The sequence below is a fragment of the Acidovorax sp. NCPPB 3576 genome (genome assembly GCF_028473605.1).
Taxonomy (GTDB): Bacteria; Pseudomonadota; Gammaproteobacteria; order Burkholderiales; family Burkholderiaceae_C; genus Paracidovorax.
Genome location: NZ_CP097267.1, coordinates 791,519 through 847,459 on the forward strand (window position 1 = coordinate 791,519; position 55,941 = coordinate 847,459).

The 55,941-nt window shown below is 66.4% G+C and carries 53 protein-coding genes and 1 riboswitch (1 of these 54 running past the window's edge); of the genes, 34 read left to right on the top strand and 19 right to left on the bottom strand.

The genetic code is table 11. The annotated features are described in order from the left end of the window. From M5C98_RS03855 to M5C98_RS03865, 3 genes are all read left to right on the top strand, one after another. Window positions 1-520, top strand: partial view of a tripartite tricarboxylate transporter substrate-binding protein gene (locus tag M5C98_RS03855; protein WP_272551087.1) — the 3' portion only. The gene continues 518 nt to the left of window position 1, outside the view; the window shows 520 of its 1,038 coding nt (coding positions 519-1,038); the start codon falls outside the window, past its left edge; the stop codon is at window positions 518-520. A gap of 21 nt (window positions 521-541) precedes the next feature. Then, window positions 542-1,030, top strand: a complete 489-nt coding sequence (locus M5C98_RS03860) for a thioesterase family protein (RefSeq protein ID WP_272551089.1) — start codon at window positions 542-544, stop codon at window positions 1,028-1,030. Window positions 1,031-1,180: 150 nt separating this feature from the next. Beyond that, the gene (locus M5C98_RS03865) at window positions 1,181-1,768 is read left to right on the top strand and encodes a bactofilin family protein (protein ID WP_272551091.1); all 588 of its coding nucleotides are present in this window, start codon (window positions 1,181-1,183) and stop codon (window positions 1,766-1,768) included. A 104-nt stretch (window positions 1,769-1,872) separates the two neighbouring features. On the opposite strand, the gene M5C98_RS03870 is transcribed toward M5C98_RS03865, so the two are convergent. Beyond that, complete coding sequence (locus M5C98_RS03870) at window positions 1,873-2,322, bottom strand: acyl-CoA thioesterase (protein WP_272551092.1); 450 nt, start codon at window positions 2,320-2,322, stop codon at window positions 1,873-1,875. Between the two features lie 41 nt (window positions 2,323-2,363). Between M5C98_RS03870 and M5C98_RS03875 the strand changes: the two genes are divergently transcribed. Next, entirely contained in the window at window positions 2,364-4,193 is a 1,830-nt protein-coding gene (locus tag M5C98_RS03875) for an ABCB family ABC transporter ATP-binding protein/permease (RefSeq protein WP_272551094.1), read from the top strand. Between the two features lie 64 nt (window positions 4,194-4,257). Here the strand turns inward: M5C98_RS03875 and M5C98_RS03880 are convergent, their stop codons facing one another. Genes M5C98_RS03880 through M5C98_RS03890 form a run of 3 tightly spaced genes read right to left on the bottom strand, consistent with a single transcriptional unit; the run spans window position 4,258 to window position 7,191 of the window. Next, window positions 4,258-5,289 carry a DctP family TRAP transporter solute-binding subunit gene (locus M5C98_RS03880; protein ID WP_272551096.1) on the bottom strand — a complete coding sequence of 344 codons (1,032 nt, stop codon included), beginning with the start codon at window positions 5,287-5,289 and terminating at the stop codon, window positions 4,258-4,260. 49 nt (window positions 5,290-5,338) lie between these two features. Next, the gene (locus M5C98_RS03885; protein WP_272551098.1) at window positions 5,339-6,637 is read right to left on the bottom strand and encodes a TRAP transporter large permease; all 1,299 of its coding nucleotides are present in this window, start codon (window positions 6,635-6,637) and stop codon (window positions 5,339-5,341) included. After that, window positions 6,634-7,191: a TRAP transporter small permease gene (locus M5C98_RS03890; protein WP_272551099.1), complete on the bottom strand. Its 558-nt coding sequence runs from the start codon at window positions 7,189-7,191 to the stop codon at window positions 6,634-6,636. Before M5C98_RS03890 ends, M5C98_RS03885 begins: the two co-directional genes overlap by 4 nt. 200 nt (window positions 7,192-7,391) lie before the next feature. Between M5C98_RS03890 and M5C98_RS03895 the strand changes: the two genes are divergently transcribed. From M5C98_RS03895 to M5C98_RS03925, 7 genes are all read left to right on the top strand, one after another. Then, a complete protein-coding gene (locus M5C98_RS03895) occupies window positions 7,392-8,330 on the top strand; it encodes a LysR substrate-binding domain-containing protein (protein WP_272551100.1) in 939 nt (312 codons plus the stop codon). Between the two features lie 185 nt (window positions 8,331-8,515). After that, window positions 8,516-9,403 carry an amino acid ABC transporter substrate-binding protein gene (locus tag M5C98_RS03900; RefSeq protein WP_272551101.1) on the top strand — a complete coding sequence of 296 codons (888 nt, stop codon included), beginning with the start codon at window positions 8,516-8,518 and terminating at the stop codon, window positions 9,401-9,403. Window positions 9,404-9,525: 122 nt separating this feature from the next. Then, a complete protein-coding gene (locus M5C98_RS03905) occupies window positions 9,526-10,428 on the top strand; it encodes an amino acid ABC transporter substrate-binding protein (protein ID WP_272551102.1) in 903 nt (300 codons plus the stop codon). Between the two features lie 123 nt (window positions 10,429-10,551). Continuing rightward, complete coding sequence (locus tag M5C98_RS03910; RefSeq protein ID WP_272551103.1) at window positions 10,552-11,283, top strand: amino acid ABC transporter permease; 732 nt, start codon at window positions 10,552-10,554, stop codon at window positions 11,281-11,283. 1 nt (window position 11,284) lies between these two features. Continuing rightward, window positions 11,285-11,977: an amino acid ABC transporter permease gene (locus tag M5C98_RS03915; RefSeq protein ID WP_272551104.1), complete on the top strand. Its 693-nt coding sequence runs from the start codon at window positions 11,285-11,287 to the stop codon at window positions 11,975-11,977. Between the two features lie 23 nt (window positions 11,978-12,000). Further along, window positions 12,001-12,738, top strand: a complete 738-nt coding sequence (locus M5C98_RS03920; protein WP_272551105.1) for an amino acid ABC transporter ATP-binding protein — start codon at window positions 12,001-12,003, stop codon at window positions 12,736-12,738. A 213-nt stretch (window positions 12,739-12,951) separates the two neighbouring features. Then, window positions 12,952-13,527: a hypothetical protein gene (locus M5C98_RS03925; RefSeq protein ID WP_272553411.1), complete on the top strand. Its 576-nt coding sequence runs from the start codon at window positions 12,952-12,954 to the stop codon at window positions 13,525-13,527. A gap of 61 nt (window positions 13,528-13,588) precedes the next feature. On the opposite strand, the gene M5C98_RS03930 is transcribed toward M5C98_RS03925, so the two are convergent. Next, window positions 13,589-16,114 carry a glucose/quinate/shikimate family membrane-bound PQQ-dependent dehydrogenase gene (locus tag M5C98_RS03930; RefSeq protein WP_442867225.1) on the bottom strand — a complete coding sequence of 842 codons (2,526 nt, stop codon included), beginning with the start codon at window positions 16,112-16,114 and terminating at the stop codon, window positions 13,589-13,591. 288 nt (window positions 16,115-16,402) lie between these two features. On the opposite strand from M5C98_RS03930, the gene M5C98_RS03935 reads away from it, so the two are divergent. Beyond that, window positions 16,403-17,365 (top strand): tripartite tricarboxylate transporter substrate binding protein, encoded by a 963-nt coding sequence (locus M5C98_RS03935; RefSeq protein WP_272551106.1) that lies wholly within the window; start codon window positions 16,403-16,405, stop codon window positions 17,363-17,365. 97 nt (window positions 17,366-17,462) lie between these two features. Here the strand turns inward: M5C98_RS03935 and M5C98_RS03940 are convergent, their stop codons facing one another. The 8 genes from M5C98_RS03940 to M5C98_RS03975 form a co-directional block, all read right to left on the bottom strand. After that, window positions 17,463-18,320, bottom strand: a complete 858-nt coding sequence (locus M5C98_RS03940) for an HAD-IIB family hydrolase (RefSeq protein WP_272551107.1) — start codon at window positions 18,318-18,320, stop codon at window positions 17,463-17,465. Window positions 18,321-18,406: 86 nt separating this feature from the next. Beyond that, on the bottom strand, window positions 18,407-20,251 hold the full coding sequence (locus M5C98_RS03945) for a hypothetical protein (protein WP_272551109.1): 1,845 nt from the start codon (window positions 20,249-20,251) through the stop codon (window positions 18,407-18,409). A gap of 92 nt (window positions 20,252-20,343) precedes the next feature. Further along, window positions 20,344-22,146, bottom strand: a complete 1,803-nt coding sequence (locus tag M5C98_RS03950; protein ID WP_272551111.1) for a hypothetical protein — start codon at window positions 22,144-22,146, stop codon at window positions 20,344-20,346. Continuing rightward, on the bottom strand, window positions 22,143-23,156 hold the full coding sequence (locus M5C98_RS03955) for a glycosyltransferase family 2 protein (protein WP_272551112.1): 1,014 nt from the start codon (window positions 23,154-23,156) through the stop codon (window positions 22,143-22,145). Before M5C98_RS03955 ends, M5C98_RS03950 begins: the two co-directional genes overlap by 4 nt. After that, window positions 23,153-23,506, bottom strand: coding sequence for an EamA family transporter (locus tag M5C98_RS03960; protein ID WP_272551113.1), 354 nt, complete (start codon window positions 23,504-23,506; stop codon window positions 23,153-23,155). Before M5C98_RS03960 ends, M5C98_RS03955 begins: the two co-directional genes overlap by 4 nt. Before the next feature lie 21 nt (window positions 23,507-23,527). Continuing rightward, window positions 23,528-24,934: a hypothetical protein gene (locus M5C98_RS03965; protein ID WP_272551114.1), complete on the bottom strand. Its 1,407-nt coding sequence runs from the start codon at window positions 24,932-24,934 to the stop codon at window positions 23,528-23,530. A gap of 62 nt (window positions 24,935-24,996) precedes the next feature. Further along, window positions 24,997-26,625, bottom strand: a complete 1,629-nt coding sequence (locus tag M5C98_RS03970) for a peptide chain release factor 3 (protein ID WP_272551115.1) — start codon at window positions 26,623-26,625, stop codon at window positions 24,997-24,999. 189 nt (window positions 26,626-26,814) lie between these two features. Then, window positions 26,815-27,852, bottom strand: a complete 1,038-nt coding sequence (locus tag M5C98_RS03975; protein ID WP_272551116.1) for an acyltransferase family protein — start codon at window positions 27,850-27,852, stop codon at window positions 26,815-26,817. A gap of 144 nt (window positions 27,853-27,996) precedes the next feature. Beyond that, window positions 27,997-28,093: riboswitch (S-adenosyl-L-homocysteine riboswitch) on the top strand. 70 nt (window positions 28,094-28,163) lie between these two features. Between M5C98_RS03975 and ahcY the strand changes: the two genes are divergently transcribed. The 5 genes from ahcY to M5C98_RS04000 all read left to right on the top strand — a co-directional run bounded on the left by ahcY (window position 28,164) and on the right by M5C98_RS04000 (window position 32,866). Then, window positions 28,164-29,594, top strand: coding sequence for an adenosylhomocysteinase (gene ahcY / locus M5C98_RS03980; RefSeq protein ID WP_272551117.1), 1,431 nt, complete (start codon window positions 28,164-28,166; stop codon window positions 29,592-29,594). A gap of 137 nt (window positions 29,595-29,731) precedes the next feature. Beyond that, window positions 29,732-30,733: a TlyA family RNA methyltransferase gene (locus M5C98_RS03985; RefSeq protein WP_272551118.1), complete on the top strand. Its 1,002-nt coding sequence runs from the start codon at window positions 29,732-29,734 to the stop codon at window positions 30,731-30,733. Then, on the top strand, window positions 30,730-31,584 hold the full coding sequence (metF, locus tag M5C98_RS03990; protein ID WP_272551120.1) for a methylenetetrahydrofolate reductase [NAD(P)H]: 855 nt from the start codon (window positions 30,730-30,732) through the stop codon (window positions 31,582-31,584). The genes M5C98_RS03985 and metF overlap by 4 nt, the downstream gene beginning before the upstream one ends. 255 nt (window positions 31,585-31,839) lie before the next feature. Then, window positions 31,840-32,238 carry a hypothetical protein gene (locus tag M5C98_RS03995; RefSeq protein WP_272551121.1) on the top strand — a complete coding sequence of 133 codons (399 nt, stop codon included), beginning with the start codon at window positions 31,840-31,842 and terminating at the stop codon, window positions 32,236-32,238. After that, window positions 32,204-32,866 carry a septal ring lytic transglycosylase RlpA family protein gene (locus tag M5C98_RS04000; protein WP_272551122.1) on the top strand — a complete coding sequence of 221 codons (663 nt, stop codon included), beginning with the start codon at window positions 32,204-32,206 and terminating at the stop codon, window positions 32,864-32,866. Before M5C98_RS03995 ends, M5C98_RS04000 begins: the two co-directional genes overlap by 35 nt. A gap of 12 nt (window positions 32,867-32,878) precedes the next feature. Here M5C98_RS04000 and M5C98_RS04005 read toward each other — a convergent pair whose 3' ends face one another. Then, window positions 32,879-33,772 carry a 23S rRNA (adenine(2030)-N(6))-methyltransferase RlmJ gene (locus M5C98_RS04005; protein WP_272551124.1) on the bottom strand — a complete coding sequence of 298 codons (894 nt, stop codon included), beginning with the start codon at window positions 33,770-33,772 and terminating at the stop codon, window positions 32,879-32,881. Between the two features lie 248 nt (window positions 33,773-34,020). Here M5C98_RS04005 and M5C98_RS04010 point away from each other — a divergent pair, with 248 nt between their 5' ends. From M5C98_RS04010 to mdtD, 7 genes are all read left to right on the top strand, one after another. Then, window positions 34,021-35,937, top strand: a complete 1,917-nt coding sequence (locus tag M5C98_RS04010) for a serine/threonine protein kinase (protein ID WP_272551125.1) — start codon at window positions 34,021-34,023, stop codon at window positions 35,935-35,937. 163 nt (window positions 35,938-36,100) lie between these two features. Next, a complete protein-coding gene (gene rplM / locus M5C98_RS04015; protein ID WP_092745280.1) occupies window positions 36,101-36,529 on the top strand; it encodes a 50S ribosomal protein L13 in 429 nt (142 codons plus the stop codon). Between the two features lie 11 nt (window positions 36,530-36,540). After that, window positions 36,541-36,933 carry a 30S ribosomal protein S9 gene (rpsI, locus tag M5C98_RS04020; RefSeq protein WP_092745279.1) on the top strand — a complete coding sequence of 131 codons (393 nt, stop codon included), beginning with the start codon at window positions 36,541-36,543 and terminating at the stop codon, window positions 36,931-36,933. A gap of 165 nt (window positions 36,934-37,098) precedes the next feature. Beyond that, window positions 37,099-37,812: a DUF6776 family protein gene (locus tag M5C98_RS04025; protein WP_272551127.1), complete on the top strand. Its 714-nt coding sequence runs from the start codon at window positions 37,099-37,101 to the stop codon at window positions 37,810-37,812. 61 nt (window positions 37,813-37,873) lie between these two features. Further along, complete coding sequence (locus tag M5C98_RS04030; protein WP_272551129.1) at window positions 37,874-38,272, top strand: bactofilin family protein; 399 nt, start codon at window positions 37,874-37,876, stop codon at window positions 38,270-38,272. Window positions 38,273-38,331: 59 nt separating this feature from the next. Next, entirely contained in the window at window positions 38,332-38,697 is a 366-nt protein-coding gene (erpA, locus tag M5C98_RS04035; protein WP_008907234.1) for an iron-sulfur cluster insertion protein ErpA, read from the top strand. Between the two features lie 95 nt (window positions 38,698-38,792). Further along, window positions 38,793-40,217, top strand: coding sequence for a multidrug transporter subunit MdtD (gene mdtD, locus M5C98_RS04040; protein WP_272551132.1), 1,425 nt, complete (start codon window positions 38,793-38,795; stop codon window positions 40,215-40,217). Window positions 40,218-40,221: 4 nt separating this feature from the next. On the opposite strand, the gene M5C98_RS04045 is transcribed toward mdtD, so the two are convergent. Together M5C98_RS04045 and M5C98_RS04050 are read right to left on the bottom strand one after the other, a co-directional pair. Continuing rightward, complete coding sequence (locus tag M5C98_RS04045; RefSeq protein WP_272551133.1) at window positions 40,222-41,331, bottom strand: anhydro-N-acetylmuramic acid kinase; 1,110 nt, start codon at window positions 41,329-41,331, stop codon at window positions 40,222-40,224. A gap of 23 nt (window positions 41,332-41,354) precedes the next feature. Next, window positions 41,355-42,716, bottom strand: coding sequence for a M23 family metallopeptidase (locus M5C98_RS04050; protein WP_272551134.1), 1,362 nt, complete (start codon window positions 42,714-42,716; stop codon window positions 41,355-41,357). 179 nt (window positions 42,717-42,895) lie between these two features. On the opposite strand from M5C98_RS04050, the gene tyrS reads away from it, so the two are divergent. Beyond that, window positions 42,896-44,131 carry a tyrosine--tRNA ligase gene (tyrS, locus tag M5C98_RS04055; protein ID WP_272551135.1) on the top strand — a complete coding sequence of 412 codons (1,236 nt, stop codon included), beginning with the start codon at window positions 42,896-42,898 and terminating at the stop codon, window positions 44,129-44,131. A gap of 33 nt (window positions 44,132-44,164) precedes the next feature. Here tyrS and M5C98_RS04060 read toward each other — a convergent pair whose 3' ends face one another. Continuing rightward, window positions 44,165-45,157, bottom strand: a complete 993-nt coding sequence (locus tag M5C98_RS04060; RefSeq protein ID WP_272551136.1) for a LysR substrate-binding domain-containing protein — start codon at window positions 45,155-45,157, stop codon at window positions 44,165-44,167. A 117-nt stretch (window positions 45,158-45,274) separates the two neighbouring features. On the opposite strand from M5C98_RS04060, the gene M5C98_RS04065 reads away from it, so the two are divergent. The 5 genes from M5C98_RS04065 to M5C98_RS04085 all read left to right on the top strand — a co-directional run bounded on the left by M5C98_RS04065 (window position 45,275) and on the right by M5C98_RS04085 (window position 49,866). Further along, window positions 45,275-45,799: a DUF2917 domain-containing protein gene (locus M5C98_RS04065; RefSeq protein WP_272551137.1), complete on the top strand. Its 525-nt coding sequence runs from the start codon at window positions 45,275-45,277 to the stop codon at window positions 45,797-45,799. 239 nt (window positions 45,800-46,038) lie between these two features. Next, window positions 46,039-46,293, top strand: a complete 255-nt coding sequence (locus M5C98_RS04070) for a DUF2917 domain-containing protein (protein ID WP_272551138.1) — start codon at window positions 46,039-46,041, stop codon at window positions 46,291-46,293. A gap of 322 nt (window positions 46,294-46,615) precedes the next feature. Beyond that, window positions 46,616-47,386: a Crp/Fnr family transcriptional regulator gene (locus tag M5C98_RS04075; protein WP_272551139.1), complete on the top strand. Its 771-nt coding sequence runs from the start codon at window positions 46,616-46,618 to the stop codon at window positions 47,384-47,386. Window positions 47,387-47,553: 167 nt separating this feature from the next. Continuing rightward, entirely contained in the window at window positions 47,554-48,990 is a 1,437-nt protein-coding gene (glmU, locus tag M5C98_RS04080; protein ID WP_272551140.1) for a bifunctional UDP-N-acetylglucosamine diphosphorylase/glucosamine-1-phosphate N-acetyltransferase GlmU, read from the top strand. 3 nt (window positions 48,991-48,993) lie between these two features. Further along, window positions 48,994-49,866 (top strand): sensor histidine kinase, encoded by an 873-nt coding sequence (locus tag M5C98_RS04085; RefSeq protein WP_272551141.1) that lies wholly within the window; start codon window positions 48,994-48,996, stop codon window positions 49,864-49,866. A 30-nt stretch (window positions 49,867-49,896) separates the two neighbouring features. On the opposite strand, the gene M5C98_RS04090 is transcribed toward M5C98_RS04085, so the two are convergent. Then, window positions 49,897-50,409 (bottom strand): Lrp/AsnC family transcriptional regulator, encoded by a 513-nt coding sequence (locus M5C98_RS04090; protein ID WP_272551142.1) that lies wholly within the window; start codon window positions 50,407-50,409, stop codon window positions 49,897-49,899. Between the two features lie 138 nt (window positions 50,410-50,547). Here M5C98_RS04090 and glmS point away from each other — a divergent pair, with 138 nt between their 5' ends. Beyond that, the gene (gene glmS, locus M5C98_RS04095) at window positions 50,548-52,470 is read left to right on the top strand and encodes a glutamine--fructose-6-phosphate transaminase (isomerizing) (RefSeq protein ID WP_272551144.1); all 1,923 of its coding nucleotides are present in this window, start codon (window positions 50,548-50,550) and stop codon (window positions 52,468-52,470) included. Between the two features lie 72 nt (window positions 52,471-52,542). Here the strand turns inward: glmS and M5C98_RS04100 are convergent. Beyond that, a protein-coding gene (locus M5C98_RS04100; protein ID WP_272551145.1) for an IS3 family transposase occupies window positions 52,543-53,693 on the bottom strand; the annotation gives its coding sequence in 2 pieces (ribosomal slippage) (window positions 52,543-53,456 and window positions 53,456-53,693; 1,152 coding nt in all). Window positions 53,694-53,907: 214 nt separating this feature from the next. On the opposite strand from M5C98_RS04100, the gene M5C98_RS04105 reads away from it, so the two are divergent. The 3 genes from M5C98_RS04105 (at window position 53,908) to M5C98_RS04110 (ending at window position 55,844) form a co-directional block, all read left to right on the top strand. Beyond that, window positions 53,908-54,498, top strand: a complete 591-nt coding sequence (locus tag M5C98_RS04105; protein WP_272551147.1) for a hypothetical protein — start codon at window positions 53,908-53,910, stop codon at window positions 54,496-54,498. 354 nt (window positions 54,499-54,852) lie between these two features. Then, window positions 54,853-55,017 carry an IS66 family insertion sequence element accessory protein TnpB gene (tnpB, locus tag M5C98_RS24745; RefSeq protein ID WP_442867226.1) on the top strand — a complete coding sequence of 55 codons (165 nt, stop codon included), beginning with the start codon at window positions 54,853-54,855 and terminating at the stop codon, window positions 55,015-55,017. A 458-nt stretch (window positions 55,018-55,475) separates the two neighbouring features. Beyond that, complete coding sequence (locus M5C98_RS04110; RefSeq protein ID WP_272551148.1) at window positions 55,476-55,844, top strand: VOC family protein; 369 nt, start codon at window positions 55,476-55,478, stop codon at window positions 55,842-55,844. The last annotated feature ends 97 nt before the right edge of the window (window positions 55,845-55,941 follow it).

Sequence of the window (55,941 nt, forward strand, 5' to 3'; positions counted from 1 at the left end):
CCAGGACAAGCTCGCGGCCGGCGTGCCGGCCACCGGCAGCCTGCCGCATTTCTTCGCGCTGATGCTGGCCGAGAAGCTCTCCCTGCAACTGCCTGTCGTGGGGTATCGGGGCTCCGCGCCGCTGCTCAACGACCTGATGGGTGGCCATGTGCCGATCGCCGTGGACACGCTGGACGCGCTGGAACCGCTGCACAAGGCCGGCAAGCTGCGCATTCTGGCCGTGTCGGGCGAGCAGCGCTCCCCCACGCTGCCGATGGTGCCCACCTTCAAGGAGGCTGGCCTGGGCTTGTCCGCCCTCGGCTGGAACGTGCTCTACGCACCCGCGTGGCTGCCACCTGCCCGGGCGCGGCGCATCGCCGATACCGTCACGCAGGTCATGGCGGACCCGGCCCTGCAGGCCCGCTTCATTGCGGCCGACATGGTGCCTGTGGTCAGTTCGCGCGAGCAGACCACCAAAATGCTGTCGGCCTACAAAGCGCAATGGGCGCCGGTGGTCCGCCACTCGGGCTTTCAGCCCTGATTCGCCTTCGCCTCTATTTCGATGAACCCACCGCCTGATTCCGACCAGCCTCAGCCCTTTGAGCCAGAGTTCATCGATGGCCTGAAAGACATCTTCGAGCAGCGCATCGTCTTCAACCAGTTGCTGGGGCTGAAGGTCGCGCACCTGGGGGCCGCGCATGTAGAGGCGCGCATCGAGATGAAGCCCGAGCTGGTGGGGCACTATGCCTACAACTGCGTGCACGGCGGCGTCATCAGCGCGGGGCTGGATGCCATGGGCGGCCTCGCGGTGATGGCAGCCATCGGCGCCCGCCACATGGACGAGCCGCCCGCGCAGCGCCTGCACCGCTTCGGCAAGCTGGGCACCATCGACCTGCGCATCGACTATCTGCGCCCGGGCATCGGAAGCCACTTCACCCTGCGGGCCGAAGTGCTGCGCCTGGGCTCGCGCGTGGCCAGCACGCGCATGGAGTTTTTCGGACCGGACGGCACGCTCATGTCGGCGGGCGCTGCGGCCTACATCGTGTCGTAGGCGGCGCCTACGGAAGACCGCGGCGATGTATGCCGCTGCAAAGCATGCAAGTGCATGCAACGATCGAATGGTTTGGTTACCGTTATTGCGTAACGCAGGGAGTTTTCCTGGAACGCGGCTTCTAGCATGTCTCTTTTTCAAGGAGATCTGATGGCCGTGCAAAACCCCTTCTTCGGTAAGCGTGAACCCGACGCATTCCAGCCTCGCCAACCTTCTTCCGTCCTCGGTGGCGCTTCCACCGTGGTCCCCAGTGGCACGGGAGCCGCCACCACGGCCTCTTCCTCTGCCGCCAAGCCTGTTTCCAGTGGCACGGCGACCGCCAGCGCGGTGTCCGACGGCGTGGGCAGCAAGCTGACGGTGGGCCCGAACATCAAGCTCAAGGGGGTCGAGATCACCGATTGCGACACGCTCGTGGTCGAAGGCACTGTGGAGGCCACGATGGACTCCCGCGTGATCCATATCGCCGAGCAGGGCGCCTTCCGCGGCTCCGCCGAGATCGATATCGCCGAGATCCATGGCGAGTTCGACGGCACGCTCACCGTGCGCGAAAAGCTTGTCATCTACAGCACCGGCAAGGTGACCGGCAAGATCCGCTACGGCAAGGTGGTGATCGAAGAGGGCGGCCAACTGGCTGGCGAAATCTTCGCGGGCACGTCGGGCCCCGCTCCCCGCGCCAACCCGGTGAACACCAACACCGCCAATGCGCGCAACGAAGCGCCTGCACTCGCTGCGGCCTGAGCTGCGGCGGGCATTGCAAACCAACCCCGGCATGCGCTGAACGCGCGCCTCGCCGATCCGCCACGTACGGCCCGTAGCGGATCAGTGCGGCGCCGGGGTGTTCATCACACGTTCTCAGCGGGTCGTGTGCCACTCTCGGGTGCCGCGGCGGTCGGCAGTGGACGGGGCCTGCCCGCCGCATCGATGGCCACATAGGTCAGCCGCGCTTCTGTGACCTTCATATACCGGCCCTGCGCTGAAAAGCGCTCTGCATACACCTCGACCTCCACCGTGACGGAGGTGCGGCCGGTGCGCGTGACCGCTGAGAAGAACGAAAGAATGTCCCCCACGCGAACGGGCTGCTTGAACACGAATTCGTTCACCGCCACCGTCGCCATGCGGCCCTGCACATAGCGCGCCGGCAGCACCGAGCCCGCCAGATCCACCTGGGCCATGACCCAGCCGCCGAAGATGTCGCCGTTGGCATTGCAGTCGGCCGGCATCGGAATCACCTTGAGCACCAACTCCTTGTCGGTGGGCAATTCGGTCAAGGCAGCACTGGGAAGAGCGGTCATGGGCACAATCTCGGTAAAAACAACAACCGGAATTGTCCTTCATGCGCCCCCACGGCGAATCCCCACCCCCTCTTGCCTCGCGCCCCGGCGCCGGCTCCCGCACCGACTGGGCCACGCTCGGCCGGCTCGTTCCCTATCTCTGGCAATACAAATGGCGGGTGATCGCGGCCCTGGTCTTCGTCGTGGGAGCCAAGGTCGCCAACGTCGGGGTGCCTCTGCTGCTCAAGCAGTTGATCGACGCCATGACGATTGCCCCGGGCGACCCGGCTGCCGTGGTGGTCGTGCCCATCGCCCTGCTGCTGGCCTATGGCGGGCTGCGCCTGTCCACCTCCATCCTGACCGAATTGCGCGAGCTGGTCTTCGCCAAGGCCACGCAGGGCGCGGCGCGCAGCATCGCGTTGCAGACCTTCGAACACCTGCACGCCCTGAGCCTGCGCTTTCACCTGGAGCGGCAGACGGGCGGCATGACGCGCGACATCGAACGCGGTGTGCGCGGCATCGAATCGCTGATCTCTTTCACGCTGTTCAACATCGGCGCCACGCTGATCGAAGTGTTCCTGGTGCTGACCGTGCTGGCCGTCAAGTTCGACGCGTGGTTTGCCTGGATCACGCTGGGCGCCCTGGGGCTGTACATCGCGTTCACGGTGCTGCTGACCGAATGGCGCACGAAGTTCCGCCGGCAGGCCAACGAGTTCGACTCGGCCGCGCATGCCAAGGCGGTGGACTCGCTGCTGAACTACGAAACCGTCAAATACTTCAACAACGAGGCGTTCGAGGCCCAGCGCTACGACGAAAGCCTGCAGCGTCTGCGCCATGCGCGGCTCAAGAGCCAGACCTCGCTGTCGCTGCTGAACGCCGGGCAGCAGCTCATCATCGCCACCGGTCTCGTTGCCATGCTGTGGCGCGCCGCGCAAGGCGTGGCCGATGGCCGCATGACGCTGGGCGATCTGGTCATGGTGAACGCCTTCATGATCCAGCTCTACATTCCGCTCAACTTCCTGGGCGTGATCTACCGCGAGATCAAGCAGAGCCTGACCGACCTCGACAAGATGTTCACGTTGATGGACAAGGAGCGCGAGGTGGCCGATGCGCCCGGTTCCCAGCCGCTGGCCCATCTGGAGCATCCGGCCGTGCGCTTCGAAGACGTGCACTTTGCCTACGAAAGCCGTGCGGGCAGCGCGCGGCCCATCCTGCACGGCATCAGCTTCGAGATTCCGTCCGGAAAGACGGTGGCGGTGGTGGGGCCTTCGGGCTCCGGAAAATCCACGCTGGCGCGCCTGCTCTTTCGCTTCTACGACATCCAGTCGGGCCGCATCACGGTGGCCGGGCAGGACATCCGCGCAGTGACGCAGGACAGTCTGCGGCGCGCCATCGGCATCGTGCCGCAGGACACGGTGCTGTTCAACGACACCATTGCCTACAACATCGCCTATGGCCATCCCGGCGCCAGCCAGGAAGCCGTGGAAGCCGCCGCCCAGGCCGCGCGAATCCATGGCTTCATCGCCGCCACGCCGCTGGGTTACGCCACGCAGGTGGGCGAGCGCGGCTTGAAGCTCTCCGGCGGCGAGAAGCAGCGGGTGGCAATTGCCCGCACGCTGCTGAAGAACCCGCCGATCCTGATCTTCGACGAGGCCACGTCCGCGCTCGACTCGGCCAATGAACGCGCCATCCAGGCCGAGCTGAAAAGTGCGGCGCGCAACAAGACGGCCCTCGTGATCGCACACCGCCTCTCCACGGTGGTGGATGCGCACGAGATTCTGGTGATGGAGGCGGGCCGCATCGTCGAGCGCGGCACGCACGTTGCGCTGCTGGAGCGGAGCGGCCGCTACGCCAGCATGTGGGCGCTGCAGCAAAGTGGAGAGGCCGCTTGAAGGGCCCCGGCGCGCCCTGATCCGACGCTGTGGGCTGCGCCGGCCTGCGTGCCGGCCTTGCCGCTTAGGGCTTGCGCGCGGCGATCGCCTTTTCGGCCTGCTCCACCAGGTCTGCGCCGATCTGGCCCTTCCACTTGTCGAACACCGGGCGCGTGGCCTTGGCGAAGGATTCGCGCTCGGCAGGGCTGAGCTGGGTCACCGTCACCCCGTGGCTGGCGATCTCCTTGAGCAGGGGCTTGTCGGCCTCGACCATGCCCTTGCGCGCGATGGCGATCTGTTCCTTGCCGGCATCGATGGCGGCCTGCTTGACGATTTCGCGGTCGGCGGGCGTCCAGGAGTTCCAGATGTCCTTGTTGACCACGAAGATCAGCGGGTCGTTCATGTAGCCCCAAAGGGTCATGTATTTCTGCGCCACGGTGTAGAGCTTGGCGGCCATGTAGACCGACACCGGGTTCTCTTGCCCGTCCACGGCGCTGCTGGCCATGGCGGGCTGGGCGTCGGCCCAGCTCATCTGCGTGGGATTGGCGCCCAGCGCGGTGAAGGTGTCCAGGAACAGCGGCGAGCCGACCACGCGGATCTTCAGGCCCTTGAGGTCTTCGGGGCTCTTGATCGGGCGCTTGGAGTTGGAGATTTCGCGGTAGCCGTTCTCACCCCAGGCCAGCGGCACCACGCCGGCCTTGTCCAGCGTCTGGAAAATGCTCTTGCCCACCTCGCCCTGCGTCACGGCATCCACGGCGGCGTAGTCCGGAAAGAGGAAGGGCAGCGAGAACAGGTTGAGCGGCTTGACCTGGGGCGACCAGTTGATGGTGGAGCCCACGGCCATGTCGATCACGCCCTGGCGCAGCGCGCTGAACTCGCGCGTCTGGTCGCCCTGGATCAGCGAGACGCCGGGGTACAGCTTGATGTTGATGCGGCCCTGCGTGCGTTCCCGGACCTTGCTGGCCCACAGCTCGCCGCCCTTGCCCCAGGGAAAGGCGGTGCCCAGCACCAGCGACATGCGGTATTCGCTCTTGTAGTTTTGCGCCAGGGCCGGCGCGGCGAAGGCCAGTGCGGCGGCCGCAGCGACGGCGCTGGTGAGGAAGGTGCGCAGTTTCATGGTTTTTGTCTCCTGGTTCTAGGTCAAAGGAAAGAGAGGGCGCGGCCGGTCAGTAGCCCAGCCGCGCGGGCAGCCACAGCGCCAGTTGAGGGAAGGCGATGACCAGCACCATGACGACGAACATCGCCAGCAGCATCGGCCCCACCCAGCGCACGGTGGACTCCATGCGCACGCCGGCGATGCGGCACGACACCATGAGGTTCACGGCCAGCGGCGGCGTGAACTGGCCCAGGGCGACCTTGAGCGTGAGGATGACGCCGAACCACACCGGGTCCCACTGGTAGTGCTGCATGATGGGCAGCAGCAGCGGCACGAAGATCAGGAAGATCGAGATGCCGTCGAGGAACATGCCCACCGTGATGAGCAGCAGGATCAACAGCGCCATCACGCCGTATTCGCCCAGGCCCGAGTTCACGATGGCCTTGGCCACCGGATCGATCACGCCCAGCGTGGACAGCGAGAACGCGAAGATGCCGGCCAGCGACACCACCAGCAGGATCACCGCCGAGAGCTCGCCCGCCTCGCGCAGGATGGGGAACAGGTCGCGCACCTTGATCGTGCGGTGGATGCACATGCCCACGAACAGGCCGTAGAACACCGCCACCACGGCGGCCTCGGTGGGTGTGAACCAGCCCGCCCGCATGCCGCCCAGGATCAGCACCGGTGCGGCCAGGCCCCATGCGGCCTCGCGCAGGCTGCGCCAGAACGGCGGGCGGGGCATGGACGATTCGAGCGCGCCCATCTTGTGCCGGCGGGCCAGCCACACGGCGGGCACGATCAACGCGATGCCGGCCAGAATGCCGGGAATCATGCCGGCCGCGAACAGCGCAGGCACCGAAGCGCCGGGCACCAGCACCGAATAGATGATGAACGCGACGGACGGCGGAATCAGGATGTCGGTGGCCGCCGCAGCGCCCACCACGCTGGCGGAGAACGAGCCCGGGTAGCCCGCGCGGGACATGGCGGCGATCATCACGCCGCCCACCGCTGCCGCATTGGCCGGCCCCGAGCCGGAGATCCCGCCCAGGAACATCGCCACGGCGATGGCCACCAGGGGCAGCATGCCCGGGCCGCGGCCCACGATGGCCACCGCGAAGTTCACGAGCCGCAAGGCCACGCCGGAGCGGTCGAAGATCGAGCCCACGAGCACGAACATGGGAATGGCCAGCAGCGGGTACTTGCCCAGGCCGGCGTAGAAGTTCTGGGGCACGGCCAGCAGGCCGAACCATTGGCTGTCGGCATTGGCCAGCGCGATGGCCGTGACGCCCGCCAGCCCCAGCGCGGCGCCGATCGGCACGCCCACGAACATCATGGCGAGAAACGCCACGAACAGCAGGGTGGCGATCATGCGGCGGTGTCCTTGTGGGGCGTCGCCCGGCCCGGGCGGCCACGCCGGATGAACAGGCCTACCGCGCGCCAGGTGATCAGTGCGGACAGCAGCGGCAGCCACACCGAATACCACCACTGCGGCACGCCGATGCCGGGGGAGGTTTCGCCGAAGCGGTAGTCGTCCCACACCACCCGCACGCTCAGCACGGCGATCACGCCGAACAGCAGCGCCACCGTCAGCGCACCGAAGCGAGCCAGCGCGTGCCGGCGTGCGGCCGAGCCGCCTTCGGCGAACCATTCGATGCGGATGTGCTGGTCGCGCGCGACCGCGGCGGAGCCGGCCACCAGCGCCAGCACGATCATGAGAAAGACCGAGATCTCTTCGGTCCAGGCGAACGAGGAGTTGGTGAAGTAGCGCACCAGCACATTGGCGAAGGTGATGAGGGCGAGCGCCGCCATCACGATCACAGTGAGCCAGTCTTCGATGCGCAGGGAGCGGGGAGCGTCGTCGGTTGGAGCGGCAGCCGGTGCCGCGCCTTCGGGCGGGGGCCCGGACGGGGGAAGTGAGGACATGGGGCAGAGGGTCGGAGGGAGATCGGACAACGTGGCGATGCAGGTCACTCTGCCCGCCGGCCTTGTGCGCCAGGGGCCCGGACGGGACGGCGCTTGAAACGCCGCAAGCCATTTTGCAAGCAAACGTGCCAGGGTCCGGTGCAGGGTTTCCCCAAGGGGTCTTGCGCCGCGGGCGCTTGCGCGCCCCGATAATGCGCGCCATGGAAACCAAGTGGCTCGAGGATTTCGTCAGCCTCGCGGAAACGCGCAGCTTCAGCCGTTCAGCGCAGTTGCGTCACGTGACCCAGCCGGCGTTCTCTCGCCGCATCCAGGCGCTGGAGGCCTGGGCCGGCACCGATCTGGTGGACAGAAGCTCCTACCCGACCCGGCTCACGCCTGCGGGCAAGACGCTCTACGAAGAAGCGCTGGAGATGCTGCAGGCCATGCAGAACACCCGCGCCATGCTGCGGGCCCACACCAGCGCCGGCAAGGACATGATCGAGTTCGCGGTGCCGCACACGCTGGCCTTCACGTTCTTTCCCGCCTGGCTGTCGAGCCTGCGCGAGCGTTTCGGGCCGGTCAAGAGCCGCCTCATCGCGCTCAACGTGCACGATGCCGTGCTGCGCCTGGTGGAGGGCGGGTGCGACCTGCTGATCGCCTACCACCATCCCTCGCAGCCTTTCCAGCTCGATGCCGACCGCTACGAAATGGTGACCCTGGGCCAGGAAATCCTCTCGCCCTATTCGCGCGCCAATGCCGACGGCCAGCCGCTGTTCAGCCTGCCGGGCCGCGCGGGCGAGCCGCTTCCCTACCTGGGGTACGCACCCGGGGCGTATCTGGGCCGCGTGACGGAATTGATCCTCAAGCAGTCGAGCACGGCCATCCACCTGGACCGCGTCTATGAAACCGACATGGCCGAGGGTTTGAAGGCCATGGCCGTCGAGGGGCACGGGGTCGCTTTCCTGCCCCACAGCGCCGTCAAGAAGGAATTGCGCTCGCGCCGCCTGGTCAGTGCGGCGCCCCCGGGTGTGGAGGATCTTCAAATGGCGATGGAAGTACGGGCCTATCGCGAAAAACCGTCTGGCAAGGAAACCTCCAAGGGCATCGCCCAATCGCTTTGGACCTACCTGCAGGCCCACAGTACGGACAAGCCCCTTTGACCGCAGGGTCAGGTTATGTGTCAAATGCATATTCCACCGTGCATTTGGCATTGGAAAGACCGTGTGACGGGACGTACATTCCGTCCCGGCGTCCGGAGCGAAGTGCACAAGCCTTCGCCCAATAGAGAGGCCCGGCCTGGCACGGTGTTTGCTCAGGTTAGAACTTACGAACTTTGAGACAAGCCATGAAAACATTCCATTGGAAGGCCGTATGGGGCGTTGCCGCCTTGTGCTGGGGCATGGCTGTCTCCGCGCAGGGGGTGCTGGAGCGGGTCACGGCGGGCGGCAAGCTCATGCTGGCCTATCGCGAATCCTCCGTGCCTTTCTCCTATGTGGATGCGGGCAAGCCCATAGGCTATGCGGTGGAGCTGTGCCAGCGGATCGCCGAGGTCGTTCGCAAGAAGACCGGCCGCAAGGACATGGAGGTGGAATTCGTGCCGGTCACTTCGGCCAACCGCATGGAAACCATCGAGAAAGGCCGCGCCGACATGGAGTGCGGCTCCACCACCAACAATGCCGAACGCCGCCAGGTCGTGGCGTTCACCGTGCCGCACTTCATCACCGGCGCCCGCCTGCTGGTGCCGGCGCAGAGCAACGTGGACCGCATCGAAGACCTCAGCGGCAAGAAGCTCGTGTCCACCAAGGGCACCACGCCCTTGAAGGCGGCCCAGCAGATCAACCGCGAGCGCCTGCTGCAGATCAACATCGTCGAAGCCCCGGACCACGCGCGGGCCGTCGAGATGGTGGAAAAGGGCGAGGCCGATGCCTTCGCGATGGACGACGTGCTGCTCTACGGCCTGGCGTCCAACCGACCCAATCCGGCCGCCTTGAAGGTGGTCGGCAAGTTCATCACCACCGAGCCGCTGGCCATCATGCTGCCCAAGAACGATCCCGCGTTCAAGAAGCTGGTGGACGACGAGATGCGCCGGCTGATCACCAGCCGCGAGATCTATCCCATCTACGACAAGTGGTTCGCACAGCCCATACCGCCGTCCAACCGCGCGCTCAATCTTCCGGTGAGTTATCTCTTGCGGGATTTCTGGCGCTATCCCACCGATCAGGTTCCGTTTTGAGCGCAGTTTTCGGGCTGCGCTGACCCGATGTTCCGGGTATTCGGCATGGTGGCGAATTCCACTCCGTGCCACTATCTAGAATGATTGTTTCCGTTGTATCCGTAAGTTCTAAGGAGATCCTGATGAAGAAGCATTTGCTGGCAGTCGCCATCACCGCCCTGGCCGCAGGGAGCGCATTCGCGCAAGCCAATGACACGCTGGCCAAGATCAAGGCCTCCGGCACGATCACCGAAGGTGTGCGCGAATCCTCCGGCCTGTCGTACACCCTGGGTGACGGCAAGTACACGGGCTTTCACTACGACGTGTGCGCCAAGGTGATCGCCGACGTGCAAAAGCAGTTGGGCCTGGCCAAGCTGGACGTCAAGTACCAGCCCGTCACGTCGCAAAACCGTATCCCCCTGGTGCAAAACGGCACGGTGGACATCGAGTGCGGCTCCACCACCAACAATGCGGCCCGCCAGAAGGACGTCGCCTTCGCGGTCACGACCTATGTCGAAGAAGTGCGCATCGCCGTCAAGGCCGATTCGGGCATCACCGGCATCAAGGACCTGAACGGCAAGAACATCGCCACCACCACGGGCACCACCTCGGTGCAGACGCTGCGCAAGAACAAGCGCGCCGAAGGCCTGACGTTCAAGGAAGTGTTCGGCAAGGACCATTCCGACAGCTTCCTGCTGCTGGAATCCGGCCGCGCCGATGCGTTCATCATGGACGGCTCGATCCTGGCTTCCAACATCGCCAAGTCCAAGAGCCCGGGCGATTTCAAGATCGTCGGCGAAGTGCTGAGCGTGGAACCCATCGCGATCATGATCCGCAAGGACGACCCCGCCTTCAAGAAGGCCGTGGACGACAGCATCAAGGCGCAGATCAAGTCCGGCGACATGGCCAAGCTGTACGACAAGTGGTTCCTGCAGCCCGTGCCGCCGAACAACGTGAAGATCGGCCTGCCAGCGAGCGAAGCGACGAAGGCGGCCTGGGCGAACCCCAACGACAAGCCCATGGAAGAGTACGCCACCAAGGACTGAGCGCCCGGCGCTCGCATGCGGCAAACGCCCACCTGACGGTGGGCGTTTGTTTGTTTCCCCGGCAGGGATGCCACGGGACGTGGCGCCAAGTTTGAAGACAACGAGATTTGAGAAGGATTTCCCATGGGATCAAATTGGGATTGGCAAGTCTTCCTGCAGGACCCGGGGGGCGAATACCCGACCTACCTCCAGTGGATGCTTTCTGCCTGGGGCTGGACGGTGTCGGTGGCCCTGCTGGCACTGGTCATCGCGCTGGTGATGGGTTCGATCGTCGGAACGCTGCGCACGCTGCCCGACAACAAGGTGCTGGTCGGCCTGGGCAATGCCTGGGTCGAGCTGTTCCGCAACATTCCGCTCCTGGTGCAGATTTTTCTGTGGTACCACGTGCTGCCCGCGATCTTCCCGGTGCTCAAGGGCGTCTCGGGCTTCATCCTCGTGGTGCTGGCGCTGGGCTTCTTCACGTCGGCACGGATCGCGGAGCAGGTGAGGGCGGGCATCCAGGCACTGCCGCGCGGCCAGCGCTACGCAGGCATGGCCATGGGCTTCACCACCTTGCAGTACTACCGCTACGTGCTGCTGCCGATGGCGTTTCGCATCATCATTCCGCCGCTCACGAGCGAGACGATGAACATCTTCAAGAACTCGTCCGTGGCCTTCGCCGTGTCGGTGGCCGAACTGACGATGTTCGCGATGCAGGCGCAGGAAGAGACCTCGCGCGGCATCGAAATCTACCTGGCCGTGACGGGCCTGTATGTGATCTCGGCTTTCGCCATCAACCGCATCATGGCCTTCATCGAAAAGCGCACGCGCGTTCCTGGCCTGATCGTGTCCGGCGGCGCGGGGGGAGGTCACTGACATGATGAATCTCGACCTTTCCTTCTATAGCTGGGACATCATCAGCAAGTTCGTCGTCAAGGGCTTTTACTTCAGCATCATGCTGACGCTGATCGCCACCGTGGGCGGCATCCTGCTGGGCACCGTGCTGGCGCTGATGCGCCTGTCGGGCAAGAAGTGGCTGGACGCGCCGGCCACGTTCTACGTCAACGGCATGCGCAGCATTCCGCTGGTGATGGTGATCCTGTGGTTCTTCCTGCTGGTGCCGGCCTCGTTCTACGCGGCGCTGCCCGGCGGAATCGGCACGAGCTACCGCTCGGAGCTGTCGGCCATCATCACCTTCATCGCCTTCGAGGCCGCGTACTTCAGCGAGATCATGCGGGCCGGCATCCAGTCGATCTCCCGCGGGCAGGTGTTCGCGGGCCAGGCGATGGGCATGACCTATGGCCAGAACATGAAGCTCGTGATCCTGCCGCAGGCGTTCCGCAACATGCTGCCGGTGCTGCTCACGCAGACCATCATCCTGTTCCAGGACACCTCGCTGGTCTATGCCATCGGCGCCTACGACATGCTCAAGGGTTTCGAGACGGCGGGCAAGAACTACGGGCGGCCGATCGAGGCCTACCTGCTGGCGGCCGTCGTGTATTTCGCGATGTGCTTCGCACTGTCCTGGGTCGTCAAGCGCCTGCACCGGAAAATCGCCATCATCCGCTGAGCGGAAAGAGTGAGGAAAAAGCAATGATTGAAATGAAGAATGTCTCGAAGTGGTACGGCAGCTTCCAGGTGCTGACCGACTGCTCCACTTCCATCCAGAAGGGCGAAGTCGTGGTGGTGTGCGGCCCTTCGGGCTCCGGCAAGTCCACGCTGATCAAGACCATCAACGCGCTGGAGCCCTTCCAGAAGGGCGAGATCTTCGTGGACGGCATCGCCGTGCACGACCCCAAGACGAACCTGCCCAAGCTGCGCAGCCGCGTGGGCATGGTGTTCCAGCACTTCGAGCTGTTCCCCCACCTGTCGGTGACCGAGAACCTGACGATCGCGCAGATCAAGGTGCTGGGCCGCGGCACGGACGAGGCCAAGAAGCGCGGCCTCAAGATGCTGGACCGCGTGGGCCTGTCGGCGCACAAGGACAAGTTCCCGGGCCAGTTGTCGGGCGGCCAGCAGCAGCGCGTGGCGATCGCCCGTGCGTTGTCGATGGACCCGATCGTGATGCTGTTCGACGAGCCCACGTCGGCCCTCGACCCCGAAATGGTGGGCGAAGTGCTGGACGTGATGGTGGGCCTGGCCAACGAAGGCATGACCATGATGTGCGTGACCCACGAAATGGGCTTTGCGCGCAAGGTCAGCAACCGCGTGATCTTCATGGACGTGGGCGGCAAGATCCTGGAGGACTGCTCCAAGGACGATTTCTTCAACAACCCCGATGCCCGCCAGCCGCGCACCAAGGACTTCCTCAACAAGATCCTGCAGCACTGACCCGCTGCGGACCCTGTGCCCTGCGCCCCTGCGGCAGCAGCAGGCACGAACGAGAAGCGCCCTCCGGGGCGCTTTTTTCATGGCCGTTCGGGCCCTGGGCAATGCGTGGCGCAACAATGGGGCACGCTGGCGGGGGTGCGTGGTTCGCGGCGCGCCTTCCCCTGCCTCCTTTGTGTCGCCGACGCCTTCCGTCTTCCTCTCTTCGCCCCTCCCATGCCTTTGCCTGACGACGCCCACCTTGACGACGCAGCCGCGGCCGATGCCGTCGGTGGCGCACGGGGACAAGCAGGGCGGGATGCGGGTGCCAAGCCGGGCGCGGACTGTGCCGGGTGGCAGGTCGTTCACCTGCACCCCTCGGCCCCGCCGCAGCCGGCGCAAGGGGCGCCCTGCAACGGCTGCGGCCTGTGCTGCCTGGCCGAGCCGTGCCCGCTGGGCATGCTGGTGTCGCGCCGCCGGCGTGGCCCGTGCGCAGCGCTGCGGTGGCGTGAGGCAGGGGCGGAAAGCGCTGGCGATGGGGATACAAAGGGCGGCAGCGCAGCGCGCCATCACGCGGACGACGGCCGGGAAAATAGCCCGGGCGCTGCCGCTGCGGCATCGCCGGGCCGCTATGTCTGCGGCATGGTTGCCGACCCCGGCGAGGTCACCGGCTGGCGCAGCGCCTGGGCGGTGGGACTGATGCGCGCGCTGGCCCGGCGCTGGATCGCGGCGGGCATCGGCTGCGATGCGCCGCCGCTGCGGTGGCCAGAAACGGCCGGCCACGCAAAACCGGATGAGGGCAATTCGCTATAAAAATAATAGCTATATGCCCTAGTATTGATTGCGCTGGAGGCCTTTTTGGCTCAAGGCCTTCTCAGGTGCGAGGGAGCGCGTAGGCAATCAGCCAGTCCCCCGTGCGCGTGCCCAGCGAGCCATGGCCGCCCGCCGCCACCACGATGTACTGCCGGCCATCGGCCCCGGTGTAGGTCATCGGGGTGGCCTGGCCGCCCGCAGGCAGGCGGCTTTTCCACAGCTCGTTGCCGTTGGAGACGTCGTAGGCCCGCACGTAATAGTCCAGCGTGCCCGACAGGAACGCCACGCCGCCGGCCGTGGTCACCGGGCCGCCCAGGTTGGGCACGCCCATCTTGAAGGGCACGGGCACGGGCGCCAGGTCGCGCACGGTGCCGTTCTTGTGCTTCCAGATGATCTTGCCTGTGGTCAGGTCCGCACCGGCCACGTAGCCCCAGGGCGGCGCCTGGCAGGGAATGCCCAGCACCGAGACGAAGGGCTTCAGGCGCACGGCGAACGGCGCGCCCGCGTTTTCGTTCAGCGCGGGCAGCATGCCGTGGGGCGGGGCGCCGCCGGGCTGCACCAGCAGCGACGTCTCGTCGGTGCGCGGGATCAGCTGGGAGGTGAAGGCCAGGTAGGTGGGCGTGGTGAACGCCATTTGGCGCTGCGGGTCCACGGCCACGCCGCCCCAGTTGAACACGCCGAAGTTGCCGGGATAGATCAGGGAGCCGCGGGTGGAGGGCGGGGTGAACCGGCCTTCGAAGCGCAGTTTCTCGAACGCGATGCGGCACATGAGCTGATCGAAGAGGGTCACGCCCCACATGTCCGCGCCGGTGAGCGGCGGCGGGTCGAACGACAGGGCCGATTGGGGTTGCGTGGGCGCGGTGCGGTCGCCCTCGGCGGCGCCCTGGGGGACGGGCACTTCGGTCACCGGCAGGATGGGGGTGCCGGTGCGCCGGTCGAGCACGAAGACCTCGCCCTGCTTGGTGGGTTGCACCAGGGCGGGCACGCGCTCGCCCTTCACCGTCAGGTCCACCAGGCTGGGCTGCGCGGGCACGTCGTAGTCCCACAGGTCGTGGTGCACGGTCTGGAAGTGCCAGCGCACGCGGCCGGTGGCCAGCTCCAGCGCCACGACGGCGGACGAATAGCGTTCGACCTCGGGGCTGCGGCGGCCGCCCCACTGGTCGGGCGGCTGGTTGCCCATGGGCACATAGACCAGGCCCAGGGTTTCGTCCACGCTGGAGATCGACCAGCTGTTGGGCGAGTTGGCGGTGTAGGTCTCGCCCGGGCCGATGGGCGCGGTGGCCTCGGGCTTGGCGGAATCCCAGTTCCAGACCAGCGCGCCGGTGTGCACGTTGTAGGCGCGGATCACGCCGGACTGCTCCTTGGTGGAGGCGTTGTCCAGCACCGTGCCGCCGATGATGATCAGATCGCGCGTGACCACGGCGGGCGACGTGGAGTAGTAGGCGCCGGGCCGGCGGTTGGGCATGCCGGTCCACAGGTCGATCTGCCCGGTGCCGTTGCCGAAATCGGTGCACAGGCCGCCGGTGCGCGGGTCCAGCGCGAGCAGCCGGCCGTCGGCCGTGGGCATGAACAGGCGCCCTTCGCAGGACGCGGTGGGCAGGGCGGGTGCGGATGCCGGCACGGGAATCGTGGGGGCGGGGGCGGAAGAGGAGGGCGCCGGAGCCGGGGTGGCGGCTGCCGTGAGAGTGGGCGCTGCGGGAGTGCTTCCTGCAGCGCTTGCTGCGGCCGGCTCGGGCGGCTGGTACGACAGGCCCCGGCAGGTCAGATGCTGCAGTGCCAGTTCTCCCTTGCCCTGGACCTGGGTGTCGTACCGCCACACCTGCGCGCCGGTGGTGGCGTCGAGCGCGATGACCGACTGGTGCGGCGTGCACAGGTACAGGCGGTTGCCGATCTTGAGGGGCGTGACCTCGAAGGTTGTTTCCTGCGGGTCCCCGGGCTCGCCGCGCACGTCGCCCGTGCGGTACTGCCAGGCGACCTCCAGGCCGCGCACGTTGTCGGGGGTGATCTGCCCCAGCGGGGAGTAGCGCTGGCCCTCGCCGGTCCGGCCGTAGGCGTGCCATTCGCCAGGCGGGATGGCTGGTTCGCCAGGACTGCCGGCCACGGCGGGGGCGGATGCCGCAGCGGGAGGGGTCGGGGCGGCGTGTGCCGCGAAGGCGCCGGGCACGTCGTGCGCGTCATGGAACCACGACGCCACCGCCACCGCGAAGAAAGCCGCCAGCGTCAACCCGAGCGCACGGCGCGGCCCGCGCTGCGAGGGGGCCACCAGGCCGCGCGACACCCAGGGCGTGAGCAGCAAGACGCCCAGCACGAAGAACACGTCGCCCCGTGCCGCGAGCGGCCACCAGTCCAGCCCCGCCTCCCACAGCGACCACAGGAGCGTGACCAGCACCAGCGCGGCATAGACCCAGAGCGCGCCTGGATTGCGCTGCGCCAGCATCCAGCCGGCGAGCAGCGTGGCCAGGCCGGCCGGCAGGTAGTACCACGAACCGCCGAGGGCAATGAGCCAGACCCCACCGATGCCGATGGCCAGGCCAATCACGACGAGAAGCACCCCCATGAAGACAGGCGCGTGGCGTTGGTTGGGCATGACCATTCCTCTTGAATAGGCGGTCCCCGGGCATGGCCTGCCGGCCAAAGGAGCGGGGGGTGGTGTGGGGCTGGAAAGCGGCACGCGGGTCGCATGCGCCGTGGGTGACGTTAAGCGGGCGCCATGCCCGGCCCTGTCGGTTTGCCACGTCGGCGCCTGTAGGACGAAGGCAATGGGCGGCCCGCCGCCATGACACGTGGGTGACAGCGCCTCAGGGTTTACGGCCTGCAGCGCCGCAGCAGGCTGCGCTGCAATGGAGCCTGCCTACTTTGCGAGAACCCACCGACCATGCAGCGCCGCCATCTCATGCAGCTCGGGGCCGCGGCCCTGGCCGCTCCCGCCCTCACCGTCCGTGCCCAGTCCTTCCCTGCCCGGCCCATCAAGCTGGTGATCGCCTTTCCGGCCGGCGGGCCCACCGACATCACCATGCGCGTGCTGGCCGACAGCGCGGGCAAGGTGCTGGGCCAGCCGGTCATCGTGGACAACAAGCCCGGCGCCGGCGGCACGCTGCCCGCGCAGCTGCTGCAGTCCTCGGCGGCCGACGGCTACACCGTGGCGCAGATCCCGCTGGGCGTGTTCCGCATGCCCTACACCACCAAGATCAACTGGGACCCGGTCAAGGACATCACCTATGTGCTGAACGTCACGGGCTACGCCTTCGGCGTGGTGGTGCCGGCCGACTCGCCGTTCAAGACCTGGGCGGACTTCGTGGCCTATGCCAAGGCCAATCCCGGCAAGCTGAGCTATGGCTCCACCGGCACGCTGACCAGCCCGCACCTCACCATGGAGCTGGCCGCGCAGCAGCTGGGCCTGCAACTGCTGCACGTGCCCTACAAGGGCAGCGCGGACCTGATGCAGTCCATCCTGGGCGGGCAGATCATGGCCGCGGCCGATTCCACCGGCTTTGCGCCGCAGGTCGAGGCCGGCAAGCTGCGCGTGCTGAACACCTGGGGCGCCGAGCGCCTGGCGAAATTCCCCGATGCGCCCACGCTCAAGGAGCTGGGCATCGACGTGGTGCAGAACTCGCCCTTCGGCATCGGCGCGCCCAAGGGCACGCCGCCGGACGTGGTCAAGCGCCTGCACGATGCGTTCAAGCAGGCAATGGAGCAAGAGGCCTACCGCACCGCGCTGGCGCGCTACGACATGGTGCCGATCTACATGGACAGCGCGAGCTACCGCCAGTTCGCGCAGGACACCTTCACGCGCGAGAAGGCGCTGGTGGAAAAGCTGGGCCTGGGCAAGCCGCAATAGGCTATTGCGCCTGACCGAAGTGCCGGCGCTGGCATGCCGCGTGGCCTGTGCGATGGATGGTTTGCTATAAAAATAATAGCTGTCACCGCAATATTTCCTAGGGCGTACGGCCCAAAACACCCAAAATGGCCTGCGCGACCTCGGCGAAGCCCGCGCCGCGCTCGCCCTTGGTGACGTAGCGCGGCCGGTGGCGCAACTGCGGCACGAAGCGCGCCACGTTCGCCACGCCCACGCTGTGGGCGAAGCGCTCGAACATCAGCTGGTCGTTGGTGGAGTCGCCCACGTACACCCAGCGGTCGATCTCGGCATCCAGGTCGCGCCCCAGGCGCTCGCGCACGATCCATCGGGCGCCCTCCAGCTTGTTGTGCGCCCCGAACCAGCCGTTGATGTGGATGCTGCTCACCGTGGCATGCATGCCTGCCGCGTGCAGGCGGTCCACCACCTGGTCGATGGCGGCTTGCGGCAGGTGGACGAACTCGCTGTGGTCGATGGCGATGTCGCACTCGCGCCCGGCGGAGTCGGTGGCGCGGCGCGCGCCCGGCACCTCGCGCTCGATCTGCGCCAGCACCGCCTGCATCCGCGCGTAGTTGCGGGCGCGCGTCGGTGCATCCTGTTGATACAGTTTTGATAGCGCACTGCCGTCGTCTTCATTGCGCTCAAGGGCATTTGGGCTTCGGTTCGCCACCAGCGCCACGGCACCGTTTTCCGCCACGATGGCATCCACCGGCCAGGCGGCGGCGAAGGGCTCGCTCCAGCCCACCGGGCGCCCGGTGATCGGGATCACGTGCAGGCCCGCGGCTTTCAGGCCCGCGATGGCGGCCAGCGCATCGGCGGTGATGGCACCGTCGGTGGTCAGGGTGTCGTCGATGTCGGTGAACACCCCGGCGAGCGTGGGGGGCGGCTGCCATGCGGCCAGGGGCTGCAACGTGGCGGGGAGGGGGGAGGGCGAAGGCATGGCGGTGGCAGGGGAAAGCATGGCCGGAAAAAGCGGGGAAAGAAGAGGCGCAACCGGGGCATGGGCCGCCGCAGCGGGCCGGGTCCTCAGCGCTTGGCGAACTCGATGATGGCCCGGTAGAAGCGGTCGGAGCCGTCCTTCGTGTTGTCCGGGCCCAGCTCCATGCGGTTCACGCCGTTTTCGGCGCTGCCCTTGAATCGGTCGGGAATGACGGAAAAGTAGTACGGGCTGATGAACCGCGCGCCGCCGGTGTAGTGCGACTGCATGGCCGCCAGGTGGGCGCCGTCGCGCTTCCATTGCTGCGGGTTGAATTCGGGCACGCCGTAGTCGGCGATCTTGCGTTCGGCCAGGAACCCCCGCACCCAGTCGCTGTCGGTGGCGCCGCCATACAGGTTGATGCCGTGCTTCCAGGGCAGCGAGCCGTGCAGGGTCTGGTCCGCCGCGAAAAGCTGCGGGTTCCAGGAGGAGTTCACGTTGGGCACGATCTGGTGGGAGTACAGCTTGTCGGCGGGCAACCCTTCGCTCGAGGCGATGCGGTAGAACTCGCCCAGCAGCCGGGCCACCTGCTGCTCGCGGTAGCGGTTCCAGTCGCGCGCCAGCGGGTTGAACAGCACGCCCTGCCGGGGCTTGGGCAGGTCGAGCCATGAGCGCACGCCGGCCAGTTCGCTCGCGGCCTTCATGCCGAACACTTCCGGCGGGCGGCGGGTGGGCGGTGGCACGCGGCGGTCGCGCTGCATGACCGTGAACTCGGTCTGCGCCACCTCATAGCGCGCGCCGGCCACGCGCGCCACGATCTGCGCGATGTGCTTGCCGGGGCGCAGCGTGCGGAAGTCCACATCGGTGCGGAAACCGACGTTCGGGGTGGTGACCTCGTCCAGTGCGCGGTACACGTCCAGCCGGTTGTAGCCCCGAGCGACCGGGCCGATGTAGCGCGCGTCCAGGTACAGGTCGAGGCCGGTCACGCGGTTTGCAGGGTCCCATAGCCAGCCCGAGAGCGGCAGGGTGCCATCGGCGAAGGCGTCGTAGTGTTCGCCCAGGCTGCTGGCCGGCTCGCGGCTCACGTCGTGCGACGGTGCCGGAACGGCATTGAACGCGGTATGGGCCGTTCCGGCCTGCCGGTTGAGCGCCGCGATGCTGCCGTACTGCTTGGCCAGGTAGGCCTGGAAACCGGCCACCGAGGCCGCGCTGTAGTCGGTCGTTCGGATGTTCTGGTATTCGCCCATGCCATGTTCGAAATCCGGGAACAAGTGGTGCAGTTCGCCCGCGAGCGTGATGGCAACGATGCGTTGCTGCTGCTCCTGGGGCAGAGCCTTGATGCGCTGGGCCACGTAGCGCAAGGCCTTGTAGCGGTATCGGTTGACCGGGATGGAGGCATCCGTCTCCAGCGTGTAGGGGGCGACGCGATAGCCGAAGTAGCCCAGCTCCAGCGGCTTGCCGCCGGGCAGCTGCATGAGGTTGCGCGGGTCTTTTTCCAGTTCGTTGGTCAGGGGGCCGGCGGAGTCGAAATGGTCGCCTGCGAGGTACAGCACGACGGGTCGCTTCACGTCGGCCACCAGCTGCAGGAATTCATCGACCCGCGCCGTATCGATCTCCCAGCCCTGAGGGGTCTTGCGATACAGCGCGAGCAGCTGCAGCGTGGATGTGAAGCCGATCTGCACCTGTCCGCGCGGGCCGCCGGGCTCCAGCGTGTCGAGCAGGCGGTTGATTGCAGCGGCGCCGGTGCGCTTGCGCTCGCGGCACAGATCGATGGCGGCTTCGTAGGTCTTGACGCGCGGGTCGTTGGCGGCCTCGTCGCACACCATCGTTCCGACGATGGTCGGGGCGACGATGAACGGCGCGCGCGCCGGACGGGGGGCGGTGTCCGCGTGCGCAGCGGCTCCCAGCAGGGACAGTGCCGCCGCCAGAATCCGGTGAGCGTTGAAAAAGCGCATGGCAGAGAGTCCGTCAAGGAAAAGAACTGCAAGGCCACGTCCAGCCGTGCAGAAGGGCCCCGGTGGGGGCTGGGAAAAAGCGAAGCTTCAGCTCAAGGCGCGCTCAGCGCCTTTTCCCGGTAGAAACGTCCTTCGCTGGCCTCATACAAGCCCAGCTCGCCGAACTGCATGCGCGTGCCCGGCTTGCAGTGGAATTCCATCGTCAGGCGCCCTGGCGGGCCGGGCATCACCAGCGGCATCGTGCCCCAGGTGATTTCCTGCCCGGCTTTCAGGCCGTCCAGTCGCACCAGGCTGGCGCGCGCGGCGCCATCGGGCCGGGTGTAGCCCACCCACAGGCGTTGGCACTGGCCTTGCAGGTGTTCCAGGGGCAGCCGGAGGATGGAAATGCCATCCATCTCGAAGGCCTTCGCACGCCATTCGATCAGGGCTTTTTCACCCTCCATCGAAACCTCGCCGGAGAAGGGGTCGCCAGTCCATCCGTGGGTCTGGATCGTATCGGGCTCGGCCGTCTGGATCAGCTTGGGGTGCCCCAGGCTGAGGTCGGGCATGAGCGGCGTGCTGTTGCGCAGGTGGTAGGCCCCCAGCGCCACGCCTGCCACGATGGTGGCCAGGGCACCGCTCAGGGCCACACTGCGGCGCGGCTGGCGCCACAGCAGGGCCACGCCCTGCGCCGCCAGCAGCACGAACAGGATGTCGAGCGCGCTGATGCTGTAGCGCGGGTTGTACAGCACCGGCACATGCACCGCGCACTGATAGGCCGCGGCGCCGGTGAGCACCCAGCCCATCAGGTGCCGCCGAGCGCCCCACACGCCCAGGCAGGCCAGGATCACCAGCACCACGCGCCAGGAGCGGTCGTTCATGACATGGCGGTCCAGGTGCGCGCGGCTGAAGAACAGCACGGCGCCGAGCTTTTGCACGTACATCTGCGCCAGCACCGGCAAGGGCGTCTCGCGCAGCATGGTCTTGGCGACCGCCATCAGGCGGCGGTCGCCCTCGATCGAGAGGTGTCCATGGCCATCCGTCACGGTGGATTCGTCGTGGACCAGGCCGAAATACGGCGGTTCGTAGCCGGACAGCACGGGGTTGCTGCCGAAGTACAGCGCCGCGCCGGTGCCGGTGGCGATCATGGGGCGACCGAATTCCTCGTTCTGCCGCGCCATGTAGGCGCCCACCAGCGCCAGGGCGACCAGGTGCACCATCGCGATGCGCACGGCTGCGCCGCGCTGTGGGCCCTGCAGCCTGCGCGACGCGATGAAGAACGCCACCACGGCGAACGGCAGCCAGTACATGTAGGTCGCACGGGTGAGTGTGGCGGCTGCGAGGGCCAGGCCGGCCAGCGCCACGGCGCCGATGCGCCAGCGCGCGGCACTTTTGCCGGGTGCGGTGTCCGCGGCATAAGCCGTGGCCCAGAGCCACAGGGCGACGAGGAACACGAAGGGCGCCTCGCCCATGAGCACGGCACCGGCTTCCACCAGCATGTGGGGCAGCACGAACAGCCAGGCCGCGGCGGTGGCGGCGACGCGGCCACCGATCTTGCGTGCGGCGTCGAACGTGAGGACCAGCGCAACCAGCGAGATCGCGAGATTCGCCGCCTTGACGGCCACCGGGTCCGCCCCCGACAGTGCCATGTAGACGATCGCGCCCGGTGCCACCTTGAGGATCGCCGGGTCGCCGAACAGGTCGGACGCGTCCTCCAGCAGTTGCCGCGCCAGCGGCAGATAGGTGTGCAGCGAATCGAACGGAATCTCCACCCGGGTGAGCACCTCCACCGTGCGCGCCGCGTAGAAGATGAGGGGCACGATCAGGCCCCACAGCATCCAGTGCAGGGTGGCGCGCTCCGACGGCGCCAGGGTGTGGCCGGTGTGAAGGTGGGCGTGGGCCGGGGTGGTGCTCATGGCGTCTTGTCTCCGGGCAGGGCGTTCAGGCCTTCCAGATCGTCGGGGTGCAGGTAGGTGCTCAGGGGCTCGGTCGGCACGCTGCCCACGTCATAGTGCAGGAACGCCACCAGAAACTGGATGCCGATGAGCACCGGCAGCGCCGCCAGCATCACGGTGCCGCTCGTGGCCGGATGGGTGCCATAGGCGCTGTTGATCCAGTGCAGTGCACCGAAGATTCCTCCCGCCAGCAGCAGGAGCATGCCGAAGATGCTGTAGATGGAGCCCACGTTGAAGTCGCGCACCAGGTAGCTGTACACGTAGCGCCGGGCCAGGCGCGAGGCGTGCTTTTTCAGGAATTCGGGCAGGACCTTGCCGATCTTGAGGTTCGACTCCTCGTCCGCGTACACGGCGTCCATGGGCACGTCGCGCACCACTGCGCGCAGCGTGTTCAGTCGGAACAGCATGTCGGTTTCGAAGAAATAGCGCCGCTCCAGCTTGTCCAGCGGAAGCTCGCGCAGCACGCTGGTGTGGATGGCGGTGTAGCCGTTCGTCGGGTCCATGATGGACCAGTAGCCGCAGCTGAGCTTGGTCATGAACGACAGCACCGCGTTGCCGAACAGGCGCATGGCGGGCATGCCGCGCACCGATTCGGGCCGGAAGAAGCGGTTGCCCTTGGTGTAGTCGGCCCGGCCGTCCTGGATGGGGCGCACGAACAGCGGCAGCAGGAGGGGGTTCATCTGGCCGTCGCCGTCGATCTTGACCACGATGTCCATGCCGTCCGCGACGGCCTGGCGGTACGCCGTGACCACCGCCCCGCCCACGCCCTGGTTCTCGGGGTTGAACAGCACTTTCACGCGCGGGTCGGTGCACTGCTGCTGGATGAAGGCGCCGCTGCCGTCGGGGCAGGCGTCGTCCACGGCATAGATGCGGGACACGCTGGCCGGAATGGTGCGGATCACTTCCAGCACATGCTGGGTGACCTTGTAGCAGGGGATGGCGACGGCGATGGCCATGGTGTGCTTCGTCATGCCGAAGCCCTCCCGGCCACGGCGATGCCCGCCAGGATCAGGGCTCCACCGATGAAGGTCTGCAGGTGCAGCGGCTCCTTCAAGAACAGCCAACCCAGCGCCGGCACGATCAAAAATGCCAGTCCCATGAACGGATAGGCCAGGTGCAGCGGCGCGCTGCGCAGCACCCAGATCCACAGCAGCGTGGTCACGCCGTAGAGCGCCAGGGCCACGATGAGCCAGCCGTTGAAGATCCAGTCGGTCAGCGCCGGCTGGGCCGGCAGCATCATGGCCGCCTTCTTGAACAGCAGTTGGCCGACGGAAATGCCGAGCACGCACAACAGGGTCAGGGACGTGAGTAAAAGGGACATGGTGGAGGGACAGGGGTCGTGTCATGCCGACACGGGGCGGGCCGGCGTTGGGCGGCGCAGGGCGAAAGCGGGAAGCAGGGCCAGGGGCAGGGTGAAGAACGGCAGGAGGTAGCGGTACTCGCCTGCGGTGGACAGCAGGAAGATGGCGGCGAGCTGCACTGCCATGGGCAGGGCCACGATCAGCAAGGACGGATCGCGCCGGGCGATCCCTCGGCGCAGTGCCCATGCCAGCAAAAGCAGGCCGAGCCAGGGGGTCCACAGCAGCCACCGCCATGCATGGCTGGCCTTTTGCAGGGCGATGAAGCGGCGCTCCACGCCCCGCAGGTCGAAGTCGCGAAAGACCGATACCGCCTGGGTGCGCGGCAGCACGTAGGTGGAATAGGTCACGGCCGGGAACCCGCCCTGAGCCAGTGCCGCGGCCAGGAAGACGTTCACCCGGCTGGCGACGAAATCGGGCAGGTTCTGCCACAGGTTGTAGGTGAAGAATTCACGCACCAGGGCCTTCTGGTCGGGCTGCGGCAGGCCTTCCACATGCGGGCCTTCGGGATGGAAGACGAGCATGTCCCAGTACGCCGGGTCGGTGTAGGCCAGCAGTTGCGGCACGGGGCGGTAGCGGCCGAGCCTGTCGAGCGTCGCGGGCGACACCTTGGGCTGGTCCAGCACCCAGGGGTCGTTCATGTGGGGGTACTGGTCCCACAGGTGGTTCATGGCCCGGGGCTTCAAGAAGTTCACCGTCTCGAAGACCACCATGGGATAGACGGCCTCCTGCGTCCTGGATGGATGCAGCTGGTGGCCCGCGAACATGGCTGCACAGACTGCGCCGATGACGGCTGCCAGCCTCCAGCGGCTGCGGCGGTCCAGCACCAGCAGCACGGCGATGGCCGGCAGCAGGAAGACGATGCCGTTGGGCCGGGCGAAGGCCGCAAAGGGCAGCGCCACCGCCACCATGGCCAGCGAAGCCGCGCCCATCGTGCGCTGGCGGGTTGCCAGCCACAGCTCGAACAGCAGGCCGCAGGATGCCACGGCGAAGATGCCGTCCGGGTACAGCGTGCCCATGAAATAAACCATGTGCGGCGCCACGCACACCAGCACGAGCGCAACCGCAAAGCTCTTCTTGAGGCCCTGCCGCCAATACCACGCCAGCAGGCGGGCAAAGATCAGCGCACACAGGCACAGCAGCACCGCCACGGGCACTTCCACCCGCCGAGTGCCTTCGTAGAAGAGGCGCACGAAGTAGTACCAGAAGACGGTCTTGCCAGAGCGGAAGTCGCCGCCGCGCTCCACCTCCAGCAGGATGGAGACCGAATCCTCACCGAGGATGCCGGGCCAGAAGGCCATCAGCCAGGTGCCGTACAGCGCGGCCAAGGCGCTCCAGATCACCAGGAAGGGGCCTGCGGCCGCCCACCAGCCACTGGCACGCGGCGCCATGCCAGCGCGGGAAATGGAGGGGAATGGCAGCGTCGCTCCCACAGGCGGGCGGGGGACTGCGTTCAACCGGCGGCTTGCAGCGCCAGGCCGGCGTGCTCGCGCAACGGGTGGAAATGGATCTTGGGGAACCGCTCCTGGGCCAGGCGCACGTCGTAGGGCGAGGTGCACAGGTAGGCCAGCGTGTCCGCCGCGTCGTGCGCCAGCCGCAGCGGGTAGGCGTCGGTGAACGCGCGCAGGTCGGCCGGGCTGTCGGCGGTGATCCAGCGGGCGCCGGTGTACTGGCAGCCCTCCAGCCGCACGTCGGCGTCGTATTCGTTCTTGAGGCGGTGCTGCACCACTTCGAACTGCAGCTGGCCCACGGCGCCCAGCAGCATGGCGCCGCCCGCGTCGGGCTTGAAGACCTGGATGGCGCCCTCTTCGCCCAACTGGGCCAGGCCCTGCTGCAGCTGCTTGGTGCGCAGCGGGTTCTTCAGGATGACCGTCATGAAGAGTTCGGGGGCGAAGAACGGCAGGCCGGTGAACTGAAGGCTGGCCCCGTCGGTGATGGTGTCGCCCAGCTGCACGCCGCCATGCGTGGTGAAGCCGATGATGTCGCCGGCATAGGCCTCTTCCACGGCCTCGCGGCGCTGCGACATGAAGGTCACCACGCTGGTAGGGCGCAGTTCCTTGGCGGTGCGCTGCACCTTGAGCTTCATGCCCGGCGTGTACCTGCCCGAGGCCACGCGCACGAAGGCGATGCGGTCGCGGTGGTTGGCGTCCATGTTGGCCTGCACCTTGAACACCACGCCCGAGAAACCCTGGTCCTCGGGCTGCACGGTCTTTTCGACCGGCTGCTTGTTGACCTGCAGGCTGCTCAAACGCGGGCGCGGCGAGGGCGCGAGATCGACCAGCGCATCGAGCACCTCCATCACCCCGAAGTTGTTCACGCCCGAGCCGAAGAACACCGGCGTCTGCTTGCCGGCGAGGAATGCGTCGTGGTCCCAGGTGGGCGAGGCGCCCACGGCCAGTTCCATGCTTTCGATGGCCGCGTCGAATTCGCTGCCGAAGCGCGCGCGCAGGTTGTCGGCGTCGGACAGGGGGATGGTCTCGAAGTCCTGCGGGCGGCGCTCGCTGCCCGACTCGAACACCGTCATGGTCCGTGTGCGCAGGTTGATGATGCCGCCGAAGCCTTTGCCCTGGCCCACGGGCCAGGTCATGGGCACGCAGGGCATGCCCAGTTCGCGCTCGACCTCGTCCAGGATGTCCAGGGGCTCGCGCACTTCGCGGTCCATCTTGTTCACGAAGGTGATGATGGGCGTGTCCCGCTGGCGGCAGACCTCGATCAGGCGGCGCGTCTGCGCCTCCACGCCGTTGGCCGCATCGATCACCATCAGGGCCGAATCGACGGCGGTGAGCACGCGGTAGGTGTCTTCCGAGAAGTCCTTGTGGCCCGGCGTATCGAGCAGGTTCACCACGTGGTCGCGGTAGGCCATCTGCATGACCGAGCTAGCCACCGAGATGCCGCGCTGCTTTTCGATCTCCATCCAGTCGCTGGTGGCGTGGCGGCTGGCCTTGCGGCCCTTCACCGCGCCGGCGATCTGGATCGCGCCCGAGAACAGCAGCAGTTTTTCCGTGAGCGTGGTCTTGCCCGCGTCAGGGTGGGAGATGATGGCGAAGGTACGGCGGCGCCGTGTTTCGGAGACGTAGGACACAGTGTTTTTGGTGAGGGCGCGGCGCAGGCGTGTGGGCCGAAGTACGGGCGCCGGGGCCGGCGCGCTGCCGTGCCACCGCGGAGGGCGCCCGCGGAAAAGTGGCCGTATTCTAACGGCGGCCCCTTACGCAACTGGTGCAACTGGTCGCCGGGCGGCCCCTGTGCGGTGGCCGCTCGGCAGGCGGCGGGATTACGCGACCGCCTGGGGCACCGCCGGCGCACGCTGGAACAATCGCTTGAACCGCAGCACCGGCGATTCCACCCCATGCCACGAGGCATACCCGGCCACGGCGGCCAGTGCGACGGACAGCAGCAGGCTCGTCATGAACGGCAGGTGCGGCCAGAGGGCATGCACCGACTGCTGCACGGGGCAGCCGTACAGGTAGATGCCATACGACGGGTCTCCGCCACGCTGTAAAAAGGCCAGCGCGGGCACGTTCAGCGAGCCGAGAAAGATCAGCAGCGGTGGCAGCAGCAGCAGGCCCGCCGAATGCTCCAGGTGGAATCCGAAGAACAGCACGGCGGCCAGCGGCGTCAGTATGAGCAGCAGCCGGCCGGACCGGGCGTGGAACTCATCGCGGAAGACGGCGATGAGCGCGCCATAGGTGAAATAGGCGGGGTACTCGAACCAGTGCCGCATCTCGCCGGTCAGGTCGGCATTGCGGGCCGTGAGAAAGAACGCGATGTAGGCCAGCCCGGCAATGCAGGCGAACCAGCGCGACTTGAACACGCCCAGCAAGCCCACGCCGGCAAGCACCAGGTAGCACAGGCTTTCCATGGGAATGGTCCACAGGGGCCCGTTCATCAGGTGCTTGAGCGGGTTGTTTTCAAACACGCCGGGCAGATAGGGGTAGTCCTTGATCAGCAGCAGGTTGCGAAAGTAGCCCAGCGTGTCCGGATGGCCCAGAAAGTCCGCAGCCGGCATGGAAGTGAAGAAAAGCCCGAACAGAAAGACATTGGTGAGCACGGCGAACAGCACCCCGGGCCAGATCCGCAGGAACCGCTTGAACAGGAACGCCAGCGCCTGCGGCTGGCGCAGCCAGCTCAGGGTGACGAGGTAGCCGCTGATCGTGAAGAAGGTCATTACCGCCACGCCGCCCACCATGTCGGAATGCAGCCAGGACGGTGGCGCAGTGCGCGTGATATGGAAGTGATGGCTGAAGATCACCGCGCTTGCTGCGCCGATGCGCAGCAGGTCGAACAGGTTGCCCCGGTGCTGTGTGGACATGGTCTCTCTGCTTCTTCCGGCCCGCTGCGGGCGTATCGCTTGTTATGACGGTGGCACTGTGAATCCAGGCCTGTCTCCGGCACCCAGGGTGCCACGTTCGGCGCTCAGGCATGGAGAAAAAGCGCGATGTCCTTATAATCGCTGCTTTCCGAGGAGCGTTGCAGCGTCTTTTCCCCCGGTGCCCGGTGTGCGGCAGGGACGCGAGGCTCGGATCATCATTTTGCAACGACGCTCGCCCACGCTTCTTGTGCGGTGAGTGAGCCATTCCCCCTCCGATGCGTGGTTTTTTACCTTCTTCACTGGAGAAAACCATGAGCGCAGTTCTCAAGCCCCAGGCCGACCAGGCCATCGCCGACCTCTCCCTTGCCGCATGGGGCCGCAAGGAAATCCGCATCGCCGAGACCGAAATGCCCGGCCTGATGTCCATTCGCGAAGAGTTCGCCGCCAGCCAGCCGCTCAAGGGCGCGCGCATCACCGGCTCGCTGCACATGACGATCCAGACCGCCGTGCTGATCGAAACGCTGAAGTCCCTGGGCGCCGACGTGCGCTGGGCCTCGTGCAACATCTTCTCCACGCAGGACCATGCCGCGGCCGCCATCGCCGCCACGGGCACGCCGGTCTTCGCCATCAAGGGCGAGTCGCTGGAAGACTACTGGGACTATACCCACCGCATCTTCGACTTCGGCCCCAAGGGCAGCGCGGGCGAAGGCCCCAACATGATCCTGGACGACGGCGGCGATGCCACGCTGCTGATGCACCTGGGCCAGCGTGCCGAGAAAGACGCATCCCTCGTCGCCGGCAATGGCGCCAGCGAAGAAGAGCGCATCCTGTTCGCCGCCATCCGCAAGAAGCTGTCGGAAGACGCGACCTGGTACACCCGCAAGTCGGCCGAGATCATCGGCGTGACGGAAGAAACCACCACCGGCGTGCACCGCCTGAACGAGATGTCCGCCAAGGGCACGCTGCTGTTCCGCGCGATCAACGTGAACGATTCGGTCACCAAGTCCAAGTTCGACAACCTGTACGGCTGCCGCGAATCGCTGGTGGACGGCATCAAGCGCGCCACCGACGTCATGATCGCCGGCAAGGTCGCCGTGGTGGCCGGCTACGGCGACGTGGGCAAGGGCTCCGCCCAGGCGCTGCGCGCGCTGTCGGCCCAGGTGTGGGTCACCGAGATCGATCCCATCAATGCCCTGCAGGCCGCCATGGAAGGCTATCGCGTGGTGACGATGGACTACGCCGCCGACAAGGCCGACATCTTCGTGACCACGACGGGCAACAAGGACATCATCACCCACGACACCATGGTGAAGATGAAGGATCAGGCCATCGTCTGCAACATCGGCCACTTCGACAACGAGATCGACGTCGCGTCGATCGAAAAGTACGAATGGGAAGAGATCAAGCCCCAGGTGGATCACATCACCTTCCCGGACGGCAAGAAGATCATCCTGCTGGCCAAGGGCCGTCTGGTGAACCTGGGCTGCGGCACCGGCCACCCGAGCTTCGTGATGTCCTCGTCGTTCGCCAACCAGACCATCGCGCAGATCGAGCTGTTCACCAAGCAGGGCGACTACGAAGTCGGCAAGGTCTACGTGCTGCCCAAGCTGCTGGACGAGAAGGTCGCGCGCCTGCACCTGAAGAAGGTCGGCGCCATGCTGACCGAACTGACGGACTCGCAAGCCGCCTACATCGGCGTGAGCAAGAGCGGCCCCTACAAGCCCGATACGTACCGTTACTGATCGGGCGGGGCTTCGCCGCCCCGGGGCGGCGGCCGGCGACCCCGGCCAGTCTGCCCTGTTTTGCTATAAAAATAATAGCTTCCTGCGCTAGTTAAACATGCGCTGGAGGCCTTTTTGACTCTGAAAAGGACGGGCGCATGCGCGCAGACGTGTATCTGGTGGACAAGGGCCATGCCGCGACCCGATCGCAGGCGCAGCGCCTGATCGCGGCGGGCGTGCAGTGGCGGCTGGCACCCAGCCTGCCCTGGCACAAGGTGGCCAAGAACGGTGACGAGATCCCGGACATCGCCGAAGTGCAACTGCTCGACCAGGCCGAGGCGCGCTACCTCTCGCGTGGCGGCCTCAAGCTGGAAGGCGCGCTCACGGCCACGGGCCTGGACGTGGCGGGCTGGCGCTGCCTGGACGTGGGCCAGAGCACCGGCGGCTTCACCGACTGCCTGCTGCAGCGCGGCGCGGCCCAGGTGATCGGTGTGGACGTGGGCCACAGCCAGTTGCACGACCGCCTTCGGCAGGACCCGCGCGTGGTGGCCGTGGAAGGCGTCAACGCCCGTTCGCTGACCGCCGCATCGCTGCAGGAAGCCTGCGAGGATGCGCTGTCCGAGCAGGTCGAGCAGCACCCCGACGACAACGAAACCCAGCCTGAAGCGCCCTACAGCTGGATGCGCAACGGCGGCCTGATCGATGACGAATACGACGACAGCGCCGATGCCAAGGAACACGACGTGGAAGCCTTCAAGGCCGAGCGCGCGGCCAGGGCGCGAGCCCGCGCCGAGGGCGTGCTGCCCACGGTACGCCGGCGCCGGGCGGGGCTGGAAAAGGTGGACATCACGCCGGAATTCGATCTGGTGACGGGCGACGTGTCGTTCATTTCGCTCACGCTCATCCTGCCGGCGGTGGCGCCTCTGCTGAAGGCGGGCGGCGACCTGCTCATGCTCGTCAAGCCCCAGTTCGAATTGCAGCCCGGCCAGGTGGGCAAGGGCGGCATCGTGCGCGATGTGGCGCTCTACGCCGTGGTCGAGCAGCGCATCCGCGACTGCTGCGCAGAACTCGGCCTGGCCGTGGCCGCATGGATGGACAGTTCCATCGACGGCGGCGACGGCAACCGTGAATTTTTCGTCCACGCAAGGAGGGCGGCATGAGTGCCTCCAATTCACCCTTGACGACCCGCTTGCCGGTCAGTTTCGAATTCTTTCCCACCAAGACGCCCGAAGGCGCCGAGAAGCTGCGCGCCGTGCGGCAGGCCCTGTATGCCCGCCGGCCCGATTTCTGCTCCGTCACCTACGGTGCGGGCGGCTCCACGCAGGAGGGCACCTTCGCCACCGTGCGCGAAATCCTCGCGGAAGGGGTGAGCGCGGCCTCGCACTTTTCGTGCATCGGCGCAACGCGCGAGACGGTGCGCAGCCAGCTGGCCACGCTCAAGGCCATGGGCGTGAAGCGCCTGGTGGCCCTGCGCGGCGATTTGCCCAGTGGCTACGGCGCGGGCGGCGAGTTTCACTACGCCAGCGATCTGGTGGCCTTCATCCGGGCGGAGACGGGCGATGACTTCCATGTGGAAGTGGCCGCCTATCCGGAAGTGCATCCGCAGGCCCGTTCGCCCGAAGCCGATCTGCAGGCCTTCGCGCTCAAGGTGCGTGCCGGCGCGCACTCGGCCATCACGCAGTACTTTTTCAATGCCGACGCCTACTTCCGCTTCGTGGACGACACGCGGCGGCTGGGGCTGGATGTGCCCGTGGTGCCGGGCATCATGCCCATCCTGGGCTCCACGCAGCTCATGCGGTTCTCCGACGCCTGCGGCGCCGAGATTCCTCGCTGGATTCGCATGCGCCTGCAGGGCTTCGGCGACGACACGGCCAGCATCAAGGCCTTCGGCCTGGACGTGGTCACGGGGCTGTGCGAGCAGCTGCGCGACCGCGGCGTGCCGGGCCTGCATTTCTATACGATGAACCAGAGCGCTGCCACGCTCGAGATCTGCCGCCGCCTGGGGCTCTAGGCGCCGGCAGCCACTCCGGTAATATCGCGGCTTCGTTTTTCGCGCTCATCCATGACATCCGCCTTCGCTCCCCTGTTGGCCGCCGCACTGTGTTGCATGGCGTCTTCCCCGCTCTGGGCGCAGATGCGGTACGTTTGCCGGGATGCTGCGGGCAACAGCTTCACGATGTCGCGTCCCTGTCCCTCGGGCACGACAACGTCGGTGGCGGCGACGGGGCCTGTCTCCCCCCCTCCGACATGGCGCTATGAGCCGCCCGTGCGTTCCGTGCCTGAAGGGCCGGCCTACCAGCGCTACATGAGCGCCCGCTGCCGCTCCCTGAGCGACACGTTGCGTGGAGGCTCCTCCGGCATTCAGCCCGATGCCTACGCAGGCATGCGGCGCGAATACCAGCGCGATTGCCGCGAGGAGGAAAACGACGCCTCTTCCCGGTATTACAAGGAGCAGGGCGAGGCACGCAGGCAACGCCAGGAGCAGGAGCAGCAAGTGCAGGTGGCGGCCCAGGCGTCGCGCGAAGAGGCGGCTCGCCATGCCGAGCAGTGCAAGGAGTCGCGCCGCATCCTCAATGCCAAGCGAGCCCGCACGGACCTGACCGAAGGCGAAAGAAAGGACCTGAAGCGTTTTGAAGACGCCTACGAAACGCGCTGCCAGCGCTGAATCACGCCACCGGCTCGGTGCGCTCCTGTCGGGCGCGCTGCTGTCGTGCGTTCTGGTGGCCTGCGCCGTGAAGGCGCCCGCGCCCACCGACGAGGCCATCGCTGCGCCACCAAAGCCGTCGCTTCCTTCACCATCGGCAGCCCAGCCGCTGCCCCGGGCTGCCGGCCCGGTCGCGGCGCCACCGGCCGACGTTGGCGGTGCCCCCGCAAGCCGTCCTAACACCGAGGCCGCCGCCGAGTCCGACATGGACACCGATACGTTCGTGCAGCAAGGCCTCGCGTCCTGGTACGGGGCCCGCTTCCACCGCCGCCGCACGGCCAGCGGAGAGCGTTTCGACATGAACGAATTCACTGCAGCCCACCGCACCTTGCCCTTCGGCACGCGCGTGTGCGTGCGCAGCCTGGTCACCGGCCGGGCCGTGCAGGTGCGCATCAACGATCGCGGGCCTCATTCGCCGGGCCGCATCATCGACGTGAGCCGCGCTGCTGCCGGTGCGTTGGGGCTGCTGGGGCTGGGCACCAAGCCCGTCCTGGTTTCGCAGGCGCCGCAAGACGCCGATGCGCAGTGCCCGGATGCCACGGCTTCCGGCCTGTCGCAGGCCGGACCGTTGCCGGCGGCCGGCGAATAGGCTGGCTGAAGCTCAGCCGCCCGATTCCAGCGTGTGGGAGGCGTGGTGGTCCTGTGCCAGCAGTTGCGCCATCTGCGGTAGCGCCGGCTTGAGTGCTGCTTTGAGCGTGAACGGCGGGTTGATCAGGAACATGCCGCTGGCGGGAAGGCCGGGGCGGCGCGCCTGGCCGTCGGCGGCACCGGTCACTTTGCTCGACTTCACGGTGAGCGTGGCATGCAGCCACGATTTGCCGGCCTTGGTCGCAAGGGTCTTCAGGCGCCGCGGCAGGTCATGGGCCTCGGGCCGCGGAATGATCGGATACCAGACGGCATAGGTGCCCGTCGCAAAGCGCTTGAGCGAGTCCGCGGCCATGTCCAGAACCCGGCCATAGTCGCTCTTGATTTCATAGCTGGGATCGCACAGCACGAGAGCGCGGCGGGCCGGTGGAGGCAGGAATTTCTTGATGCCTTCGAAGCCGTCCTCATGCAGCACCGCCACTTGGCGGCCTGCCTCCAGCTGGGCCACGTTGCCGGCCAGCGCGCGCAGGTCGGTCGGGTGCAATTCGAACACCTTGAGCTTGTCGCGGTCGCGCAGCAGGCGCCGCGTGATGAACGGCGAGCCGGGATAGACCCGCGTCACATTGCCCTGGTTGAAGGCGCCGACCATGTCGACGTAGGCCTGAAGCGCGGGCGCCAGAGGCTCTTTCAGCACGGCGGGCGGCACCAGGCGGAGAATGCCGTCCGCCGCCTCGCCGCTGGTAGCCGCGTAGTCGCCATCCAGCCGGAACAGGCCGGCGCCGGCATGGGTGTCCAGCACAGTGAGCGCTGCGTCTTTCTGCGTAAGGTGTTGCAAAGTGGCAATCAGCACCGTGTGCTTGAGCACATCGGCGTGGTTGCCCGCATGGAAGGCGTGGCGATAACTGAACATGATGGGCCAATGGTAACCACGCACCGCCCCGGTTGCCGCGTGATCGTGCCCCGAGGCCGTGGAGCAGTGCGCGCCATGCCGTGCAGGTGTGACGGCCCAGGGTGGCCGCCGCGCGCTTTGTCGCCGCCAACGCTCGGGCTTGCTGCATGATGGCGGCTTCGGCGAATGTGTTGCAATCCACCCACTTGTCCGTTGCCGGGTGCGCCTTTGCTGGTGCACCATTGCCGCCCGAAAGCCCAGCCGCCACCATGTCCGCCATCACCAGCACCGAACCCCCGACCGACGTCCACCACGTCGATGCCCTGCCGGCCGGGACGCGTCTGGGGGAGTTCGAGGTGCTTTCGCTGCTGGGAGTCGGCGGGTTCGGCATGGTCTACAAGGCGTTCGACCACTCCCTCCTGCGCTTTGTGGCCATCAAGGAATACATGCCGTCGGCCCTGGCCGCGCGGGCGCAGGGGCAGTCGCTCTGGGTGCGGTCCTCGTCCCAGGAGCAATCGTTCCAGGCGGGGCTGGCCTCTTTCGTGAGCGAGGCGCGCCTGCTCGCCCAGTTCGACCATCCCTCGCTGGTCAAGGTCTTCCGCTTCTGGGAGGCCAACCACACGGCTTACATGGTCATGCCGCTCTACACGGGCATGACGCTCAAGCAGGCCCGCGCCCACATGCGCACACCGCCGCCCGAGGTCTGGCTGCGAAAGATGCTGTGGTCGGTGCTGAGCGCCCTGCGCGTGCTGCACGAGGGCCAGACGCTGCACCGCGACATCTCGCCGGACAACATCTTTCTGCAGGACAGCGGCCCTCCCGTGCTGTTGGATTTGGGTGCCGCACGCCACGCGATCAGCGACCATGGGCATCAGCACACGGCGGTCCTGAAGGTCAACTATGCGCCGATCGAGCAGTACAGCGACGGCGAAAGCGATCTGCGCCAGGGCCCCTGGAGCGATCTCTATGCCCTCGGTGCCGTGGTGCACGGCAGCCTGTGCAACGACACACCGCTGCCCGCCACGCTCCGATCCATCCGCGACCGCATGGTGCCGTTCTCGCGCGTGGCCAAGACGGTGCGGCGCCAGTTCGGCGTCGAATATTCCCCGCCTTTCGTGGCGGCGATCTCGCAGGCGCTGGCGTTGCGGCCCGATGAGCGGCCCCAGAGCATCGACGAATTCCTGCGCACCATGGACATGGCCACCCCGCCAGAGTGCATCGACCAGTTCGATTTCAGGGCCGAGCTTGGCGATGTCTGGGTGGAGCCGGCCGACCGGCATGGCACGGGCGTGGCGGTGCCCATGATCGATATCACCTCCGTGCCCCTGCCGGCAGTGGGCGCCGCTTTGCCGACGCCTCTGGCCGCTTCGGTGGATGCGCCCACGGTGGATGCGGGCACGCTGGTGCATATCGATCGGCAGGAGGCGGGCGACACGGTGGTGTCCGACGGGCAGGACACGGTTTTCATGGACGGAGGACAAGAGGTGGCAGATACGGTGACGGATGGCGATACGGTTTTCGAGGAACGGCGCCCTCAGCATCCGGAGAGGCTGGGACGGCCCAAGACCCGCCGCAGCCAGGCTGCTGGCGAAGCATCGCCGGCGCCCGCCATCTCTGGCGGGCGCCGCCGTCCCTTGCTGTGGGCGGGTGCTGGCGTGATGGCCGTGGCGGTGATCGCTGCGGGGCTCTGGTGGAATTCGTCGCGCGATGCGCACCACCCGGCCAAGTACACCCCGGAAGACCAGATCATCACGGAACTGGCCGAGCCGCCGGCGGCCGTGGCGTCTGCGCCGGCCGAAGTGATCGCCGTGGTCGACGAGGCGGCCGCACCGGTCGTAGCGGCTGCATCCGTGGCGCCGGTCGCCGCGACCCCGGCGTTCGTCGTTGCATCGGCACCACGGCCCAAGGCGGCGCCACGCAAAGTGGCGGAGCCGTTGCCTGTGGCGGCAGCGGAAGCGCCATCCCCACCGGAGCCTGCGCCGGTGGTTCCTGCCGCCGCGCCCAAGCCTGCGGCGGCGCGGGTGGCGGGGCCAGATGAGGCATGCGCCAACGCCGGGTTCATTGCACGGCCGATGTGCGTTCACCAGCAATGCCAGAACGCGGCCGTGGCGAATCACCCGCTGTGCGTCGAGAATCGCCGGCGGCTTGAGGCGGAAGAGCGCCGCCGCACGATGCTCTCCCAGTAGCCTTGCCTTGGCATTTTTCCGCCGGTTCGTATAATGGCGGGCTTCGCAGCGCTTTTTTGGTCCCGCGGCGAAGTAATTCACACCACCTAAGAGGCTTCCTTCAGAGAAGCACCGACCGTGGAAAAGGACCGACAAACCCCCCGTTCTTTGAAAAGAGAAACTCATGTCTACTTTCAGCGCAAAGCCCGCTGAGGTCGTGCACGAGTGGTTTGTGATTGACGCGACCGACAAGGTCCTCGGACGAGTAGCCAGCGAAGTTGCTCTCCGTTTGCGCGGCAAACACAAGGCCATTTACACGCCTCACGTCGATACCGGTGACTTCATCGTCATCATCAACGCCGCTCAGCTCAAGGTCACCGGCACCAAGTCCCTGGACAAGGTGTATTACCGCCACTCGGGCTATCCCGGCGGTATCACGGCCACGAACTTCCGCGACATGCAAGCCAAGCACCCCGGCCGCGCGCTGGAAAAGGCTGTCAAAGGCATGCTGCCCAAGGGTCCCCTGGGCTACGCGATGATCAAGAAACTCAAGGTGTATGGCGGTGCTGAGCATCCCCACACCGCCCAGCAGCCCAAGGCGCTGGAAATCTAAGGAGCCTTGAGATGATTGGTGAATGGAACAATGGCACAGGCCGTCGCAAGTCCAGCGTCGCCCGCGTGTTTCTCAAGAAGGGTTCCGGCAAGATCACTGTGAATGGCAAAGACATTCAGCAGTATTTCGGCCGCGAAACCTCGATCATGATCGCCAAGCAGCCGCTCGCGCTGACCAACCATGTCGAAACCTTCGACATCCAGGTCAACGTGCACGGCGGCGGTGAATCCGGCCAAGCCGGTGCCACCCGCCACGGCATCACCCGCGCCCTGATCGACTACGACGCAACGCTGAAGCCCGCGCTGAGCCAAGCCGGCTTCGTGACCCGCGATGCACGTGAAGTCGAACGGAAGAAGGTCGGTCTGCGTTCTGCACGCCGCGCCAAGCAGTTCTCCAAGCGTTAAGCTTCGCCGCTGCAAAAGACTGCCATGCCTTGCTGCGCCTTTCCAAAGGCTGCAAAAGGGGCGTGTCAGTCGGCCGAAAGCACCTTCGGGGGCTTTCCTGCTGCAAAAAACCGCCGATCCGGCGGTTTTTTCATTTCTGCCCTCCGATATGTTGAATAGGGAAACATGCGACTCAAGCTGCTACGGCGCCGTTTGACCATCAGTGCTCCCAGGGTGTCGGTCCGCAGTGCAATGCCATGGCCTGTCCGGTGGGTTCTGCTCGCCATTTTCTTCGGCCTGTGCGCTGCGCTGGCGCTCTGGGCGTTCGAGTTCGGCAAGAGCATCGCAGGCTTGGATTCCCGCTCCCGTGCCGAACTGGTGCGTTTGCGCGAAGAGGTGGCGCAGTTGCGCGAGGAGCAGCGCCTGCAAAAGGACACGTCGAGTTCTGCCGGCACGCTGCTGACCGCGGAGCGCACGGCGATGGACCGCCTGATGGCCCAGATGCGCCAGTTGGAGGCGGACAACCGCGCCCTCCGGGACGACCTGGGCTTTTTCGAAAAGCTCATCCCTGCGGGCAAGACCGAGGGGGTCAGCATCCGTGGACTTCAGGCCGACGTGGTGGGGGGCAGCCAGTTGCGCTGGCAGGTGCTCGTGATCCAGCCGGTGCGCAATGCGCCCGAGTTCCGTGGGCGGCTGGAGTTGCTGCTGGCAGGTACGCGCGATGGACGCCCCTGGACACAGGCGATTCCTGCGGATGGGCAACCCCTTCAGTTCCAGCAGTATCGCCGGGTGGAAGGGTTGTGGCCATTGCCCGGCAATGCCGTGGTAAAAACCGTGACCGCGCGGGTCTTGGAGGGCAGTGCGGTGCGTGCCACCCAGACCCTGAGCATCGAAGAATAGCGGTTGTGGCGGCGTCGGCAATGGGCCATTCCCTCCCGTGCCAACCGACTGGAGTGTTCCCATGTTTTCTCGCAAGAAGCAGCCCCCGATCAAGAGCCTGATTGCCCATGGCACCCGCATCAACGGCGAAGTGCGGTTTTCCGAGGGCCTGCGGATCGATGGCGAGGTGGCGGGGGACGTGCGGGCCTGCGACGAGCAGCCCAGCATTCTGGTGATATCGGAGTCCGCCCGGGTGGAAGGCGCAGTGCATGCGGCCCACGTGATCGTCAACGGCACGGTCCTGGGTCCGGTGCATGCCGCAGAACTGCTGGAGTTGCAGCCCAAGGCGCGCATCACCGGTAACGTGCACTACAAATCGCTTGAAATGCACCAAGGTGCCACGATATCGGGACAGATGAGCCCATCGACCGTGCTGGTCGAGGAAAAACCCACACTGAAGTTGGCGTCAAACGCCAACTGACCCACATTCGAGGGTCATTGCAGTACCATCGACGGCAAACCCTCCCGAAGGAGCACTCCATGAGCGCCGTAGCCGAAAACATCCAGACCGAAATGCCCGCCCCGATCCTGTTCACCGACAGCGCGGCGGCCAAGGTGGCTGACTTGATTGCCGAAGAAGGCAACCCCGACCTGAAATTGCGTGTGTTCGTCCAGGGCGGCGGATGCTCGGGCTTCCAGTATGGCTTCACGTTCGATGAAATCACCAACGAAGACGACACCACCATGACCAAGAACGGCGTGTCGTTGCTCATTGATGCCATGAGCTACCAATATTTGGTTGGTGCCGAGATCGACTACAAGGAAGATCTACAGGGCGCCCAGTTCGTCATCAAGAACCCGAACGCCACGACCACCTGTGGTTGCGGATCGAGCTTCTCGGCCTGATGGCGCGATTTTTCGCCTGACCCAAAAGCCGCCTCCGGGCGGCTTTTTGCTGGGCATGTGCGGCGGAACCCCTTACCGCCGTTGATCGGAACGGCATGCAACAAGAGCGCTCCCTTCAAATCCTGCTGTGGCTAGTGGCCGTCGGTTTTTTCATGCAGACGCTGGACGCCACCATCGTCAACACGGCCCTGCCCACCATGGCGCACAGCCTGGGGGAAAGCCCGCTGCGCATGCAATCGGTCGTGGTGGCGTATTCGCTGGCCATGGCGCTGCTGATTCCGGCTTCGGGCTGGGTGGCTGACCGCTTTGGCGCGCGGCGGGTGTATCTGAGCGCCATCGTGCTGTTCGTGGTGGGCTCGGTGCTTTGCGCCGTGTCGAGCCGGCTGGACCAACTGGTGGCGGCACGGGTGGTGCAGGGCCTGGGCGGAGCGCTGCTGCTGCCGGTGGGACGGCTGGTGGTGCTGCGCACCTTTCCGCGCGAGAAGTTCCTGCAGGCCATGAGCTTCGTGGCGATCCCGGGCCTCATCGGGCCGCTGATCGGACCCACACTGGGCGGCTGGCTGGTGGAGGTGGCATCGTGGCACTGGATCTTCCTGATCAATGTGCCGGTCGGCCTGATCGGTTGCCTGGCCACGCTGCGGTACATGCCGGCCGTGCCTGGTGCCCCGGTGGCCCGCTTCGACCTGGCGGGCTATCTCATGCTGGCCTTCGGCATGGCGGCGCTGTCTCTGGCGCTCGATGGACTGTCGAGTCTGGGACTGCGGCAGGCGAGTGTGCTCGTGCTGCTGATTTTCGGGCTGGCGAGTCTGGTGGCGTACTGGCTCCATGCGGCACGCAAGCCGAACCCGCTGTTCTCGCCCCGGCTGTTTTCGGTGGCCACGCTGCGCATCGGGCTGCTTGGCAATCTATTTTCGCGCCTGGGCAGCTCGTGCATGCCCTTCCTGATCCCCTTGATGCTGCAGGTGACGATGGGTTACACGCCCCTGCACGCCGGGCTGATGATGCTGCCGGTGGCGTTGGCCGGCATGTCGATGAAGCGCTTCACGACGCCATTGATCACGCGGTTCGGCTACCGCCGCGTTCTGGTGGGCAACACGCTGATGGTGGGGATCACGATGGCGAGTTTTGCGCTCTCGGCCCCCTCGCAGCCGCTGTGGTGGCACATCGTGCAACTGGCGATCTTCGGGGCCGTGAATTCGCTCCAGTTCACGGCCATGAACACGGTCACGCTCAAGGACTTGAACCAGGGCATGGCCAGCAGCGGCAACAGCCTGCTGTCGATGGTGCAGATGGTGGCCATGGGCATGGGGGTGGCCGCCGCGGGCGGGGTGCTCTCGGCATTCACGGGCCACTTCGGGAGCGGGGGCGCGCAGCAGACGCTGTGGGCCTTCCAGGGCACCTTCGCCTGCATGGGGCTGGTGACCATCGCCTCGGCAGGCATCTTCTGGCAGTTGTCTCCACGCGACTCCGAAAGCGGTGCGGCTGCCGACGACGTGCCCGACGTGCCGGAGCACGTCTGAGCCGTCAGGCGGGGTAGATCGCGCCCAGGATGCGCAGTCCGGCCGCACCGGTAACGCTGGGCAGGTTGCCGCTTTGCCGCTCCACGGCGCGGTAGGCCAGCCAGGCGAAGGCGGCTGCTTCCACCTGCAGGGCCGGCATGCCGTGCGCGTCGGAGGCCGATACCGCGACCCCGGGCACAAGTGCCTGCAATCGGCGCATGAGGTGGCCGTTGAGGGCGCCGCCGCCGCACACGATCAACGGGTGACCGCCGTCGCCGAAATGGCGCACTCCATCGGCGCAGACGGTGGCCGTGAATTCGGTCAGCGTGGCCTGGACATCGGCCGGCGTGGCGGATGCGAACGCCGGCAGGTGCCCTGCCAGCCAGGTGGGGTTGAAAAGGTCCCGCCCTGTGCTTTTGGGCGGTGGCTGCGCCAGATACGGTTCGGCCCGCAGTGCGCCGAGCAGCGCGGGCAGCACCTGTCCGCTGGCGGCCCAGGCTCCGTCGCGGTCGAACGGCTGGCCCGTGTGCTGCTGGCACCAGTGGTCCATCAGCGCGTTGCCGGGTCCGCAATCGAACCCCAGCACCGCACCCTGCGCGCCCAGCATGCTGAGGTTGGAAATGCCGCCGATGTTCAATACGCAGACGGTTCGTCCGGACTGGCCGAACACTCCTTGGTGGAAGGCCGGCACCAGCGGCGCGCCCTGGCCGCCTGCCGCCACATCGCGGCTGCGGAAGTCGGCCACCACGTCGATGCCCGACAACTCGGCCAGCAAGGCGGCGTTGCCCAGTTGCAGCGTGTAGCCGGTGCCGTCGAAGGCCTGCGGACGGTGGCGCACCGTCTGCCCGTGGGCGCCGATGGCGCGGACGGCGGAGGGTGGCACGCCGGCCTGGCTCAAAAGCGTGTGCACCACGCCGGCATAGGCACGCGCCAATGCGTTGCCGGCCAGCGCCGCGCGGTGCAGTTCGTCGGTGCCGGGTGTATTGAGTGCGAGCAGATCTGCTCTTAAATCAGGAGCAAAAGGTGCGCATGCATATTGCGCGACCTTGCATTTTCGATTGGAGAAATCGGCCAGCACCCCATCGACTCCGTCGAGCGAGGTGCCCGACATGAGCCCGATGTACAGCGCTGGCATGGGGCCGGAAACGCGCCGCGCGCTTACTGGGCGCTGGCTTGCTGCACCTGGGCGGCCGCCGACAGCTGGATGCGCATGTTCGATGCCAGGCGATTGAAGGCAGCGCGCGAGGCGGCGGAGACCGGCGTGGCGGCTTCGCTTTGCTGCGCGATCACCATCGGGTCCTGGTGCTGGCCATCCACGCGGAACTCGAAGTGCAGGTGGGGGCCGGTGGCCCAGCCCGTCGCGCCGACGGCGCCGATGGTCTGTCCCTGCTCCACGCTCTGGCCCTTGCGCACGTCAATGCGGCTCAGGTGGGCATACACGGTAACGTGCTGGTTGCGGTGCTTGACGTAGATGACATTGCCATAGCCGTTCTGCACCCCGGCGAAATCGACCGTGCCGTCCCCCACGGTGCGCACGGCCGTGCCGGTGGGCGCTGCGAAATCGGTGCCCAGGTGGGCGCGCCACTTCTGCAGGATGGGATGAAAGCGCATCTTGAAGCCGCTCGAGATGCGCGAGAACTCCACCGGCGAGGTGAGGTAGGCGCGGCGCATGCTCTCGCCGTCCAGCGTGTAATAGGCGCCCTTGGAGGCGGGCGTGTCCTGGAACCACACGGCGTCGTGCGTCTTGCCGTTGTTGTGGAACTCCGCGCTCAGCACGCGGCCGCTGCGCAGCGGCTCGCCATCGGCTTCGAGCGTTTCATAGACCACCGAGAACCGGTCGTCCTTGCGCAGGGCGCGGTGGAAATCGATGTTGCTGGCGAACACCTCGGCGATCTGCGTCGCCACGGCATCGGGAATGTTGGAGGCGTCGGTCGCGGCAAACAGCGAGCTGCGGATGATGCCGCCGGCCAGCCGCGTGCCCACGGTGAGCGGCGCCGTCTCGACGCGCGAGGTGAATTCGTTGCCCTTGCGCTGCACGACCAGCCGGCGGAAGTTGCCGCTGTCGTCCTGAACCCAGCGCGCCGTGAGGCTGATGAGGCGGTGGTCGTCCGTGGTTTCTGCCGACACGGACCGGCCCGAGCGGCCCAGCAGGGTCTGGCGCACTTGGCCGTCGCTGCGCAGGAAGGCCGCGGCCGCGGGGTCTGCCACGCCCAGACGCTGCAGGATGGCTTCGGCGGTGTCGCTGCTGCGGGTCTGGTCCGAGCGATAGAGGGAATAGCTGGGAATTTCCACCAGCGCCGGCAGGGACTGGTCGCTGGCCAGGGACTCCACCGCGTATTCGACTGTGCTGCGGGGCAGGTCGGCGGGGTCCGGCGCGAGGGACGCTACGGCGAAAGCACCGCCGCCGCCCGTCAGCAACAGCGTTGCGATGGCGGCAGTGATGCGTTTGGGATGGTTCTGGGCGATGCGCGATAGCCGGTCCAGCAGTGCGAGGCTGGCGGATGTCAAGCCATTGTTCAAAGTGTCTTACCCCAGGGTGAGGTGCGTTCGGGCCGGGCGGAGGGCGGAACGCACGAGCTTGGTCAGGCTGCAGCCATTCGGTGCAAGAGTCCGAACCGGCAGGACCACTAGAATCCGCCACTGCAAATGTGGGCCGGAGTATAACGACGAGCGCCCCGGAAACCCCCAAAAAAACCCTTATGAATCAATTTGCTGTTACAACATTCCCAATCACCGATGGTGTAGGACGGGCGCTTGAGGTATCGCTGCGGGGCGCTGACGAATTGCTGCCGCGCGAGGAGTGGACCAAGAAGCTGGCGCGCTCCGAGGCGACCGGCGTGCCGCTGCGCATCAAGCTGGGGCTGGACCCGACGGCGCCGGACATCCACATCGGCCACACCGTGGTACTCAACAAGATGCGCCAGCTTCAGGACCTGGGCCACCAGGTGATCTTCCTGATCGGCGACTTCACCAGCCTGATCGGCGACCCTTCGGGCCGCAACAGCACCCGGCCGCCCCTCACCCCCGAGCAGATCAAGGCCAATGCCGAGACCTACTACCGCCAGGCCAGCATGGTGCTGGACCCGGCCAGGACCGAGATCCGCTACAACAGCGAATGGAGCGAGCCGCTGGGCGCCACCGGCATGATCCAGCTGGCTGCCAAGTACACGGTGGCCCGCATGATGGAGCGCGACGATTTCCACAAGCGCTTTTCCACCGGGCAGTCGATCAGCGTGCACGAATTCCTCTACCCGCTCATGCAGGGCTACGACTCGGTGGCGTTGAAGAGCGACCTGGAACTGGGCGGCACCGACCAGAAGTTCAACCTGCTCATGGGTCGCCATCTCCAGCAGGAGTATGGCCAGGAGCCGCAGTGCGTGCTCACCATGCCGCTGCTGGTGGGCCTGGACGGCGTCGACAAGATGTCGAAATCCAAGAACAACTACATCGGCATTGCGGAAGACGCCAACACCATGTTCGCCAAGGTGCTGTCCATCTCCGACACGCTGATGTGGGACTGGTACACGCTGCTGTCGTTCAAGTCCCTCGCCGAGATCGCCGCGCTCAAGGCCGAGGTGGAGGCGGGCCGCAACCCCAAGGACGCCAAGGTGATGCTCGCCAAGGAGATCACCGCGCGCTTTCACAGCGCGGCGGCCGCCGATGCGGCCGAGGTGGATTTCATCAACCGCAGCAAGGGCGGGGTGCCCGACGAGATTCCCGAGGTGGCCTTGGCCGGCGCGCCGCTGGGCATCGGCGCGCTGCTGCGCCAGGCCAATCTGGCGCCTTCCGGCAGCGAGGCCAGCCGCCTGATCGATGGCGGCGGCGTGCGTGTGGACGGCGGTGTCGTCAGCGACAAGGGGCTCAAGCTGGAAGCGGGCACTTACGTGCTGCAGGTGGGCAAGCGCAAGTTCGCGCGGGTCACGCTCAGCGCCTGAACGCGCCGGGCTGGGGCGCGCGCTGCACGCACCTCAATCCAGGTTGTCGCTCAGGTCGGGGTCGGGCACGTCGCCGATCGCCTCGCGCGTGGCCTGTGCCTGCAAGGTGAGCCAGGCGCAGAAGGCCCGGATCTCGGGCCGCTGCCCGCTGCGCGGCCCCACCAGCAGCCAGTAAGCCAGCGGCGAATCGAGACGGTAGCCCGGCAGCACTTCCACCAGATCGCCCGAGGCCAGCGCGTCGGCGATGAGCGGCATGCGCGCCAGGGCCAGCCCCTGGCCGGTGAGCGTGGCCTGCACGATCTGGTGGGCGTAGTTGAAATACAGCCAGCGCTTGGGCTGCAGCTTTTCCTGGCCGTTGAGTTCGAACCAGCGGCGCCAGGTGAGCCATTCGAGGTGCATGGTGCGGTGCGCATCGCCCGCCTCGATGAGTGTGAAGCGCGCCACGTCTGCGGGCCCGCGGATGGGCGGGTTGCTCTTGATGAGCCAGGGGCTCGCCACCACCGCCAACTGCTCGCCGAACAGTCGCTGCGATCCGTTCATGTTGGCGCTGGGCAGGCTGTAGCGCAGGGCCAGGTCCACGTCGGCGGTTTCCAGGTCCACGGCCACATCGCTCGCGTCGATGCGGATGTCGATGTCGGGGTTTTCGCGCTGGAACTCCTCCATGCGGGGAATGAGCCACATCGAGGCGAAGCTGGCCCACGTGGTGATCGCCACGCTCTTGCGGCCGGCAGTCTGCCGCACCAGCCGCACGCAGGCATCCATGCGTTCAAGAGCGGGGGCGACGGCCCGCTGCAGCTGCGCGCCGGCGCTGGTCAGCTCCACCGCCCGGGTGTGGCGCAGAAACAGCGGCACGCCCACTTCTTCTTCCAGCGCCTGGATCTGGCGGCTGACCGCCGACTGGGTGAGCGACAGCTCTTCCGCGGCCGCCCGGAAATTCAGGTGGCGGGCCACCGCGAGAAAGGCACGCCAGTGGCCGACCGCCACTGGCCGGGTGCGCAGGTGGGTGATGGGGGCGGGCAGATTCATGGGTGCGATTGATGAGGCTGAGGAATTAAATTATCTCCGGCTTTTCATTGGACCGGATGGGGTGAAAGGCTGAATATCCAGTCCTGTCAACACCAAAATCCATGCAAGGAGCGCCCCATGTCAAACCATTCCGTTCTGGAATCGCAACAATCCCAGGCGGGCGCTGCGTCGGCCCGGACCCTGGCGGGCTGCTGGATTTTGCCCCCGCGGCGCGCGTTGGGTTTGTATCCCACCCAGCGGGCGCGGTTGCGCGTCGAGCGCGGCGGTGTCTGGCTTACGGTGACGGGCCGCAAGGGCGCACTGCCCGGCGACTGGTTCCTCGGCGAAGGCGACGAGCAGGTGCTTGAACCAGGGGTCCACGCCGTCATCGAGCCTTGGCATGGGGGGCAGGCCGCGCTTTCGGACGATCCGCTGGCCGAGGGCGTGCAATTTCGTTGGGATGCGGTCGCCCTGCCAGCGCATGCGACGCAAGCCGAAGTCTGGTCACGGGGCGTCGTGGCGCCTTGGGCGGAACTGGTGGGCGCTCTGCGTGGCGCGGCGTGGGCCGCGGCCCGGCTGGCGCGGGGGCTGCTGCAGTGGGCGGGCAGAGGCCGTTGGGCGCCGGCGGCCCCTCGGGCCTGCATTGATGCGCAATGCGAATAGATTGGAGAGGCTTTTCGCATTGATGTGGTTCCAGCATGAATCGACCGAGGCGTTTTCATTGGACGGTGCCACATTGCCAGACGCATCATAGGCACATTGCTAGGGTTTTCCAGGAGAAAGAAATGACCGCTTCAAATGTTCTGAATTTTCAACAATCCGCTGTCTTGCCTCGCGGAGAGGCGAAAGACATTTGCATGTTGGCCAACGGTACGGCCCACAGTCTGCGCCCTCGCGTCCCGATGGCACTGCGTGTGATGTCGGGCCATGCCTGGGTCACGCTGGACGACGGCCCGAACGGCGAACGCGATCTGGCGGCTGGGGATGTGTTCCTCAATGCCGGCCAGACCTTGTGGGTGGCAGCCGGGCAACATGCCGTCGTCGAGCCTCTGGGCCGCGATGCCGTGCAGTACCGCTTCAGTGCTTCGGCTGCGGTCCGCCATGCGGACAGCGCCTTGAAGGCCCGTTCCACGCAAGGCGAGGCCTGCTGCGCCTGAGCCGAGCGCACTTTTGTCTGAACAACGGGCCGGAGGCTGTCGAGGCCCCGGCCCGTTTGACGTTCCGGATCGAGCGCAGAGTTTGACGGGTGCTGTTGCAGCGATGTCTCAAATCCCAGGGCCCGCCCAGGCGCCGCGTGTGCCCCGTGCGAGCGGCGCCAAGCGCATGCCTGGCGCGAAAACTCCATAGCCAGAAAGTCAATCGCCATCGGCGGGGCGGGCCCAGGCGTGTGGTGTGCCGGGCACAGTGTCAAAAGACATAGGGAATAGTGCCTTGCTTTGCCTAGAATCGCCGCCCACCAGTTCTCACCGATTCGCCTTTATGAGCGTGGACTTTGCTTCTGAATCCCTGGCGCATGCCGTTCCGCGCCATTGCGATGCCTGCCGGTTGCGCAACACCTCTTCTGCCTTCACGCCGGTCTCGCCGCAGGAGCTGCGGTTCATCGACGACTTCCGGTGCGGCACAGCCACCGTGGCGGCCGGTGGCACGCTGATCCGAGAGCACCAGCCCAACGGCAAGCTCTACACGCTCTATACCGGCTGGGCGTTTCGCTACAAGACGCTGTCGGACGGGCGGCGCCAGATCCTCAACTTCCTGCTGCCGGGCGATCTGGTAGGGCTGCAGCAGGAGTTCGGCGACACCGCGATGCACGGCGTGGAGGCCGTCACCCCTTGCGCGTTCTGCGTGTTCCCGGCCGACGGGCTTTGGTCGCTGTTTCGCGACCACGGGCGGCTGGGCTACGACGTGACCTGGCTCGCGGCGCGGGGCGAGGGCATGGTGGACGACAACCTGCTCACCACCGGCCGGCGCAATGCCACCGAGCGCGTGGCCATGCTGCTCATGCACCTGTACCGCCGGCTCGACCGCCTGGGGCTGTCCGAGAACGGCACCGTCGAATTCCCCATCACCCAGCAGCACATCGCCGACTCGCTCGGGCTGTCGCTCGTGCACACCAACAAGACGCTGCGGCGCCTGGCGCAACTGGGTCTGCACGAGATCGCCGATGGGCGGCTGCGAATCATCAATCCGCGCGCGCTGGCCCGCATCGCCGAGTACTACGACACCATCCCCCGGCCGGTGCCCCTGCTCTAGGCTTTAGGTAAAATCGGCCTCCAGCGCAATAAGTACTAGGGCATTTAGCTATTAATTTTGTAGCAATTGCAAAACCCGTGATGAGTGCGGCAGGGCGCCGATAATCGGCGGATTCTCCTGGGACGCCGGTCGCCGTGCCGCGCGGCCGCAACCGAACGGACCCTTTCATGACAGCACTGGACATCATCATCATGGCGGCGGGCAAAGGCACGCGCATGAAAAGCCGCACTCCCAAAGTTCTGCAGCGCCTGGCCGGGCGCCCGCTGCTGCGCCATGTGCTGGACCAGGCGGCCAGCCTGCAGGCGCGGCGCGTGGTGGTGATCACCGGCCACGGCGCGGAGCAGGTGGAGGCCGCCGTCGCCGGCGGTCCGGGCGACGATTCCGGTGCCGGTTTCGAATTGAAGTTCGCCCGCCAGGAGCCGCAACTGGGCACCGGCCATGCCGTGCAGCAGGCGATGCCCGCGCTGGCGGGCGATGGCACCGTGGTCGTGCTGTCGGGCGACGTGCCCTTGACCCAGGCCGCCACCCTGCACGCGCTGGTGGAGGCCTCGGCGCAGGAGCGGCTCGCGCTGCTGACCGTGACGCTGCCCGACCCGGCCGGCTACGGCCGCATCGTGCGCAACGGCGCCGGTGCGGTGCAGGGCATCGTGGAGCACAAGGACGCGAGCGAGGCCCAGCGCGCCATCACCGAGGTGTACAGCGGCATCATGGCCGTGCCGGCGCACCGGCTGGCCGGCTGGCTCGCCCGGCTGCGCAACGACAACGCCCAGGGCGAGTACTACCTGACCGACATCGTCGCCATGGCCGTGGCCGACGGCGTGCCCGTGGCGGCCCACCGCATCACCGACGCGCTGCAGGTCGCCGGCGTGAACAGCCCGCTGCAACTGGCCGAGCTGGAGCGCGCGCATCAGGCCCGCCAGGCCGCGGCGCTGATGGAGCAGGGCGTGCGCCTGGCCGACCCGGCGCGCTTCGATCTGCGCGACGATGCCCGCATCGGGGTCCGGGGCCGGCTGGTCTGCGGGCAGGATGTGGAGATCGATGTGAACTGCGTCTTCACCGGCCACGTGGAGCTGGGCGAGGGCGTGCAGATCGGTGCGCATTGCTGCATCGCCAACGCCACCATCGCGGCGGGCGCGGTGATTCATCCCTACACCCACATCGACGGCGAGAAGGCCGGCGTGCAGGTCGGCCCGGGTGCGCTCGTCGGCCCGTTCGCCCGACTGCGCCCCGGTGCCCAACTGGGGCGCGAGGTGCACATCGGCAACTTCGTCGAGGTGAAGAACTCCACGCTGGCCGATGGCGCCAAGGCCAACCACCTGGCCTACCTGGGCGATGCCACCGTGGGCGAGCGCGTCAACTACGGCGCGGGCAGCATCACCGCCAACTACGACGGCGCCAACAAGTTCCGTACCGTCATCGAGGCGGACGTGCACATCGGCAGCAACAGCGTGCTGGTGGCTCCCGTCACCATCGGCGCCGGTGGCACCGTGGGCGGAGGCTCCACCATCACCAAAGACGTTCCTCCCGGCGCTCTGGGCGTTGCGCGGGGCCGGCAGGCCATCATCGAAGACTGGAAACGCCCCGCCAAGGTGCCCAAGGCCTGAGCCATGGACGGCCCCCGCAGCGATCTGCCGGATGAAGCGGGCCGCGCGCAGGCCGATGAGGTGGCGCGCCTGCGCGCAGAGCTGGACGCGGCGCGGCAGGAGCAAGAGGCGTTCTTGCGGGCGGTGTCGCACGATCTGCGCGCGCCGGTGCGCCACATCCTCGCCTACGGCCGGCTGGTGCGGGAGACCGTGGCAGACAGCAATGCCGATCCCGAGGCGTTGCAGTTTCTGGACACCATTGCGCAGGCTGGCCAGCAGCTGGGCGGCATGATCGATGGGCTGATCCAGCTGGGGCGCATCGGCTCGGCTCCGGCCACGCCGGGCCTGGTCGAACTGGGCCCGGCGCTGCACCGTGCGGTGGCCGCGGCGCGGACTGCCGCGGCTGCCGCATCCATCCCCAAAAATGCAGCCGCGAAGACGCCTGCCGAAGAGGAATCGGCCACGGCCTGGATCAACACCGTGCAATGGGATCTGCCTGCGGCCCAAGCCTGCCCCGCGCTGTGGGCCGACGCGGGCTGGCTGCAAGAGGTGCTGGTGGCGTTGCTGGACAACGCCCTCAAGTTCTCTCGCGGGTCGCAGCCGCCGCGCATCGCCGTGCAGGTGCGTGCGGCATCGGGCGATCGCATCGCCATCACGGTGCAGGACAACGGCGCTGGTTTTCCCACGGCGCAGGCGGGGCAACTGTTCCAGGTGTTCCAGCGGCTGCATCCGGCCAGCCAGTTCGAGGGCCTGGGCTTGGGCTTGGTGCGGTGCCGGCGTCTCGTGGCGCGCATGGGCGGCAGCATCGACATCAGTGCAGCGCCCCAGCAAGGCTGCACGGTGTGCGTGCAGTTGCCGGCCACAGGGCCCACGGCGCCAAACGCCGTTAGCGGCTGACCCGTCTCACGCAGCGCCGCTGGGCTGCGATCACGGTGCGCGGCTCGCGGCGATGGCCGGGCGAACGCACGGCACCTTCGGCTCGAACTTGCTGCGCTTGAGGCTGAAAAACGCCTTCACATTGCGCGCGTTGCCATCGCCGGAGAACAGGCGCTGGGCCAGGGCCAGGTAGCCCGGTATGTCCTGCGCGTAAACCACCAGAACGAAGTCCGGCCCGGGCGAAACGCGGTAGCACTGCTGCACCGCCGCCTCCGGTTGCATGCGCTGCTCGAACGCTGCCAGGCGCTCGGCGTCCTGCCGGTCCAGCGTTACTTCCACGATCGCGGTGATTCCGTGGCCCAGGTGGCGCGCCAAGGCATCGGGTTGGACCAGGGCCACCTCTCGCTCGATCAATCCTGTCTCGCGCAGGCGCTTGACCCGGCGAAGGCAGGTGGGGGGCGACACGCGAACCGCTGCAGCCAGGGTCTGGTTGCTCGCCGTGGCATCGTCTTGCAAGGCATTCAGCAGTTGGAGATCGATGTCATCAAGAAATAGTGAATCCATTTTGGTGATTTTATGGAATTTAATTTCATGTGATGTGAATGGAGAAATTTAATTTCATTTAATTGTTAAATAATATAGAGATATTTCTTGGCGCTCTGCCTACCATCGCCTATTCACATTCCTTTCAGGAGATCGACCATGTGCGGCATCGTCGGCGCGGTATCCACGCGCAACATCGTTCCCATCCTCGTGCAGGGTCTGCAGCGCCTGGAATACCGCGGCTACGACTCCTGCGGTGTCGCCATCCACGATGCCAGCCTGGGAGCGTCGCGCACCGGCGGCCTGCGCCGTGCCCGCAGCACGGCCCGCGTGGCCGAACTGCTGGAGCAGGTGAATTCCGAGCATGTCGAGGGGGCCACCGGCATCGCCCACACGCGCTGGGCCACGCATGGCGCGCCGGCCGTACACAACGCCCATCCGCACTTCAGCCACGGCACGGGCGCGGGCGATCCGGCGGCGGACGAGCCGCTTCGCCTGGGCCGCGTTGCGCTGGTGCACAACGGCATCATCGAAAATCATGAAGAACTGCGCGCTGCGTTGCAAGCGCGTGGCTACACCTTCACCAGCCAGACGGACACCGAAGTCATTGCCCACCTGATGGACAGCCACTACAGCGGAGACCTGTTCCAGGCCGTGCAGGCTGCCGTCACGCAATTGCACGGTGCCTACGCGATCGCCGTCATCCACAAGGACGAGCCGCACCGCGTGGTGGGCGCGCGGGCCGGCTCGCCGCTCATCCTGGGTGTGGGGCAGGGCGAGCATTTCCTGGCCAGCGATGCCATGGCGCTCGCCGGCGTGACCGACCAGATCGTGTACCTGGAAGAGGGCGACCTGGTGGACCTGCAGCTGGGCCGTTACTGGATCGTGGGCAAGGGCGGACAGCCGCTGGAGGCACACCGTCGCCCGGTGCGCACCGTGCAGGCGCACAGCGGCGCCGCTGAATTGGGACCCTACCGCCACTACATGCAAAAGGAAATCTTCGAGCAGCCCCGCGCCATCGCCGACACGCTGGAAGGCGTGCGCGGCATCGTGCCCGAGCTGTTCGACGGCGCCCCTGGGCTGGACGGCGAGCCCGGCGCCGCGGCCTGGCGTGTGTTCAAAGACATCGACTCCGTACTCATCCTGGCATGCGGCACCAGCTACTACAGCGGCTGCACGGCCAAGTACTGGCTGGAGTCCATTGCCGGCATTCCCACCCAGGTGGAGGTGGCCAGCGAATACCGATACCGCACGAGCGTGCCGAACCCGCGCACGCTGGTCGTCACCATCAGCCAATCGGGCGAAACGGCCGACACGCTGGCTGCGCTGCGCCACGCGCAAAGCCTGGGCATGCTGCACACGCTCACCATCTGCAACGTGTCCACCAGCGCCATGGTGCGAGAGTGCAAACTGGCCTACATCACGCGTGCCGGCGTCGAGATCGGAGTGGCCTCCACCAAGGCATTCACCACCCAGCTGGCCGGGCTGTTTCTGCTCACGCTCGCCATTGCGCAATCGCGCGGCCGTCTGAGCGACGATCAGGAAGCCGAGCACCTGAAGGCCATGCGCCACCTGCCCGTCGCGTTGCAGGCGGTGCTGGCGCTCGAGCCGCAGATCATCAGCTGGGCCGAGGACTTCGCTCGCATGGAAAACGCGCTCTTCCTGGGCCGCGGGCTGCATTACCCCATCGCGCTCGAAGGCGCATTGAAACTCAAGGAAATCAGCTACATCCATGCCGAGGCATACCCGGCAGGGGAACTCAAGCACGGTCCCCTGGCCCTGGTCACCAGCGCCATGCCGATCGTGACGGTTGCCCCCAACGACACCCTGCTGGAAAAGCTCAAGAGCAACATGCAGGAAGTGCGCGCGCGCGGCGGCGTGCTGTATGTGCTGGCCGATGGCGACACGCGGATCGAAAGCGGCGAGGGCCTGCATGTGATCCGCATGCCCGAGCACTACGGGCCGCTGTCGCCACTGCTGCACGTGGTGCCGCTGCAATTGCTGGCGTATCACACGGCTTGTGCGCGGGGAACGGACGTGGACAAGCCGCGTAACTTGGCGAAGAGCGTGACGGTGGAGTGAGGGGGCGGCTGCTGTCCCGTTGTGTGACTCCAACAAATAAAGTCCGTCGGGCACTGAATCGCCCCGGCATTCCTAGACACTTTTGAGCCGTTGGGAATGTTGCTGTTCGAACTCTACAGCTGATAGTCCCGCCGCCGATGAATGTCGGCGCTTTGAGTTGTAGAACATTTCAATGTAGTTGAAGACATCAGCTCGCGCATCGTCACGGGTGTCGTAGACCCGCCTGCGGATGCGCTCGCGCTTGAGCAGTTGGAAGAAGCTCTCGGCCACTGCGTTGTCGTGGCAGTTGCCACGGCGGCTCATGCTGTTGACCAGGTTGTGGTCGAGCAGGAAGGTCTGCCACTCGTGGCCGGTGAACTGACAGCCCTGATCGGAATGAACCATGACAGGCGCATGCGGCTGGCGGCGCCATAGTGCCATCAGCAGTGCATCGAGGACCAGGCTCGTGTCAATGCGGCTACCCATGGACCAGCCCACTACTTGGCGCGAGAACAGATCGACCACAACCGCCAGGTACAGCCAGCCTTCGTGGGTTCGGATGTAGGTGATGTCCGTGACCCAGGACTGATTGGGCCCAGCCACCTTGAACTGACGCTGCAGGTGGTTTGGCGCGACCACCGCGGGCTTGCCACCTCGCAGTCCAGGCCTGCGGCCGTAGCCCGTCTGCGAGCGCAGACCTTCGAGCTTGAGCAACCGCGCCACGCGATGCTTGCCGCAGCGCTCACCCAGGTCGCGCATGTCCAGCGTGAGCTTGCGGTAGCCATAGACACCGCCGCTCTCCAGCCATGCTTGTTTGAGCAAGCCCAGCAGCCTCTGGTTGTCCTTGGCCCGTGGACTCTGCGGCGCTGCCTTCCACGCGTAGTAGCCGCTGGGGTGCAGCTGCATCACCTTGCACATGCGCCGCACGCTGTGCTCCTGCGCATGGCGCAGGATGAATGCGTACCTCACCCGGACTGCCTGGCAAAGTACGCGGCGGCTTTTTTTAGGATGTCACGCTCCTCGGTCACGCGCTTGAGTTCAGCCTTCAGCCGCCGCAGCTCCTCGGTCTGGGACGTCTGCATCTGTCGTTCTGGCGCGGGCACCGCATAGGCCTTGATCCACTTGTACAGGCTGTGCTGGCTCACGCCGATTCGGGTGGGCACATCGGCCACCCGATGGCCTCGCTCCGTGATCTGCTTGACCGCTTCGATCTTGAATTCTTCGGGATATGGCTGCTTTGTCATGGCACCTCCTATTGAGCCTCAGGTTTGAGGCTCGAAGGTGTCTAGTTCAGCCGGGGCGATTCAAATACGATTTCAGGCAATGCGATCGGAGGCTGAAAAAAAGCCAACTGGCGACCAGCCGGCGCCGGGCATGCTCGTCCGCCCCGGTTAGGCTATCCGCCTTGCGGCCACCGCTTCAGGACGAGCGCGTCTTGCCGATAACCAGGAGGTTACGATGAAAAGCCTCCTCGCTCTGCTGCTGGCCAGCGCCTGCTTCCAGGCGCAGCCCGCCAACCTGCCGCCCTGCGACAAGGCGGTGCGGTTCATTGCGGCTTGGTTCGCCGACCCGGAAGTGGACAACGCCAAGCCGGCCGCCGAACTGACGAAGATCGGCGCGGGCGCCGGCCGCAGCGGTACGCAACTCGGCCACGTCGTTGTCGAGACCAAGCTGGCGGTGATGCCGCAGACCAGTTGCCAGGGCGTCGTCGTGCGGCTGGATTACATCAAACCGGTACTGCGCGTGGCCAGCGAGATCCCGCCGGGCAGCTGTGCCTATGCGCACGTGATGAAACACGAGCAGACGCATGTGCGCATTCACCGCGACATCGCGCGCCAGTTCCGCGAGCTGGACTATCCCTGGGCCTCGGGCGGCAGTAGCGCGGGCATCCTGGTATACGCAAAACAGGAACTCGACCGCCTGATGCAAGCCCAGGTGCTGTTCGACAACCCCGAGGAATACGCCAGCAACTTCAGCGCGTGCGGTGGTGAGATCGCGCGGCTGGTGAAGCCCGCGACGTCTACCAAGTCGGGGCAGACACCGGGTTGAGGCAACCGCCTTCCGCGAGGGCTGATTGGTCGCGCCTTGGGCTGGACCAGACTGATGCCGACGGTCAGGCTTGCTGCCGCCGAGACCGGAGCGAGCCACCGCGCCGACCTTCGACTGCGCCACTTGTTCCGCCCCCGCACCCAACAGGCGTGTGGGGATAGAGCCACTCGTGTGGCTCACGGGGTCGTCGGCAAATGAGTCAAAAGTGGCTTACTTCTGCATCGTCGCCAACAGGCCTGCTTGTTGATTTCCACGCAAACCTGCCCCTCCGTGGGGGGCACTTCTGCGTGGAAATCAACATGGAGGCGTCCCATTCGCGGCATAGATGTTGTTTCGAAAGGCTCCGATGGGACTATGGGCATCTGGCTGGCCGCACGTCGGTTGCACCAAGGCCGCTTCCATTGGCCCTCACCGGGCGGCACGGCGCAGCAACGCCTGCAGCTTGAGCAACTCGACGCGCTCCTGCTGGGCCTGCCGTGTCAGCGTGTCAGCGAGGATGGTGTAATCACAGTCACCTGACGCGTGCCGCGGCAGTGGCCATCAATCGGGAGATATGCCAATAGCTGGGCGATGGTTGGTTGGACAGACTCTTCCCATGGAAGTCGCCACCGATAGAAGAACTCCGCGAAAAGTTGCCCTGAAAGTCTCTCAACAATTTCCGCAATGTTCGCAGCTCCGCCACTCAGCAGTTCTCCCTGATAGTGGGAGCAGGAAGGTTTTCTATGTCAGCTGGTATCCGTCAAGGCCTTGGTATCCAAGGCGAGTCGCTAGGCCGCATGGATGCTGGGTCGGTGTTTACGACTTTAAATACCCAGAATAGTTGTGATTCTGGGCCGTGGTCGCCGCAGGTGCTTCGGCGGATTGACTTGTCGCAATGCAGGTCTGCAAGCGAACTGCTAAAACGGGCATCGGCAGGCTTTCGGGGGGCGTAAAAATCAGGCCGGCCTCCACTCTCATTTCCCCGAATGGGCACTCTCATGTTCGATCACATCGGCATCCGCGCCAGCGATAGCGAGGCCAGCGAAACCTTCTTCTTGCGCGCTCTGGCGCCGCTGGAGATCGCCGTGGCGATGAAAGGTCCCCATGGAGTGGGCTTGGGCAAGAACGGCAAGCCCTCGCTCTGGATCTACGGCAGCAAAGACCACCCGGTTCCGCTGCATCTTGCGTTCGCGGCAGAACGCCGCAGCCAAGTCGATGCGTTCTACCGTGCAGCCATCGAAGCAGGTGGCGAGGACAACGGTCCCCCAGGACTGCGCATGCACTATCACCCCCACTACTACGCCGCTTTCGTCATCGCGCCCGACGGCCACAACATCGAAGTGGTATGCCATCTGCCTGAGAACTGAACGCAGCGAAGCAGGTGGCATAGCGATTCGAGGCGTTGATGAATGTCAGGGCCATCGATGTCAACAATGCCACAAGACGCCGATGTTGCGGCTGCTT

Coding starts and splice junctions, on each gene's coding strand:
- M5C98_RS03860 (WP_272551089.1), top strand. CDS start 542: ATGAACCCACCGCCTGATTCCGACCAGCCTCAGCCCTTTGAGCCAGAG.
- M5C98_RS03865 (WP_272551091.1), top strand. CDS start 1,181: ATGGCCGTGCAAAACCCCTTCTTCGGTAAGCGTGAACCCGACGCATTC.
- M5C98_RS03870 (WP_272551092.1), bottom strand. CDS start 2,322: ATGACCGCTCTTCCCAGTGCTGCCTTGACCGAATTGCCCACCGACAAG.
- M5C98_RS03875 (WP_272551094.1), top strand. CDS start 2,364: ATGCGCCCCCACGGCGAATCCCCACCCCCTCTTGCCTCGCGCCCCGGC.
- M5C98_RS03880 (WP_272551096.1), bottom strand. CDS start 5,289: ATGAAACTGCGCACCTTCCTCACCAGCGCCGTCGCTGCGGCCGCCGCA.
- M5C98_RS03885 (WP_272551098.1), bottom strand. CDS start 6,637: ATGATCGCCACCCTGCTGTTCGTGGCGTTTCTCGCCATGATGTTCGTG.
- M5C98_RS03890 (WP_272551099.1), bottom strand. CDS start 7,191: ATGTCCTCACTTCCCCCGTCCGGGCCCCCGCCCGAAGGCGCGGCACCG.
- M5C98_RS03895 (WP_272551100.1), top strand. CDS start 7,392: ATGGAAACCAAGTGGCTCGAGGATTTCGTCAGCCTCGCGGAAACGCGC.
- M5C98_RS03900 (WP_272551101.1), top strand. CDS start 8,516: ATGAAAACATTCCATTGGAAGGCCGTATGGGGCGTTGCCGCCTTGTGC.
- M5C98_RS03905 (WP_272551102.1), top strand. CDS start 9,526: ATGAAGAAGCATTTGCTGGCAGTCGCCATCACCGCCCTGGCCGCAGGG.
- M5C98_RS03910 (WP_272551103.1), top strand. CDS start 10,552: ATGGGATCAAATTGGGATTGGCAAGTCTTCCTGCAGGACCCGGGGGGC.
- M5C98_RS03915 (WP_272551104.1), top strand. CDS start 11,285: ATGATGAATCTCGACCTTTCCTTCTATAGCTGGGACATCATCAGCAAG.
- M5C98_RS03920 (WP_272551105.1), top strand. CDS start 12,001: ATGATTGAAATGAAGAATGTCTCGAAGTGGTACGGCAGCTTCCAGGTG.
- M5C98_RS03925 (WP_272553411.1), top strand. CDS start 12,952: ATGCCTTTGCCTGACGACGCCCACCTTGACGACGCAGCCGCGGCCGAT.
- M5C98_RS03930 (WP_442867225.1), bottom strand. CDS start 16,114: ATGCCCAACCAACGCCACGCGCCTGTCTTCATGGGGGTGCTTCTCGTC.
- M5C98_RS03935 (WP_272551106.1), top strand. CDS start 16,403: ATGCAGCGCCGCCATCTCATGCAGCTCGGGGCCGCGGCCCTGGCCGCT.
- M5C98_RS03940 (WP_272551107.1), bottom strand. CDS start 18,320: ATGCCTTCGCCCTCCCCCCTCCCCGCCACGTTGCAGCCCCTGGCCGCA.
- M5C98_RS03945 (WP_272551109.1), bottom strand. CDS start 20,251: ATGCGCTTTTTCAACGCTCACCGGATTCTGGCGGCGGCACTGTCCCTG.
- M5C98_RS03950 (WP_272551111.1), bottom strand. CDS start 22,146: ATGAGCACCACCCCGGCCCACGCCCACCTTCACACCGGCCACACCCTG.
- M5C98_RS03955 (WP_272551112.1), bottom strand. CDS start 23,156: ATGACGAAGCACACCATGGCCATCGCCGTCGCCATCCCCTGCTACAAG.
- M5C98_RS03960 (WP_272551113.1), bottom strand. CDS start 23,506: ATGTCCCTTTTACTCACGTCCCTGACCCTGTTGTGCGTGCTCGGCATT.
- M5C98_RS03965 (WP_272551114.1), bottom strand. CDS start 24,934: ATGGCGCCGCGTGCCAGTGGCTGGTGGGCGGCCGCAGGCCCCTTCCTG.
- M5C98_RS03975 (WP_272551116.1), bottom strand. CDS start 27,852: ATGTCCACACAGCACCGGGGCAACCTGTTCGACCTGCTGCGCATCGGC.
- ahcY (WP_272551117.1), top strand. CDS start 28,164: ATGAGCGCAGTTCTCAAGCCCCAGGCCGACCAGGCCATCGCCGACCTC.
- M5C98_RS03985 (WP_272551118.1), top strand. CDS start 29,732: ATGCGCGCAGACGTGTATCTGGTGGACAAGGGCCATGCCGCGACCCGA.
- metF (WP_272551120.1), top strand. CDS start 30,730: ATGAGTGCCTCCAATTCACCCTTGACGACCCGCTTGCCGGTCAGTTTC.
- M5C98_RS04005 (WP_272551124.1), bottom strand. CDS start 33,772: ATGTTCAGTTATCGCCACGCCTTCCATGCGGGCAACCACGCCGATGTG.
- M5C98_RS04010 (WP_272551125.1), top strand. CDS start 34,021: ATGTCCGCCATCACCAGCACCGAACCCCCGACCGACGTCCACCACGTC.
- rplM (WP_092745280.1), top strand. CDS start 36,101: ATGTCTACTTTCAGCGCAAAGCCCGCTGAGGTCGTGCACGAGTGGTTT.
- rpsI (WP_092745279.1), top strand. CDS start 36,541: ATGATTGGTGAATGGAACAATGGCACAGGCCGTCGCAAGTCCAGCGTC.
- M5C98_RS04025 (WP_272551127.1), top strand. CDS start 37,099: ATGCGACTCAAGCTGCTACGGCGCCGTTTGACCATCAGTGCTCCCAGG.
- M5C98_RS04030 (WP_272551129.1), top strand. CDS start 37,874: ATGTTTTCTCGCAAGAAGCAGCCCCCGATCAAGAGCCTGATTGCCCAT.
- erpA (WP_008907234.1), top strand. CDS start 38,332: ATGAGCGCCGTAGCCGAAAACATCCAGACCGAAATGCCCGCCCCGATC.
- mdtD (WP_272551132.1), top strand. CDS start 38,793: ATGCAACAAGAGCGCTCCCTTCAAATCCTGCTGTGGCTAGTGGCCGTC.
- M5C98_RS04045 (WP_272551133.1), bottom strand. CDS start 41,331: ATGCCAGCGCTGTACATCGGGCTCATGTCGGGCACCTCGCTCGACGGA.
- tyrS (WP_272551135.1), top strand. CDS start 42,896: ATGAATCAATTTGCTGTTACAACATTCCCAATCACCGATGGTGTAGGA.
- M5C98_RS04060 (WP_272551136.1), bottom strand. CDS start 45,157: ATGAATCTGCCCGCCCCCATCACCCACCTGCGCACCCGGCCAGTGGCG.
- M5C98_RS04065 (WP_272551137.1), top strand. CDS start 45,275: ATGTCAAACCATTCCGTTCTGGAATCGCAACAATCCCAGGCGGGCGCT.
- M5C98_RS04070 (WP_272551138.1), top strand. CDS start 46,039: ATGGCACTGCGTGTGATGTCGGGCCATGCCTGGGTCACGCTGGACGAC.
- M5C98_RS04075 (WP_272551139.1), top strand. CDS start 46,616: ATGAGCGTGGACTTTGCTTCTGAATCCCTGGCGCATGCCGTTCCGCGC.
- glmU (WP_272551140.1), top strand. CDS start 47,554: ATGACAGCACTGGACATCATCATCATGGCGGCGGGCAAAGGCACGCGC.
- M5C98_RS04085 (WP_272551141.1), top strand. CDS start 48,994: ATGGACGGCCCCCGCAGCGATCTGCCGGATGAAGCGGGCCGCGCGCAG.
- M5C98_RS04090 (WP_272551142.1), bottom strand. CDS start 50,409: ATGGATTCACTATTTCTTGATGACATCGATCTCCAACTGCTGAATGCC.
- glmS (WP_272551144.1), top strand. CDS start 50,548: ATGTGCGGCATCGTCGGCGCGGTATCCACGCGCAACATCGTTCCCATC.
- M5C98_RS04105 (WP_272551147.1), top strand. CDS start 53,908: ATGAAAAGCCTCCTCGCTCTGCTGCTGGCCAGCGCCTGCTTCCAGGCG.
- tnpB (WP_442867226.1), top strand. CDS start 54,853: ATGGGCATCTGGCTGGCCGCACGTCGGTTGCACCAAGGCCGCTTCCAT.
- M5C98_RS04110 (WP_272551148.1), top strand. CDS start 55,476: ATGTTCGATCACATCGGCATCCGCGCCAGCGATAGCGAGGCCAGCGAA.